The sequence below is a fragment of the Porphyromonas sp. oral taxon 278 str. W7784 genome (genome assembly GCF_000467855.2).
Taxonomy (GTDB): domain Bacteria; phylum Bacteroidota; class Bacteroidia; order Bacteroidales; family Porphyromonadaceae; genus Porphyromonas.
In genome coordinates, this window is record NZ_KI259236.1 from 43,733 (window position 1) to 85,879 (window position 42,147).

At 55.4% G+C, this 42,147-nt stretch carries 31 protein-coding genes, 1 tRNA gene and 1 pseudogene; 28 read left to right on the forward strand and 5 right to left on the reverse strand.

Annotated elements, in window-relative coordinates; translation table 11 throughout:
* Nucleotides 1–262: pseudogene (locus HMPREF1556_RS08830) on the forward strand (hypothetical protein); the annotation flags it as partial.
* A 106-nt stretch (nt 263–368) separates the two neighbouring features.
* Here HMPREF1556_RS08830 and HMPREF1556_RS04680 read toward each other — a convergent pair.
* Nucleotides 369–2,903, reverse strand: a complete 2,535-nt coding sequence (locus HMPREF1556_RS04680) for a S9 family peptidase (protein ID WP_021667154.1) — start codon at nt 2,901–2,903, stop codon at nt 369–371.
* A gap of 624 nt (nt 2,904–3,527) precedes the next feature.
* Between HMPREF1556_RS04680 and HMPREF1556_RS04685 the strand changes: the two genes are divergently transcribed.
* The 15 genes from HMPREF1556_RS04685 (at nt 3,528) to xseA (ending at nt 22,137) form a co-directional block, all read left to right on the forward strand.
* Nucleotides 3,528–5,774: a nitric-oxide reductase large subunit gene (locus HMPREF1556_RS04685; RefSeq protein WP_021667156.1), complete on the forward strand. Its 2,247-nt coding sequence runs from the start codon at nt 3,528–3,530 to the stop codon at nt 5,772–5,774.
* A gap of 166 nt (nt 5,775–5,940) precedes the next feature.
* Nucleotides 5,941–6,573 (forward strand): NAD(P)H-dependent oxidoreductase, encoded by a 633-nt coding sequence (locus tag HMPREF1556_RS04690; RefSeq protein WP_021667157.1) that lies wholly within the window; start codon nt 5,941–5,943, stop codon nt 6,571–6,573.
* A gap of 153 nt (nt 6,574–6,726) precedes the next feature.
* A complete protein-coding gene (locus HMPREF1556_RS04695) occupies nt 6,727–8,097 on the forward strand; it encodes a hypothetical protein (RefSeq protein WP_021667158.1) in 1,371 nt (456 codons plus the stop codon).
* A gap of 36 nt (nt 8,098–8,133) precedes the next feature.
* Complete coding sequence (locus HMPREF1556_RS04700) at nt 8,134–9,168, forward strand: SPFH domain-containing protein (RefSeq protein ID WP_021667159.1); 1,035 nt, start codon at nt 8,134–8,136, stop codon at nt 9,166–9,168.
* Between the two features lie 20 nt (nt 9,169–9,188).
* Nucleotides 9,189–9,437, forward strand: coding sequence for a hypothetical protein (locus HMPREF1556_RS04705; protein WP_021667160.1), 249 nt, complete (start codon nt 9,189–9,191; stop codon nt 9,435–9,437).
* A 351-nt stretch (nt 9,438–9,788) separates the two neighbouring features.
* Complete coding sequence (locus HMPREF1556_RS04710) at nt 9,789–12,365, forward strand: TonB-dependent receptor (protein ID WP_021667161.1); 2,577 nt, start codon at nt 9,789–9,791, stop codon at nt 12,363–12,365.
* Between the two features lie 443 nt (nt 12,366–12,808).
* A complete protein-coding gene (gene ruvX, locus HMPREF1556_RS04715; RefSeq protein ID WP_021667162.1) occupies nt 12,809–13,255 on the forward strand; it encodes a Holliday junction resolvase RuvX in 447 nt (148 codons plus the stop codon).
* 28 nt (nt 13,256–13,283) lie between these two features.
* A complete protein-coding gene (def, locus tag HMPREF1556_RS04720) occupies nt 13,284–13,850 on the forward strand; it encodes a peptide deformylase (RefSeq protein ID WP_021667163.1) in 567 nt (188 codons plus the stop codon).
* Nucleotides 13,851–13,935: 85 nt separating this feature from the next.
* Nucleotides 13,936–16,011 (forward strand): tetratricopeptide repeat protein, encoded by a 2,076-nt coding sequence (locus tag HMPREF1556_RS04725; protein ID WP_021667164.1) that lies wholly within the window; start codon nt 13,936–13,938, stop codon nt 16,009–16,011.
* A 112-nt stretch (nt 16,012–16,123) separates the two neighbouring features.
* Entirely contained in the window at nt 16,124–17,245 is a 1,122-nt protein-coding gene (locus tag HMPREF1556_RS04730) for a glycosyltransferase family 4 protein (RefSeq protein WP_021667165.1), read from the forward strand.
* 15 nt (nt 17,246–17,260) lie between these two features.
* Complete coding sequence (gene rsmI, locus HMPREF1556_RS04735; protein ID WP_021667166.1) at nt 17,261–18,028, forward strand: 16S rRNA (cytidine(1402)-2'-O)-methyltransferase; 768 nt, start codon at nt 17,261–17,263, stop codon at nt 18,026–18,028.
* 10 nt (nt 18,029–18,038) lie between these two features.
* Nucleotides 18,039–18,893: a hypothetical protein gene (locus HMPREF1556_RS04740; protein ID WP_021667167.1), complete on the forward strand. Its 855-nt coding sequence runs from the start codon at nt 18,039–18,041 to the stop codon at nt 18,891–18,893.
* 272 nt (nt 18,894–19,165) lie between these two features.
* On the forward strand, nt 19,166–19,927 hold the full coding sequence (locus HMPREF1556_RS04745; RefSeq protein WP_044125252.1) for a DNA repair protein RecO: 762 nt from the start codon (nt 19,166–19,168) through the stop codon (nt 19,925–19,927).
* Nucleotides 19,928–20,284: 357 nt separating this feature from the next.
* Nucleotides 20,285–20,755, forward strand: coding sequence for an Lrp/AsnC family transcriptional regulator (locus HMPREF1556_RS04750; RefSeq protein WP_021667171.1), 471 nt, complete (start codon nt 20,285–20,287; stop codon nt 20,753–20,755).
* Nucleotides 20,755–22,137 carry an exodeoxyribonuclease VII large subunit gene (gene xseA, locus HMPREF1556_RS04755; RefSeq protein WP_083476373.1) on the forward strand — a complete coding sequence of 461 codons (1,383 nt, stop codon included), beginning with the start codon at nt 20,755–20,757 and terminating at the stop codon, nt 22,135–22,137. The genes HMPREF1556_RS04750 and xseA overlap by 1 nt, the downstream gene beginning before the upstream one ends.
* Before the next feature lie 8 nt (nt 22,138–22,145).
* Here xseA and HMPREF1556_RS04760 read toward each other — a convergent pair whose 3' ends face one another.
* Nucleotides 22,146–23,246, reverse strand: coding sequence for an acyltransferase (locus HMPREF1556_RS04760; protein ID WP_083476374.1), 1,101 nt, complete (start codon nt 23,244–23,246; stop codon nt 22,146–22,148).
* Nucleotides 23,247–23,357: 111 nt separating this feature from the next.
* A complete protein-coding gene (locus tag HMPREF1556_RS04765) occupies nt 23,358–23,561 on the reverse strand; it encodes a winged helix-turn-helix domain-containing protein (protein ID WP_021667174.1) in 204 nt (67 codons plus the stop codon).
* A 446-nt stretch (nt 23,562–24,007) separates the two neighbouring features.
* Here HMPREF1556_RS04765 and HMPREF1556_RS08835 point away from each other — a divergent pair, with 446 nt between their 5' ends.
* From HMPREF1556_RS08835 to HMPREF1556_RS04785, 5 genes are all read left to right on the forward strand, one after another.
* Complete coding sequence (locus HMPREF1556_RS08835) at nt 24,008–25,228, forward strand: cation:proton antiporter (protein ID WP_021667176.1); 1,221 nt, start codon at nt 24,008–24,010, stop codon at nt 25,226–25,228.
* A gap of 33 nt (nt 25,229–25,261) precedes the next feature.
* Nucleotides 25,262–26,266, forward strand: a complete 1,005-nt coding sequence (locus tag HMPREF1556_RS08840; protein ID WP_232299039.1) for a hypothetical protein — start codon at nt 25,262–25,264, stop codon at nt 26,264–26,266.
* A 53-nt stretch (nt 26,267–26,319) separates the two neighbouring features.
* On the forward strand, nt 26,320–28,335 hold the full coding sequence (locus HMPREF1556_RS04775) for an alpha amylase C-terminal domain-containing protein (protein WP_044125253.1): 2,016 nt from the start codon (nt 26,320–26,322) through the stop codon (nt 28,333–28,335).
* A 53-nt stretch (nt 28,336–28,388) separates the two neighbouring features.
* Complete coding sequence (locus tag HMPREF1556_RS04780; protein WP_021667181.1) at nt 28,389–29,333, forward strand: ribose-phosphate pyrophosphokinase; 945 nt, start codon at nt 28,389–28,391, stop codon at nt 29,331–29,333.
* A gap of 455 nt (nt 29,334–29,788) precedes the next feature.
* Nucleotides 29,789–30,877: a mannose-1-phosphate guanylyltransferase gene (locus HMPREF1556_RS04785; RefSeq protein WP_021667183.1), complete on the forward strand. Its 1,089-nt coding sequence runs from the start codon at nt 29,789–29,791 to the stop codon at nt 30,875–30,877.
* A gap of 138 nt (nt 30,878–31,015) precedes the next feature.
* On the opposite strand, the gene ispF is transcribed toward HMPREF1556_RS04785, so the two are convergent.
* Together ispF and porV are read right to left on the reverse strand one after the other, a co-directional pair.
* Complete coding sequence (ispF, locus tag HMPREF1556_RS04790) at nt 31,016–31,516, reverse strand: 2-C-methyl-D-erythritol 2,4-cyclodiphosphate synthase (RefSeq protein WP_021667184.1); 501 nt, start codon at nt 31,514–31,516, stop codon at nt 31,016–31,018.
* A gap of 16 nt (nt 31,517–31,532) precedes the next feature.
* Nucleotides 31,533–32,678 (reverse strand): type IX secretion system outer membrane channel protein PorV, encoded by a 1,146-nt coding sequence (gene porV / locus HMPREF1556_RS04795; RefSeq protein WP_021667185.1) that lies wholly within the window; start codon nt 32,676–32,678, stop codon nt 31,533–31,535.
* 691 nt (nt 32,679–33,369) lie between these two features.
* Here porV and alaS point away from each other — a divergent pair.
* From alaS to HMPREF1556_RS04830, 7 genes are all read left to right on the forward strand, one after another.
* Nucleotides 33,370–36,006, forward strand: a complete 2,637-nt coding sequence (alaS, locus tag HMPREF1556_RS04800) for an alanine--tRNA ligase (protein ID WP_021667187.1) — start codon at nt 33,370–33,372, stop codon at nt 36,004–36,006.
* Nucleotides 36,007–36,022: 16 nt separating this feature from the next.
* Nucleotides 36,023–37,087 carry a 3-dehydroquinate synthase gene (aroB, locus tag HMPREF1556_RS04805; RefSeq protein ID WP_021667188.1) on the forward strand — a complete coding sequence of 355 codons (1,065 nt, stop codon included), beginning with the start codon at nt 36,023–36,025 and terminating at the stop codon, nt 37,085–37,087.
* Nucleotides 37,088–37,150: 63 nt separating this feature from the next.
* Nucleotides 37,151–37,225 (forward strand) — tRNA-Pro (locus HMPREF1556_RS04810).
* A 222-nt stretch (nt 37,226–37,447) separates the two neighbouring features.
* On the forward strand, nt 37,448–39,211 hold the full coding sequence (gene aspS, locus HMPREF1556_RS04815; RefSeq protein WP_021667189.1) for an aspartate--tRNA ligase: 1,764 nt from the start codon (nt 37,448–37,450) through the stop codon (nt 39,209–39,211).
* 28 nt (nt 39,212–39,239) lie between these two features.
* Nucleotides 39,240–39,788 carry a hypothetical protein gene (locus HMPREF1556_RS04820; protein ID WP_021667190.1) on the forward strand — a complete coding sequence of 183 codons (549 nt, stop codon included), beginning with the start codon at nt 39,240–39,242 and terminating at the stop codon, nt 39,786–39,788.
* A 4-nt stretch (nt 39,789–39,792) separates the two neighbouring features.
* Nucleotides 39,793–40,731 carry a tRNA (adenosine(37)-N6)-dimethylallyltransferase MiaA gene (gene miaA, locus HMPREF1556_RS04825; RefSeq protein ID WP_021667191.1) on the forward strand — a complete coding sequence of 313 codons (939 nt, stop codon included), beginning with the start codon at nt 39,793–39,795 and terminating at the stop codon, nt 40,729–40,731.
* 798 nt (nt 40,732–41,529) lie between these two features.
* On the forward strand, nt 41,530–42,147 hold a 618-nt coding region (locus HMPREF1556_RS04830), incomplete at its 3' end, for a hypothetical protein (protein ID WP_021667193.1).

Below are 42,147 nucleotides of genomic sequence, written 5' to 3' on the forward strand. Positions count from 1 at the left end.
AAATAAATTTCCGCATATGCGAAAATATTTTTCCGTATATACAGAAATAAATTTTCTTATATGCGGAAATTTTACCCCCTCCCAAACCCGCTGGGAATGCGGGTTCTGTGGAAGGGTGTTTTTGTGCCCGAAGAAGGGGGCCTTGACGGGCGAAGGAATGGAGCCGATTTACGGGGTGACGGGGGCCTTCGCTCCAAGGAAGAAGAAGGGGGAGTGCCTCGGGGAAGAAAAGCTGTGCGCCCCGCTCTATCTCGAGGGATAGGGCGGGGCGCACGGCTTTTTAAGTAGCGGAAGACTTTAGCCTAAAGTGGGGAAGGCCTTGGTCTAAGGGACGGAAGGCTTTTTCCTAAAAGCGGGGAAGTCGGGGCTTAGAGGTCAAGGGGTGTCTTGGGGTAGAGATGATCCCACCACTCGCTCTTGCCTTGCAGATGCTTGGCGAACCACGCCTGGATCGTCTGCATCCAAAGGGCTTGACGATCGGGCTCGAGGATGTGGTGGTCTTCGCCCGTGACTTCGACTAGTTCGACCGTGCGCCCAAGGATCTTCAGGGCATTGTAGAGCGCCGTGCTCTCGCTGGGAGGGACGTTGACGTCGGAGGTGCCGTGCAGGAGCAGGAGCGGGGTGTGGATCTTGTCGGCGTTGAAGAGCGGGCTGTGCTTGGTGTAGAGCTCGGGATTGTTCCAAGGGAAGCTCCCTGCCGAGGCCACCGAGCTGTAGCTCAGGCCCCAATAGCCCCCTGCCCAATAGCTGGAGATCGAACTGATGCCTGCGTGGCTGACGGCCGCTGCGAAGAGATCCGTGCGGGTCTGAAGATACTGCGTCATGAAGCCCCCGTAGCTAGCCCCAGTGCAACCGATCTTCTTGGCATCAACGAAGGGATGAGCGGCGACGAAGGCCTTCACCGCTCCGATGATGTCGTCCGAAGTCTTCGTACCCCAAGCGTTCAGGTGATCGCCGGCGAAGGCTTGCCCGTAGCCGACGGTGCCACGAGGGTTGAGCGAATAGGCGACGTAGCCCTGTGCGGCGAACATCGCCAGGTCGTACGTCGTCTCCAGCTCACGACTCAGCGGGAGCGTCCCGCCATAATAATAGACGATCATCGGGTACTTCTTCGTCGGATCGAAGTTGGGGGGTAGGTAGTACCAGCCGTCGATATCTACGCCGTCGGGCGTGCGATAGATGAAGTCCTTGGCGTGCGTGAACTTCACCCCACGGAGCTTCTCTGCCGAGATGTCCCAGACGAGCTTGCTCTTGCCCGAAGGCTCGAGGCTATAGAGGCGGTCGGCATTATTCAGGCTCTGCCCGAAGTAATAGAAGGTATTGCCCGCCGAGGCGACGCTGAATCCCCTGACGACATCTTCCTTGGCGTCGATGGCGTGGATCTTATTGGTCTTCACGTCGAGGCGGAAGAGGCTCTGGCGACTGCCGTTGTCGGTGAGGAGGTAGAAGGACTTACCCTTAGCGTGGTACTGGACTTGCTCTACGGTGGGGTCGAAGTCCCGGGTCAGAGGCGTGACCTTCCCCGTGGACATATTCACCCGGAAGAGCTCGTGCTGGTAGCCATTGCCCGTGCGCCCGTCGGGCAGGACGTTCCCGACCCCCTTGAAACTATTGGGCGAACCCGTCACGAGGATATCCTCCGTGCCGGGGATGAAGTAAGCCTGGGCGATCTCGATCTCACGAGAGAAGATCGTGTCTACCCGTCCCGTGGCGGGCGTGTAGCGAAGGACGGTCGTCTCGTCGAAGGGCGTGTGCTGCCAGTCCTTGGTATAGAGCCCGAGGAGGAGCTCCTTCCCGTCGGGCGAGATGTCTAGGAGCGCCGTGGAGCGATGCCCGTAGAGGACGGGTTCGTATATGCCCGTAGGTATGTCGTAGCGGTAGAGTGCTTGGCGGTCACGTGCCTTGGGCTGGCGGTCATCGGGGAAGAGGCGACGGATCAGGAGCTTGTCCTTCTCTGGGCCCTTGACTTCCTCATAGATATAGATGGTGCGTCCGTCGGGGCTGATGACGAAGTCTTCGCCAGGGATCTTGTCGATCCAGACGGTGGACTTCCCTGAGACGGGATCGATCTTGACGAGCTGAGTGCTGGCACGGGTCGTAGACTTCATCACGAGGACATCCTCATTCGGAAGCCATTCTGCGCCGTAGAGCGACTGCGTGGTGCGAAGGACCTTGCCCGTAGAGGCTTCACGGATCTCCTCGTAGGTCACGCCCTTCTTCGGAGCACGCTCAGCGTAGGTCACCAGGACGTACTTCCCCGAAGGCGAGACATTGACATAGTAGAGGCGCTTGCCGTGGGTGAGGTAGTTCCAGTTGATATAGCGCACACCTTCCTTGGCTGCCTTCAGGTCAAGCTCGGGAAGACCCTTGTCGGGCTCGAAGGTGAGCTTGAAGTCCGCATGCGCTTCATCGTCGCCTGCGTCGAGCACCTTCACGACGAGATCCTTGTTCGTAGCGATCAGCGTCAGGGGGATGGTGACTGCGGGGACGGTGTCGGAGCTTGCTAGCTTGTCCTCGTTGGAGCCGAGGAGCTCTTCGCCATCGTAGACGGCATAGCGAGCACGGCCGTAGAGGCGAAGCTCACCCTTGGTGTAGCTCGGAGCGATGAGGGAGAAGGAGAAGGTGGTGAAGCTATTGCTCCCTGGCTTGGCCTTGGGGATGTAGAAGAAGCCTTTGGGCGAGGCTGTGGTAGCAGTACTCTTGAGCCCTTCGGTCTTGTAGGCCGTCTTCAGTAGGGAGGAGATGGAGAACTTCTGGTTGTTCACATCGACCGAATCGATCATCACGGGACGGCTCAGCGAATGTGTTCCATAGCGCTTCCCTTCGGTCAGCGTCTGAGCTCCCGCCGTCGTAGCGGTGAGGCAGAGGGCGACCAAGGCAAGGCTCGTAGTCGTTCGTTTCATAGCGTTTGATATGATGTATAAGTATGTGTAGTGGGGAAGCTCAGGGAGCAAGCGCTCAGTGGGAAGCCTCACCTTAGGAGCAAAGATACAAAGTAGTCGTGGTATTTCTAAGCCTTCGGGCTATGAAGTTCGCTGGTCACGGAGGGCGCTCCAGAGCCCCTGTATTCACGGGCCTTCTGAAGGGGGTAAAAACGATCCACGGTAGGTCGCCGAAAAAACTACTGAGTAGGTTTCACTTGCGACCTACCGTGGGTCGTCTCGACGAAGTAGGTTTTGATGACGACCTACCGTAGGTCCCCCCTTTTTGCCCTCTCGAGGCAGGTGCTTTTCCCCCTTCGGCAGACGGCTCCCAAATCCCTTCTTTCTTCCCGAAGAACATCCCCGATCGCCAAAATCTCACCACTAGCACCTCTCTGAAGCCCTTCCTCAGGTAGCTAGCCACCTAATCCCAGCGCCTAGCCTTCTCATCGCTTCTGGAGCGACCTCTCCCGCCTAAGCCGTGAAAGAATCTTGCGAAAAATCATGCGTATATCATAGAAAGAGCTATATTTAGTCGAACTGAACGGTATAACTAACCACTTAATGTAAATATACGTTAATGTTTAACAAGACAAATAAGCAATTATGACACCAAAGAAACTATGGTATGCGCTGGCGACGGTGATCCTACTGTCGTTCGCAGTGCTTGGCTTCTTCGGGCTGGAGATCTTCCGTACGATGCCCCCCTTCCCCGAGAGGGTAGTGACGACGGATGGTACGACGCTCTTCGAAGGCCAAGACATCAAGGATGGCCAGAATGTATGGCAGTCCATCGGTGGGCAGACCGTCGGTAGTGTGTGGGGCCACGGAGCGTACATCGCTCCCGACTGGTCTGCCGACTACCTCCACCGTGAAGCTGAGCTCCTGCTGAAGAAGCTCGCCGAGCGGGACGGGCTCAACTATGCCCAGCTCCCCGCAGCAGAGCAGGCGAAGTATCAGACCCTCCTCAGAGAAGAGCTGCGTAAGAATACCTTCGACGAAAAGACGGGGATCATCACCTACTCACAGCTCCGTGGCGAGGTAGCCCGTGAGCTGGGCGCCTACTACGCTCAGCTCTTCCTCGGCGATCCTTCGCCAGAGTTCGCTAAGCTCCGATCAGCCTACGCTCTGAGAGAGAAGAGTCTGGAAGACCCGCACAAGATGGCACAGATGAGTGCCTTCTTCGCCTGGGCTTCGTGGGTATGTGTGACGGATCGTCCAGGGTCGGATGTGAGCTATACGAACAACTGGCCCCACGACCCTACGATCGGCAATGTCGCTCCTACTTCGCTCCACCTCTGGTCGGGCTTCAGCGTACTGATGCTCCTCTTCTGCGTCGGGATCCTGGTCTACTACTATGCTCAGTCCAAGGAGGACGAGCCAGGAGTACTGCCCACCTCCGACCCGCTCCGAGGGATGAAGCCCACGCCCTCGATGCGTGCTACGACGAAGTACATCTGGATCGTCTCGATCCTGATCCTCGTGCAGATGGTCCTCGGAGCGATCACGGCGCACTACGGCGTCGAAGGGGATGCGCTCTTCGGTCTACCTATCCAGGACTTCCTCCCTCAGGCGGTCTCTCGTAGCTGGCACGTACAGCTGGCTATCCTCTGGATCGCTACCTCTTGGCTAGCTACGGGTCTCTATATAGCTCCTGCTGTCTCCGGGGTCGAACCGAAGTATCAGCGCCTCGGGGTGAACGTGCTCTTCGGGGCGCTCATCTTCGTCGTCGCTGGTTCGCTCGTGGGGCAGTGGCTCGGTGTCATGCAGAAGCTCGGTCTCATCGAGAACTTCTGGCTCGGACACCAGGGCTACGAGTATGTCGAGCTTGGTCGCCTATGGCAGATCCTCCTGCTGGTGGGCCTTGTCCTGTGGCTCTTCCTCATGATCCGTGCTCTGATCCCTGCCCTCAAGCGCAAGGATGAGAACCGTCACCTCCTGACGCTCTTCATCATCGCTTCGCTCGCTATCGCCTTCTTCTACGCTGCAGGGCTGATGTACGGCCGTCAGACGCACATGGCTATCGCTGAGTACTGGCGCTGGTGGGTCGTCCACCTCTGGGTAGAAGGCTTCTTCGAAGTGTTCGCTACCGTCGTGGCTGCCTTCCTCTTCTGCCGCCTTGGTCTGCTACGTATCCAGTCGGCTACCGTGTCGGTCCTCTTCTCGACCATCATCTTCCTCTCGGGCGGGATCCTCGGTACCTTCCATCACCTTTACTTCAGTGCGACACCTACCGCCGTGCTAGCCCTGGGGGCGACCTTCAGTGCGCTGGAGATCGTACCGCTGGTGCTCATCGGGATGGAAGCCTATCACAACTACCGACTCTCTAAGGCAACGGATTGGATCGAGGCCTACAAGTGGCCGATCTATTGCTTCATCGCTATGTGCTTCTGGAACTTCCTCGGTGCAGGGATCTTCGGCTTCGCTATCAATCCGCCTATTGCGCTCTACTATCTGCAGGGGCTCAATACGACGGCTGTCCACGGGCACGCAGCGCTCTTCGGAGTCTATGGTATCCTGGGGATCGGGCTGATGCTCTTCTGTCTGCGTGGGCTCTACCCTGACTACAAGTGGAATGATAAGCTCATAGGTACGGCCTTCTGGATGATCAATATTGGGCTCTTCCTCATGGTGACGGTGAGTGTCCTGCCCATCGGTATCCTGCAGGCACACGAATCGATCACGAATGCCTATTGGTCCGCACGCTCGGCTGAGTTCATGCAGCAGGAGCACATGCAGCTGATCCGCTGGATGCGTATGCCTGGTGACCTGATCCTCGGTGTGGGTGAACTGCTCCTCGTGGTCTTCATCTTCGGCCTACAGTTCGGCTGGTCACGTAAGGGGACACGCTAGACCTTCCCCTACCTTATATATATGTAGAGGCTATCTCTTCTCCCGAGAGGGAGGAGGGATAGCCTCTGCTACATATAGATGAGTCGTGCGTGAGCCTTAGGTCACCGAGAGTGCTTATCTTTATGGCAGTATAGATACTTCATTCATTAAAGAGATTAACGATAATATGGCTCTATTAGAAGACCTCAAGTGGCGCCACGCCACCAAGGCATACGACCCTACGAAGAAGGTAAGTGAGGAAGATCTGATGAAGATCGTCGAAGCGGCTCGTCTGGCTCCTACCTCATCGGGTCTCCAGCAGTTCCGCCTCATCGTCGTCGGTGACCAGGAGCTCAAGGAGAAGATGGTCGCAGGTGCACTGAACCCCGACTGTATGCGTGAATGCTCGCATGTCATCGTATTCGCCGCTTGGGACGAATACACTCCTGAGCGTATCGATGCGATCTACGACCGGACGACGGATGAGCGTGGGCTCGTACGTGGTCGCTTCAAGCGCTATACGGACATGCTCAAGGAGAAGTTCGGTGAGATGACCAAGGAAGAGCAGTTCCAGCACGCCGCAGATCAGAGCTTCATCGCCCTAGGTATTGCCCTAGCACAAGCGGCAGAGCTGAAGATCGACAGTACGCCCATCGGAGGCTTTGATCCCCAGCTCGTTGATGAGCTCCTTGGCCTGCGTGAGAAGGGTCTTCGCAGTGTCTCGCTCCTCTACCTCGGCTATGCTGACCCCGAGCGTGACTGGCTGGGCCAGATGAAGAAGGTGCGTAACCCAATGGAGGAGTTCGCTACCTTCATCTAAGGAAGTCTAGCACCCTATTTTATGACTATGTATACTCCAAGCGAATCAGCCCTCAAAGCGGATTTGCTTGGAGTTTGCTATTTGATACAGGGGCTATCCTCCATCGATCCCTTACAAAATATTCCAATCCCTTTAGTATAGCTTACTGTCTAGATGCCTAAGCATATCAAAGCTGTGAAGTGCCCGCAGTGCGGTAGCACACGTGCGACGATGCTCCGTGAAGATCACTATCGCTGTGATAGCTGTTCGACGGAGTTCTTCCTCGATTCGGATGATATCACCATTCACCATAAGCACGAGACGGACTCCGATCCCTTTGCCTCGCTCCATGACTATGTGTCCAAGCACCCCAAGCAGGTCTTTGCTGCTGTTGGGGGTGTGATCTTCCTCTTCTTGTTCTTTGTCGTTTTGGGGGGCTTATCCTCTAGTCCCTCTAGAAGTCATACCGGCTACGGAGCGTATGAGTCAGGCTATAGTCTTAGCGATGATGCGAAGGAGCGTATCTCCTATGACTTAGAGTCTCCCTATGTCTTTACCAGTGCAGAAGGGCGCCCCATCGTGCTGGTCTGTGGCTCCTCTCGTCCAGCGACTGTAAGCGCTAAGGAGGGTAAGGCCTTCATACGTCTCTACGATGGAGAGAAGAAGACGCTTGTCAAGACGATAGAGATACCCGAGGTGAAGGGTGGAGTCGACTTGACAGGAGTACGCCTGTTCGGGGACGGAGCGGTCTATTTCATCCTCAATAAGAAGAACCTCTATCGTCTCGATCGTTCGACGCTCGATATAAAGGAGCTTCATGGTGAGGACTACAAGCAGACGGAGTTCAGTGAGGGCTTTGCACAAGTAGAGTTCTTCTACGAAGGTCATGGTGATGCACTGAAGGTCATGACAAACCTCGGGAAGAGCTACGTCTACTATCCTATCCCCAATAAGCTCTACACCGACAAGACGGTGTACAAGGGATATACCGAGAAGCTCCCTGCTCCAAAGGTATGTACGCATTTTGCCTTCTCATCTCAGACTACCGAATACGAGGATCAGCAGATTCAGCTCGTACGCTACCGCACACTTGAGCAGGTCGGTTACCCTCATGATGATGCCTACTTTGGTTGGACGAAGGACTATGGGGGCTCAGGTATCTTCACCGATGCTTCGCCCTATCGTAAGGTCTTCGTCAGACCGTATGTCATAGAGCGTACGCGTATGCAGGGCTACGAAGATCTGACCCCTGGGGCTTACTACTTCTCTCCCGAAGTCCTCTACGAATCCGATGATCGCGTCCTGATCACCTTCAAGCCTACAGCCTCGTCCGATGCTAAGCGTATGCTCCGTTGCCTAGATGCTCAGACGGGGAAGGTGCTGTGGAACTACACCGATGAGGACGATCAGATCAGTAGACGCTCCGTCGTCGCTCGCTTCTCTGGGGGCTATCTACTAGCAGGCTACTCTACGGTCTGGCTGATCTCCAATGAAGGGAAGCTCGTGAGTAGTACGGACTATCACTCGCTCATCGAAGGCGAATAACACTACATATCCTAACCTCAGATACGATCACTCACTATGGGTCTATTCAATGTTTTCAGAGGACAGCTAGCTCAGGTCATCCAGTGGGATGAACCACGTCCCGGTGAACTCTGGTATCGCTTCCCCTCTCCCCTTGATGAGATCAAGGACGGGAGTAAGCTCATCGTCGCTCCAGGGCAGGGAGCTGTCTTAGTCTACGAGGGTAAGGTCTCAGAGGTCTTGATGGAGTCGGGTACTTTCCAGCTCAAGACGGACAATCATCCCTTCTTCACTACCCTGGTACGTCTACGACAGGGCTTCGAGAGCGAACACAAGCTTCAAATCTACTTCTTCCGCAGGACTCAGGTCGTCGATGTCCCTTGGGGAACGGCCACACCTATCCTTGTCGTCGATCCTATCTACAAGGTGCCTGTCGAGCTCGGGGTGCATGGGGTCTATGCCTTCCGCGTCGGTGATCCAGAGTTATTCTTTACACAGTTCCTCGGGGCTGGTAGTGGGGAGTACCGAGTAGAGGATCTACAGAGTCTCTTCATCGAGCGAGCCTATCCGCAGATCGCTGCGATCCTCCATACGCACCAGTATCCCCTCACTGAGATCAACGGGCATCTACCCGAGCTATCCAAGGAGCTCTATACTGCTCTCGTCCCCATCCTCGAGGCTCTGGGTGTCGAACTAACGGACATGCGCGTCAGTGGCGTGAACTACGATCCTGGGACGACCGAACGTATCGGTCGTGTGGCGCAGGTCACCACAGAGACGCTTGCCGCTGCTGAGGCTGGTATCAGCTACGAAGAGATGCAGCGCCTCGAAGCTCTGCGTGATGCTGCCCGCAATGAAAGTGGCCTAGGTGCTGCAGGTCTTCAGATGGGTCTCGGTCTGGAGATCGGTAAGAAGATCACTCAGGCGAATAAGGAAGAGCCCGCTCCTGCTCCACAGGTGAAGACGGCGGATCTCGGCTCTGATGATCCCCTGCTCCGACGGCTCACTCAGCTCAAGCTCCTCCTCAGCGAAGGAGTCATCTCTCAGGAAGACTACGACAAGAAGAAGCAAGAGCTTCTCGACCAACTCTAACCCTCTCACTGATCCGACTTATGAAGTACGTATTTGGCGGGATCCTCTCGCTTCTCCTCTTGGCTACACTAGCCTTCTATATCCTTGGGATGTGGGGTGTCGAGCTCCCCGTCACCTCTGCTGACCTCGGTAAGGCTTGGATCACGGGGCTCATTATCTTGGGGGCTATCTTGGTCTTCCTCGTACTCCTTCCCTTCTTCTTCGGTCGGCGCCATTCCCGTGGCTACGACAAGTCTTCGGACTCGGTAGCCCAGCGTAAGCTCGACTAAGGACTGCCCTCGTCCCCCTAGATGAATACAGGTCACGGCCTCTGTCTCTCCTCGGAGAGATGGAGGCCGTGACCTTTGTCGTTCTGTAGCTTGTAGCGGGGATGAACATATCCCCTTCTCTAGGTATTCTATGGGTAGAAACCCCTAAATACAGTTGTAGGGCTTACCTTTGCTAAGACCGAAACAGGATCAGATGCCTTCCGGCATGAGGGATCCAACCTGAGATATTCATCTATCTCTCCCCCTAGCAGACGTCCTTCCCTTGAGCGCCCCGTGGGTGAACTGCATGGAAGAGCTACGCCTTGTCCTAGTCTTCGGTTCGTTCTTTTAAATCCTAATCATACACAAGTCATGAAGAGTATTTTTTACCGTATGGCACTGCTCTTGGCGCTCCTACTAGGAGTCCTGGATCCAGCGCATGCACAGCACTCTAAGACTACGGGAAGTATCGTGGGCACCGTCGTAGACGCTTCGACACACGAAGCCCTTCCCAATGTCCAGGTCCTCATCAAGGGGACTACCATCGGTACGACTACCGATGTCCATGGAGCCTTCACGATCCAAGGCCTTGCTCCCGGCTCATATACCATCCAGGCTCGTCTCGTGGGCTATGGGGTAGAGGAGAGCCGTGTCGGGATCGAAGCTGGGCATAGTCGCCACCTAGACCTCTACCTCCAGCAGCAGAGTATCGACCTAGATGGCGTAGTCGTCTCGGCTAACCGTCAGGAGACGCTTCGCCGTCATGCCCCAAGTCTGGTCACCGTCCTCTCGCAGGAGATCTTCAAGAAGACCAATTCGGAGAACCTCAGTCAAGGCCTCCGCTTCCAGCCAGGGCTTCGCATCGAGGACAACTGTCAGAACTGTGGCTTCAACCAAGTGCGTATCAACGGGCTCGAAGGGGCCTATTCGCAGATCCTCATCGATAGCCGTCCTATCTTCAGTTCCCTCGCTGGTGTCTATGGTCTAGAGCAGATCCCTGCTTCGATGATCGAGCGTGTCGAGGTGGTACGTGGGGGCGGATCGGCCCTCTTCGGTGCTAATGCCGTCGGTGGGGTGATCAATGTGATCACGAGAGAGCCTCTGCGCAATACTGCTAGTCTTCGCCAGAGCTATACTTCCTTCCAGAAGGATAAGGGAGCCTATACCTCGCTGATGCCTACGACCTCGTTCAATGGGTCTCTGGTCAGCGAAGACCGCCGTGCTGCAGCGATGATCTTCGGTCAGCACTCCTCCCGAGGGATCGTGGATGTCGATGGAGATGACTTCACCGATATCCCCGAACTCAAGAATAGAGCCCTCGGCTTCCGTGCCTATTATAAGACGGGTATCTATGGTAAGCTGACGGCGGAATACCGCTCGATGCACGAGTATCGCCGTGGTGGTGATCGCCTGAGCGAAGCGCCCTTCCAGGCTCGTATCGCCGAATATCTCCAGCACTTCGTCGACGGAGGAAGCCTTCGCTTCGACCAGACGACCGCTGAGGGCAACGACAGCTTTAGCCTCTACGCTTCAGGGCAGAAGGTCCTACGTAAGAGCTACTATGGTGGGGGTGACTATGCCGATGAGCTTCTGAAGCCACTGATCAACCTCCCTCGTGGTAATGCCCAAGGCACCGACGAGGAGAAGAAGCAGGCCGAGGAGTATCAGAAGGCCTATGACGATGCCCTCAAGGCCCTGACGGCCTATGGCGAGACTAAGGGCTTTGACTTCCAGGGGGGCGGTACCTACGTCCACAAGTTCCCCAAGGCGCTGACCCTGACGGTAGGTGCTGAGGGTGCCTATTCTACGCTCAACGACAAGAGTGGCTACCGTGCTCATGGCATCGATCAGGTCACGACGACCTGGTCGCAGTATGACCAGCTGGAGTATTCGACCGACCGGTGGAACTTCCTCCTCGGTGGGCGCTTCGACTATGTCCGTCTGACGCAAGGGGGGAAGAAGAGCATTGATCCGCTCCTGATCTTCAGCCCCAGAGCAAACGTTCGCTTCAACCCCGACAAGAACCTCAGTCTGCGCCTCTCTTACAGCGAGGGCTTCCGTGCTCCTCAGTTCTTCGACGAAGAGATGCACGTCACACTGGCAGGCGGTGAGCCCAAGGAGCGAGTCCTAGCTAAGGACCTCAAGGAAGAGCGCTCTCGTAGCCTCAGTGCTTCCTTCGACTGGTATACCACGCTGGGGAAGGGATGGCAGCTCAACCTCATGGGCGAAGGCTTCGCTACCTGGATTCGGGACAAGTTCACCCCAGATAACGAGGATGGTGTCCTCGACCCTAAGACGGGGCGCAAGGTCATCACGATCATCAATGCTCGTGACGGGATGAGCAAGGTCTATGGCCTTAGCTTCGAGGCTCGTCTGGCGTACCAGCGACTCTTCGATCTGCAGGGTGGTGTGACCCTACAGCGTAGCCTCTACGGGCAGGACAAGGTGCTCTTCGATGCCGATGAAGACAACCCCACGCAGGCTAAGGTCACCACACGTGACTACGAGCGTACCCCTAATCTCTACGGCTATCTGACCGCTACGCTTCGTCCTACCTCTGCTCTGAGCCTCGTGCTCTCGGGCACCTATACGGGCTCGATGAAGGTGCCTCATGCCGCCTACGAAGGGGTGGGGGATCTCAACCTCCAAGCTAATGAGCTGGACGCTCGGGGACACTTCGATGTCGTGCGTGATGGCATGCGCTACCGTGGGCAGAATGCAGGGGCTGCTTACCTCTACAAGGCCAAGCCCTTCGTCGACCTCGACTTCCGAGTGAGCTATGCCTTCACCCTGACGTCGCTGGTGAAGCTCACACTGGATGCTGGCGTGCAGAACTTCCTCAACGCCTATCAGAAGGATACCGATATGGGTCCCGGGCGAGCTTCGGACTACATCTACGGGCCTAACCGTCCTCGTCGCCTCTATCTCTCGGCGACCTTCGACATCTAAGGCTTAGAGACAGAGAACTTCTTTCATTGGAGTTGTTGTGGGCAAGTGCCTCCGTCTACCTCTTGGGGTAGGGGAGGGCTTGCCTACTCATTTTTAGTACCCTTTCTACGGGTGCTCTTGTACCCCCAAAAAGGGACCTACGGTAGGTCGCCGAAAAAACCTACAGTAGGTTTCACTTGCGACCTACCGTAGGTCGCATCGACGACCTACAGTAGGTTTTATTTTGGGCTATCCGAAGGCCGCTTCCCGAGCGCTCGGGATGAGGGTGCTGAATCTTAGGGTTTGGATGGGGAGAAGGTGGGGGAGAGAGGCGTTGCCTTCCCCTTGCCTGAGCCCCAGCTTCAGAAGGGCGAAAATTAGGGGCGATGATCGGGGCGTCGAGACCCGCTAGATCGGTGCTGGGACGAGGAGGCGGAGAGTTTTCCGTACCTTTGTTTATATCTATGGGAAGAATACTTGCTATTGACTACGGACAGAAGCGCTGTGGGGTCGCTGCTACCGATCCCCTGCAGATCACACCTGGTGGGCTCGGGACGATCCCTACCCATCAGTTGCTCTCCTTCGTCATCGACTACGTGAGCCGAGAGCCCGTGGAGCTCATCATCATCGGCTATCCCCGTCAGATGAATAATCAAGAGTCGGCTTCGATGAAGTATATCCGGCCCTTCGTCGAGAAGCTTCGCAAAGCCCTCCCAGAGATCCCCCTAGAATATCAGGACGAGCGCTTCACCTCGGCCCTAGCTCAGCGGACGATCCGAGAGGCGGGTATCGGGAAGAAGCGCCGAGAGCAGGACAAGGGGCTGGTCGATGAGATCAGCGCCGTGATCATCCTGCAGAGCTACCTGGAGCGCCGTGATGGCCTCGGGAGTATCCACCTGCCGTTCAAGTAAAAGAGAATTAACCCCTTCTAAGAAAAAGATGAAGCTACCTATTTATATCTATGGTCACCCCGTCCTACGTGAGGTAGGGCAAGATATTACCCCTGAGTACGAAGGTCTGCAGGACCTCATCACCAATATGTGGGAGACGATGTACTTCTCCGACGGGATCGGTCTGGCTGCTCCTCAGATCGGGCGTGCTATACGTCTCTTCGTCATCGATGCAGATCCGATGGCAGACACCTTCCCCGAATGTAAGGGGCTCAAGCAGACCTTCATCAACGCCCGTATCGTAGAGCGCAGTGAGGATACCCTCAGCGAGAGCGAAGGATGCCTCAGTATCCCAGGGATCAATGAGAAGGTCACCCGCCCCTCCACGATCACCATCGAGTATCTGGATGCCGACTTTCAGCCCCATCGCGAGACCTACTCAGGCTTCGCTGCTCGTGTCATCCAGCACGAGTATGACCACATCGAGGGGATCCTCTTCATCGACCTGATCGCCTCGATCCGCAAGCAACTCATCAAGGGCAAGCTCACCAACCTACAGAAGGGCAAGGTCTCAGCGCACTACCGAGTAGTGACTGCTCCACAGAAGAAGAAATAGCCCGCCCTTCCCTCCTCGACGAGGCCTTCTCACCGATAAGCTCCCCCCCTCTCCCTCCGAACCTTCGATAAGCGATAGACGATACATGAAGAAGCTGCTGATCCTAGCCTTAGGCTCCCTCCTCTCTGTCTCCTCCCTCCGAGCGCAGATAGATGTCGAGCAGGCTCTATCTATAGGGCGCAATGCGATCTACTTCAATGACTACATCGTCTCTATGGGCTACTTCAACCAGATCATAGGGCTACGTCCCTGGATGGCCGAGCCCTACTTCTATCGTGCCGTAGCGAAGATCAACCTCGACGACTACGCAGGAGCTGAGGAGGATGCTACCCTAGCGCTGGATCGCAATCCTATCTACCCCCGAGCCTATCTCCTGCGTGGGATCGCTCGCTTCTCACAGAAGGAATACGCCTCTGCCGTGGCGGACTTCCGTCGGGGTCTAGAGCTCTCTCCGAGAGACACCGGCCTGCAGTACAACCTCTCCATAGCCCTCCTGCAGGACAAGAAGTATGCTGCTGCCGATAGCGCTGCTACCGAGCTCCTGCAGATCGACCCGAAGAACAAAGATGCCTACCGTGTCCTAGCTCAGTCTGCTCTTGAGCGTAAGGATACCATCACGGCCACTAGGCAGGTCGACACGCTCCTTGCCCAGGATTCGACCTATATCCCAGCCTACCTACTGCGTGCTCAGATAGCTGCCGAGCGGAAGGATTACCCTACGAGTATCCGTGCCATCGACCGAGTCCTCGCCCTAGATGCGGGTGATGCTTCGCTCTACGTCAACAGGGCGATCATGCGCTACCACCTCAATGACCTACGTGGGGCAATGAGCGACTATACCGAGGCCCTTCGCCTCGAGCCTAGGGATCGGGCTGCGCTAAACAATAGAGCCCTCCTGCGCTCTCAGGTCGGGGAATACAGCCTAGCGATCAAGGACTGGGATGCACTGCTTCAGGTCGATCCAGACAACTACATCGCTCGATACAATAGAGCCTTGCTACAGATGCGCCTCGGTGCGCTCCGCTCCGCTCTGGAGGATCTGAATGTCGTCCTCACCCGCTACCCGATCTTCTCCGAGGGATTCATAGCTCGCTCCGAGGTGCGCCAACGACTTGGCGATGCCAAGGGTGCCGCTCGTGACCAGCTCCATGTCTTTGACCTACAGAACAGCAAGGGCTATAGGAGCAAGGCCGCCTCTACCTCACGCCCTACAAAGACTGCTAAGGAGACACGTAGCCGGGAGGACGAAGCCATCGAGAAGTACAACATGCTCGTGGAGACCGCTCCCGAGCCAGTCAAGGACAAGCCTAAGTACACCAGTCAGATCCGTGGACGTATCCAGGATCAGGAGACTCAGGTCACGCCTCGCCGAGACCTGATCCTCTCTTATTTCGCAGAGGTCGATAAGGATGGTAATCAAGGACAGGTATATTTCGCCCAGCTCCTAGACCGCTTCAACCTCCGCCGTCAGCAGCAGGACAAGAATGCTCCCCGCCTCCTGATGAGGGAGCAGGGAGGGACGCTCTCTTCTACCGAAGTAGAATATGTGCGCAAGCACCTCTCCCAGCTTCAGGAGCATCCAGAGAAGACGGCACAGCACGCCTTCCTCAAAGGGGTAGATTACCTCCTCCTGCAGGATCTAGAGGCTGCGATCTCTTCGCTCAGCGAAGCCATTGATCGTGATCCTGAGTTCGCCCTTGCTTACTTTGCTCGAGCTCTCGCCTCTCTACGCCGAAGTGTAGCCGAGCAGGGTCGTCTTGCTGAGCCTCAGCCTGTGCCTCCTACGCCCACTATCCGTCCTTCGGCTACGGGCTCTACGGGTACTACCCCTGAGGTGGCATCGGTTACTCCTGTCCAGACCCGCCTCGTGGCCCATTCGCCCCTCACCGACCTTCGTCGTGTGATCGAGCTAGCCCCGACCTTCGCCTACGCCTATTACAATCTAGCGAACCTCTACGTCAAGTCAGGGGATACCTCCAGTGCTATGGCGAATTACTCCAAGGCGATCGAACTCAATCCCAGCTTTGCTGAGAGCTACTTCAATAGGGGGCTTCTCTTCTACTCCGAAGGGAAGGTCCGTGAGGGTACCCGTGATCTGAGCCGAGCCGGCGAACTAGGCCTCTACAAAGCCTACAGCCTCATCAAGCGGATGAATAAGTAGAGTCTGTGCCCCTTTGATGAGGCGCTACCTTGGCTCGAGCACCGCAGTTATCCACAAAGATTATCTCAGATAGAGAATCACATCAAGCATCAAAATATAAAGGAGTATACTTATGAAGATCGTTTACGTAATCCAGAATACATGGTATGCTGGAGGTCAGACTCGAGTCCTTGTGAATAAGGCTAATTATTGGGTGGAAAGAGGTCATGATGTTTATGTCATTACTACGGACCAGGCGGCTCTTCCTCCCTACTATCCTATTGATAAGCGTGTCCATATGATTGATCTGGGGATTAGTTATTTAATCTTTGATCAGCAACCCTTCCTAAAGAAGCTACTGGTTCTTCCTAAGCTTTTCCTTCGCTGTCGTAATCGAATGCAGAAGGTGATCAATGAGATCCAGCCCGATATTGTAGTCTCAATGTTTGGTAAGGATATCTATGTGTTACCATTTGTCCGTACTAAAGCTGTCAAGGTTTTGGAAGCTCATGGAGCTCGCTATACTTGGATCTACTCCCGACCAGGCTTACGAGGGGTTATCCAGAATAGTATTGATCTGTGGTTGGCTCGAAAGTTCGATCAGCTTGTGGTGCTCACCCACGAAGATCTACCGAATTGGGATCTTCCCCATGTCGTTTGTATCCCCAATGGAAATACCTTTAGCCCAAAGGAAAGTGCCAGCTTAGATGCTAAGGTCGTGATTGCCTCTGGGCGTTATGGTGTGCAGAAGAATTTCGAAAGTCTAGTAGAAGCTTGGGCTATCGTTCATGCCTCTCATCCTGATTGGAGACTGAAGATATGTGGACAAGAGCTAGAGAAGCTCGATCCAACGATCAATCGGCTTAACCTCCAGGATAGCATTGATAGGATAGAAGCTAGTGATATGCAGAAGGAGTATATGGAGTCCTCCATATCGGTGGTGAGCTCTGTCCATGAAGGCTTCTCTCTAGCTCTTGCCGAAGCTGCATCTTGTGGAGTGCCTAATGTCTCCTATGCTTGCCCCTGTGGCCCCAGAGATATCATTGTCGATGGGGAGACGGGATTCCTCGTGGAGCGTGTCGGTGATCATCAGCAATTAGCAGAGCGGATAAATCGTCTGATCGAGGATGAGGATCTTCGCAAGAGTATGGGACGAAAGGCTAAGGAGCGCTCTGTCCTCTTCTCTGTCGACTCAGTCATGCAGCGCTGGACTGAGCTCTTCTCAAGCCTTATTGCTAGGAAGAAGAAGCATTAGTTCCCCATCCCACTTATGCCTAAGCTGATACTCGTCCCTACACCGATAGGGAACCTCGAAGATATTACCCTCAGAGCCCTCACGGTGCTGCGAAGGGTGCCCCTGATCTTGGCTGAAGATACCCGCACATCGGGCTTGTTGCTCCAGCACTTCGATATCAAGTGCCCGATGCAGAGCTACCATAAGTTCAATGAGCATCAGGCCCTCGATCGCATCTGCCAGCGTATCGAGGCGGAGGGCGAAGTGGCACTCATCACCGACGCAGGGACTCCGGCTATCTCCGACCCAGGCTATCTCTTGGTGCGTGCCTGTATCGAGCGGGGCATCGACGTGGAGTGTCTCCCCGGAGCGACGGCCTTTGTACCGGCGCTGGTGGTATCAGGGCTTCCCTCCGATCGCTTCATCTTCGAGGGCTTCCTCCCGGTGAAGAAAGGGCGACAGACGAAGCTCAAGGAGATCGCAAACTCCGGCTGTACGACCATTTTGTACGAATCTCCCCATAGACTCGTTAAGACATTAGAGCAACTCTCCCAGTATATGGACTCATCGACCCCTGTGGTGGCGATACGTGAGCTTACGAAGCTCTACGAGGAGACTGTCCGAGGATCACTCTCTGAGGTCATACAGCACTTCACAGAGCGAGAGCCAAGAGGGGAGTTTGTACTAGTTATAGGAAGAAATACTACATTTGACAAGGCTAAGGAGGATATAGATCCCTCCCTAGACCCATCTACCGAAGACGAACGACGGAAGATGAAGCGCTCAAAGAAGTGGAATAAATAATACAACAGCTATGACAAAGAGACTAATCTTTGGTGCAGCACTGCTGCTAACTCTGGCTTCCTGTGGGAAGAACTCTAGTGACTACAAGACACTCAAGGAGCAGTATGATTCGCTAGCACTCATCAATCAAAACTACGAGGCTGAGCTACACGAGACTGACTCGCTCGTGGCAAGTGTGCTTACCAACTTCCAGGAGATCTCTTCGGTCGAGGGGATGATCAATGTCAATCCTCGTAATGGTGATATCCAGCGCTCTGAGCGTGACCGTATCAAGGACAACATGCTCCTGATCAACGATAAGCTCCGTGCAAGTAGCGAAGCCCTCGACCAGCTCACCAAGAAGCTCGAGGCAAGCGGTAAGGACAATAAGCGCCTGCGTAACACCATCGCCGTCCTCCGCAAGGAACTAGAGAACCAGAAGCAGCGTGTCATAGAGCTCACCGAAGAGCTCCAGCGCAAGAACTTCGCTATCGGTGTGCTCGACTCCATGCTCACCCAGCGTAATAGCGACGTCGATCGTCTCAATGTCGCTACAGCACAGCAGGCAGAAGCTCTAGCCGCTCAGGAGAAGGAGCTGAACACCGTACGCTACTGCATCGGTACGAGCTCTGACCTCAAGGATATGAACCTCATCAAGAGTGGGCGCGTCGTCACGGAGAATGCTAACATGAGCTACTTCACCAAGACTGACCTGCGTGAGCTCTCACAGATCCCTCTCTTCAGTCGTAAGGCTCGCCTGCTGACGGTACACCCTGCTTCGTCCTATGAGCTCGTCCCTGGCTCTGACAAGCAACTCGTCCTCTATATCAAGAATGCACAGGCATTCTGGAGTAACTCGAAGATCCTCGTTGTCCAGGTAGACTAAGCGTCTATACCGACACGTGCGATCCTAGCACTCCCTCGACGAAGAGTCTGTAGTCCGCCCCTCTACCACGGAGAGGATGGACTACAGACTCTTCCTTTTGTATCTCGCTTCTTCCCGCTAAGCATGGTGCTTCACCTCTTCTAAGGGGACAGCTAAGCCTCACCCAATAGTCCGTCCGCCTCTTCGACTGCATCCCGTCGGCTCCCCTTTCTATATCCTATCTGCTTCTTTTGGAAGCATCCCCCTTCCTCTGCCCTTACTATCCACCCCAGATGAACTATACGACGACTCCTGCTCTAGTCCTTCATCGCACCCGCTACAGCGACCGCTATAGCATCGTGCATCTCTATAGCCGTGCTCTGGGGCATGTGGCTGCCCTAGTGCCCGAGGCGTCGAACCGAAAGAATCTGATCCGTGAGCAACTTCGTCCGCTCTCGGAGGTGGAGGTCACGCTCAGCCAGAGCCCACGCCGGGATCTCGTCCGGATCCAAGAGGTGCGAAGTCTCCAGCCACGCCATGCCGTGCATTTGGATCCAGCGAAGGGAGCGCAGGCGATCTTCCTCAGCGAGTTCCTCTACCGCATACTGACGGCTCCGCTCCCCGACGAACATCTCTATGACCACCTCGCCACCTCGCTGGCCTTCTGGGAAGGGCTGCGCCGAGGGGGAGCGAACTATCATCTCTGTCTCCTCCTCTCCCTCCTCCCCGTCCTCGGGATCAGCCCCGAGATCTCGGAGCGCCCCGAGGGAGTAGGCTGGTGCTTCAGCCTCTCGGAGCAAGGCTACGTCCTCGATAGGCACGCCCACTGCCTCTCCCCAGAGGAGACCCTTCACCTACCGCAGCTCCTGAGGATGACCTATGCCAACATGCATCACTTCGCCTACAGCCGTCAGCAGCGAGGCGTGATCTTGGACTACCTCCTCGACTACTACCGCCTTCATCTGGCCTCCTTCCCTCAGCTCAAGTGCCTTCCCATCCTACGCCAGCTCGGTGAGGCAGAGTTAGAGGGGAAGAACCTCCCATCCCAACCTTAGACCAAGCATCACGAAGGCCTCCAGCATGTAGACAAATACAGCTCGAATCCACTCCCTGTTATCCATCGCTAAAGGGACCCATTCATGGGTCACCGAAGTCCCCCATTCATGGGTCGCTCGTGCGACCCATGAATGGGGTCTTTTTGTTAGGTATGTATGCACCCCTTCTTTGAGGTGTGGATGAAGGGCTAGGGTGGGGGGCCTTACCGCATCAGAGTGGAAGGTCAAGGTGTGTCGCTTTGTACTCTAATTTTGGTTAAGCGGTCAAGATTATAGTCGAATATCCCTGCTATTCATAAGAAGTTTATTAAATTTGTACTAAATAGGTCAGGTAAAAAGAATACTCCCGTACTGTATATGAAGAAACTGAATGACCTGGATCTCAAGATCCTGAGACGACTGACGACGAATGCTCGTGTCCCCCTACGTGATGTAGCGGAAGGTGAGAATAGCTCTCGCTCCTCCGTCAATCAGCGTCTGATGCGCATGATCGAGAATGGTGTGCTCACCTCGCTGAAGTACCACGTCAACCCCAAGAAGATCGGCTATAATACCTGTACGTATGTCGGTGTCAGCCTCGAGCGTGGCTCGCTGTATAAGGAGGTAGCTGAGCGCATGAGTGAGATCCCCGAGATCGTCGAATGTCACTTCACCACAGGTCCCTACACGATGCTCATCAAGCTCTATGCTATCGACAACAACGACTTGATGCGTATCCTCAACGGCATCATCCAGGGGCTCCCTGGGGTCGTCGCTACCGAAACGCTGATCTCGCTCGATGTAGCCTTCGAGCGAAGCATTCATATCCCTGATCATCTCCCTGAGTAGTGGCTCATCCCGCCCCCATACGTTCATTTAGTCTGACCGAGCTCTTGAGTTCGGTCAGACGCTGTTTAGAGCACTCCTTCCCCGACCGCTATTGGGTGCGGGCGGAGGTCAGTGATCTGAGGCGTGCTGGTGGGCAAGGTCATGGCTATCTGGAGCTCCTAGAGAAGGGAGCTGGAGGTGAAGTCGTGGCGAAGGTACGTGCCACGATCTGGTCGTCATCATACACTGCTATTGAGCGAGCCTTTGAGGCGCAAGGGGTGGGTAAGCTCACCTCTGGGATGAGTATCCTAGCGCTGGTGGGGGTCTCCTTCCATCCACAATATGGGCTGAGCCTCAACATCGTTGATATTGACCCGAACTATTCCCTCGGTGAGATCGCCCGCTTGCGTCTAGAGACCATCGCTCGTCTCAAGCGACATGGCCTCTTCGGACTGAATAAGGAGCTTGAGCTCCCCCGTCCCCTCCAGCGTGTCGCTATCATCTCATCTCCCACGGCTGCGGGCTATGGTGACTTCATGCGCCAGCTCCATACGAATGCTTACGGGGTAGTCTTCTATACGGCGCTCTTCCGTGCACAGATGCAGGGGAGTGAGACGACAGCCTCCATCCTCGGGGCGCTGGAGCGTATACTTAATGTGGCAGATGCGTTTGATGCCGTGGTGATCATCCGTGGGGGAGGTGCTGTGAGCGAGCTGAGGGCCTTCGACGACTATACGCTTTGCGAAGCCGTGGCACAGTTCCCCCTACCCGTTATCTCAGGGATAGGTCACGACCGAGATGTCTCGGTGCTCGACCTCATCGCCCATACGTCGCTGAAGACCCCGACGGCGGTAGCGAGCTTCCTCATAGAAGAGCTGGCGGTGGAGCTCGGGGAACTTGTACAGCGCCAGCGTCAGCTCCTCCTTCGTCTGCAGACGCTCTCTATGGAGCGAACGGCTTGGCTTCATTCGGTAGCCTCTCGACTACCTCTCCTCGCCCGAGGTCGGCTTGATCGGGAGCGACGTCGCCTCATCCAGCTTCCCTCCCAGCTCACACTCTCGGCGAGAAGCTATCTCGATCAATCCCGCCATCAGCTTCACTTCACTACTCGTCAGCTTCCGCTACTCACAAGCTATCTCGTCAGGCACTACCGCCAGGAGCTAGCGAAGAGCCTTGCCCCGCTTCCCCTATCGGTAGAGCGTCTCAGGGAGCGCCTAGGGGCGACCCTCGAGCGTCAGGAGCAGGCCATCCGCCTGGCGCACCCCGATGAGGTCCTACGCCGAGGCTTCAGCCTGGTCTCTGTAGGTGGAAGGATCATCACCCGTCGGGAGCAACTAGCGTCGGGTGTCGACCTCTCTATTCGCTTTGCCGACGGAGCGATCGAGGCGGTGACGAAGGACTAGCTATCCGCTTATTCCGGGAGCCTAAGTAGTGGCCAGCCCCGCTTCTCCCAGCTGGATCGCAGGCGATCATAGAGGGGCGAGAAGATCCACTCCCACAGTAGGAGACGCACCTTGTCAATGAGGATGCTCCCAGCGAAGACAAGGAGAATAAACACCGCAACCATACCTAAGAACACACCGACAGGGTGCTCGCTGAGCCCGTGTATATATCCCGTATAATATCCGATAAGGCGCCCATTGCAGTGGATGAGATACACTGCGAAGGTGGAGGAGGCGATCCAGTTGATGGCTCGACTCTGGAGCTTCAGCCGAGAGAAGGCTAGGAAGAGCGCCACCGCCGTGAGGATATTTAGCGGGGAGGCATAGCTAAGGAATTTCCCAGTGAGGGCATTTGCTTCGATTGACAGCCCCGAAATATAACCGTAGGCGAAGAGAGCTAAAGATTGTGCGAAGCTAATCCCGAGATAGATACCGATGAGGGTGGTGGTCTTGTAGCGATTGATCTCTTCGGGGTAGAGACCGAAATAACGTCCTAAGAGGTAGATTCCACAGAAAGAAATGAGTGAATAGCCGTTTTGGACACCGAGTTGATCAGAGAGAAAACCGAAGAGAGTGGAGAGTATATAGAAAAATATGAGATAGTTTCTATGCATCTGCTTGTTCTGCTTCTGGATAAAGCTATTGAGAAGCGGAGCAAAGATCATAAGGCTTAGATAGGTCGGTAGGAACCACTCCTTACTTCGATCCAGTGGGTAGAACGTTCTTAAGAAAGCTTTGGATTGGAAGGGCTCGAGATCAAGAGCGACGAGGGTTAAGTAGATTCCGATAGTGTAGAAGGCCGCTTGGAAGAGCAGGCTTACCATTCCCTTGATGCGCAGTCGTATGCCGAAGTACCCTGAGATGAGGACGAAGACATTTACTCCGACTATGGCAAGAGATTCACTCCAGATCCGCCCGAGTGACCCTAGAGGTTGATCATGTAAAGCTTCAAAGGTAGGGAAGTGGAAGGTGAGGTAGTTGGCATGGAGGATCAGTACTAGGAGCATCGCTAGTAGACGGAGAAGCTCAAAGTTCGATGCTCGAACGGGTCTGCGAAGAGGAGTATTCATAAAAGAAGATAATGGGTGTTGAGATAAAGAGAAAGGCTATCCCTTCACTGTGGGAGAGATAGCCTTGTGTAGGAGCGGTGATGAGTAGCGTCTAGCCCAGCCTATTGGAGGCTAGTAGACGAGCTCGATGAGAAGATCTTCGCCCGACTCGTCGAAGTGAAGCTTACCTTCCTTAGCTAGCCAGCCAAGGGCAGCATATAGTTCTTTGTCTGAGCGGAGCTTAGTGGCCTTCTTCAGAGCCTTGATATCCATTTTGCCAAGTTTGTCTAGGGAGTTCCAGACGAGACCTGCATTTGTTCCGATGAGTTCGATCATGGGCGTAGAATAGAAATTAGTAGTTACTGATTGCTCTGTCGTGATAGTGATGAGCCAAGGCCTAGGATTGACGCGCTTCTTGGCTTCGGTGTAAAGTTACTAAACCTTTTTCAAAAAGGCAAATGAGTACCACCTGCAAAGGCTGATGCCATGAGGGTTTGGAGGGCCTCATGAGGGACCTACGGTAGGTCGCTGAAAAAACCTACTGTAGGTCGTGATGACGACCTACAGTGGGTCGTCGATGCGACCTACAGTAGGTTTTCCCGACGGGGTGCGGGTAGAGGGCGTCGAGAGCCCAGCTGGAGTGGGGCTTTGCGCCATGTTGGATAAGCCTTCTCCTAGCCCCTTGCTAAAGAATTTGTATCTTTGGAGGTGCGAATGGGGATCGGTGATGGAGGCCATGCCTCTCTCTGGTATATCCTTGAGCTTAAACAGAACAGAATAGCATGCCTAAGCAACGGGGATTCCTACCCTTTGTCTTCTACATCTTCATACTGCTCATCTCAGTGGCGGCCCTCTGGGGGACTCTCTATTTGGGAGAAAGTCTTACCCCTTCGACCCTGCGCCCCACTACCGAAGGAGCGATGACGCTCCGTGGCGCCTTCGCCGACTTCCAGACCAGTGTCTCCCACCATGCCGACTCCACGATAGGGGTACTGCTCCTACAGATCCTCATCATCCTCATCGCTGCACGAGCTATGGGCTGGCTCTTCCGTAAGATCCACCAGCCGGCCGTCATAGGTGAGATCGTAGCGGGGATACTCCTCGGGCCTTCGCTCTTCGGGCGTGTTGCTCCCGAGACCTTCGAGGCCCTCTTCCCCGCCTCTAGCCTGTCTAATATCCAGCTCTTGAGTAACTTCGGGCTGATCCTCTTCATGTTCGCCGTGGGGATGGAGCTTCGTCTCGGAGACATACGCAAGCAACTTCGCAGTAGCATCATCATCAGTCATACGGGGATCTTCATCCCCTTCCTCCTCTCCCTCCCGCTGAGCTATACCATCTATGGTGACTATGCTGCAGGGCTGACGGACTTCACCCCTTTTGCCCTCTTCATAGGGATAGCCATGAGCATCACGGCCTTCCCTGTGCTGGCACGTATCATCCAGGAGAATAACCTCCAGCGCACGCACCTCGGGAAGCTCTCCCTCTCTACAGCGGCGGCAGGGGACATCACTGCTTGGCTCATGCTAGCAGCGATCATCGCCATCGCCCAGAGTGGTAGCCTGATGAGCACGGGCTACAACCTCCTCTTCCTCATCGTCTATCTGCTGGTGATCTTCGGGATCATCCGTCCGCTCTTCCGTGCTGCGGGTAAGGTGTACAACAATACCGAGGTCATCAGCCACGGGATGGTCGGTACGATCTTCATCCTCCTCCTGCTCTCGTCGTACATCACCGAGCTACTGAGTATGCACGCCCTCTTCGGTGCCTTCATGCTCGGGCTGGTCATGCCTGAGGATCTCTCCTTCCGCAAGATCGTCACGGACAAGATCGAGGATGTCTCCCTCATGCTCTTCCTCCCGCTCTTCTTCGTCTCTAGTGGACTACAGACGGAGCTCGGCCTCATCGATAGCCCCGAGCGCTGGGCACTCCTCGGCGTCTTCACCCTGATAGCTGTCGTCGGCAAGGTCGGTGGTACCTATATCTCTGCCCGTGCTTCGGGTTAGAGCCCCCGCAATAGTATCTTCCTCGGAGCCTTCATGAATACCCGTGGACTGATGGAGCTCGTCGTCCTGGGGATCGGCTACGAGATGAAGATCCTTCCTCCCGCTATCTATGCCGTCCTCGTGCTGATGACCGTCATCACCACCGTCATGACGATGCCCATGGTACATATGATCAATTGGGTCATCCGCCTTGGGGAGCGTCGTCGGGACCGTATCGAGACGATCGACAAGCAGGCTGGGGCTAAGGTACTCCTCTCCTTCGGACGTCCTAGCTCTGGGGTGACCCTGCTTCGCTTGACGGATCAGCTCCTGCGCCGTGGGGAAGCGCACCCCAATGTCACAGCCCTGCATATCACGACGGATAAGAACATCAACTCGATCGAAGTAGATAAGTTCTTCGAGGATAGCTTCCGTCCCATCATGCAGGAGGCACAGCAACTGAGCCAGCCCCTAGAGACGGAGCACCTCGTAGCAGACGAAGTCGAAGGGACAATCCTCTCTAAGCTCACGGCAGAGAAGTACAACCTACTCATCGTCGGTGCTGGTGTGCGTCTCTCCTCCGACGAAGATGACCGAGAGGCTACTACCATGCGTCAGCAGATGAAGCGTCGTGTAGGGAGCTTCTCCGTGCGTACGACCGAGTCACTCCTGACGATCCACAGCATGCTCCGTGACAAGATGGCCTACTTCGTCCATCGGGCACCTTGCTCCGTAGGGGTACTCCTCAGTCGCTCCTTCCATTCCCCGAAGAATATCCTCCTTTATATAGCTAATCCTGGAGACCTGCGCCTACTGCCCTATGCACGCACCATGGCTGAGAACAACAAGGCGACGCTACGCATCATCGCTAGTCGAGACCTTCCGCCTCAGAGCCTCAGCTTGCATCCAGGCGAAGAGCTTCTCCCGGATAAGCTCCTATCACTTCCCGAAGGGTGCGACCTGGTCGTCGTCAGCTACACCCATTGGCAGGAAGCCTTCGACACGTGCGAAGACCTCCTCTCACAACTGCCCTCGACACTTATCCTCAATCTCAAGTAGCACCCTTCTCACTCTCACCCGCCCAAAGGCACACATACATCACAGACACGACTATGACGAAGTTAGTAGCAAACGACCCTTGGCTCAAGCCCTATGAAGAGCGTATACGCCGTCGCATGGAGTTCACCCACGCTCGTGAGCGATCCATCACTCAGGGAGGGGATATCCCTCTGGAGCAGTTCGCCGATGGCTACCTTCACTATGGCTTGCACCGAGATAAGAAGAAGGGTTGCTGGATCCTCAGGGAGTTCCTCCCCGGTGCACATAGCGTCCAGCTCATAGGCTCCTTCAACGATTGGCAACGCATGTCCGTCTGGAAGCTCAAGCGTGTCGATGACTATGGCAACTGGGAGATCCATATCTCCGATCAGGTACTGCACCATGGAGACCTCTACCGCCTCTTCGTCTGCTGGGGCCATGACTGTGGAGAGCGCATCCCTGCATGGGCAAGCCGTGTAGTTCAGGACAGCCAGACGGGTATCTTCAGCGCTCAGGTCTGGGATCCCGAAGAGCCCTACGTCTTCCGCAATGCTCGCCCAGGGAAGCGAGACGAAGCACTCATGATCTACGAGTGTCATGTAGGTATGTCCTCGGAGGAGGGTAAGGTAAGTACGTATAGAGAGTTCCAAGAGCAGGTACTCCCACGTGTCGTCGACCTTGGCTACAATGCTATACAGATCATGGCCGTGCAGGAGCATCCCTACTATGGATCCTTTGGCTACCATGTCTCGAGCTTCTATGCACCGAGTAGTCGCTTCGGTACACCTGATGACCTGAAGGCACTGATCGATGCTGCCCATGGGCTTGGGCTGAAGGTCATCATGGATCTGGTACATAGCCATGCGGTGCGCAATGAGGTCGAAGGCCTTGCCCGCTACGATGGATCACGTACCCTCTTCTTCCACGAAGGACCTCGTGGCGACCATCCTGCTTGGGATTCACTCTGCTTCGACTATGGGCGAAACAATGTGATGCACTTCCTTCTCTCGAACTGTAAGTACTGGCTAGAAGTCTTCCAGTTCGATGGCTTCCGCTTTGATGGTGTCTCATCGATGCTCTACTATAATCATGGGCTAGGGGAGAGCTTCAATTCCTATTCGGACTACTTCAATGGTCTGCAGGATGCCGATGCTATGGCCTACCTGACCCTAGCCAATAAGCTCATCCATAGCGTCTATCCTGATGCCATCACGATCGCAGAGGAGGTGAGCGGTATGCCAGGGCTGGCTTCTCCTATAGAGGATGGTGGCTTCGGCTTCGACTACCGCCTGTCGATGAATATCCCTGACTTCTGGACGAAGCTCATCACCGAGCGTCCTGACGAAGAGTGGAGTCCAGGTGCTATCTGGTACGAACTGACGAACCGCCGTGAGGAGGAGAAGACGATCAGCTATGCAGAGAGCCACGACCAAGCCCTCGTCGGAGATAAGACGATCATCTTCCGTCTGGCTGATGCTGAGATGTACTGGCACATGAGCCATTCGACCCGCACGCTACAGACGGATAGAGCCGTAGCTCTGGATAAGCTCATTCGCCTAGCTACCGTGGCGACGATGAATGGAGGATACCTGAACTTCATGGGGAACGAGTTTGGTCATCCCGAGTGGATCGACTTCCCTCGTGAAGGCAATGGCTGGTCGTACCACTACGCACGCCGTCAGTGGAGCCTAGCGGACAACAAGGATCTTCTCTATCACGACCTACAGAGCTTCGACAAGGCGATGGTGCATCTCGTGGCCTCTTCCCCAGAGTTCACCGCCTGCTCACTCCAGCAGTATCACATCCAAGAAGAGGAGCAGATCCTAGCCTTTGGTCGTGGCGATCTCATCTTCGTCTTCAACTTCCATCCCACCCGCTCCTACACCGACTATCAGATCCTACTTCCTAAGGGGAGCTACACCGTCGTACTCGACACCGATAGCAAGGACTTCGGGGGGTATGCTCTGGTAGACGACACACTGACCTACCAGTCTCTACCGTACGAGGCCAAGACGCTCGACTGCGAGGCTCTGGCGCCACTCGCCCTCTACATCCCCTCCCGCACTGCTCTAGTGCTCCGACGCAAATAAGTAGAAGAAAAGACTCCCCACAATGGAGAGCCCGATAATATTCATACACCCTAATGGCTATTGATACTAAGAATGTTGCCATCTTCGCAGGCTCAGCTTCGACGGATCTGGCAGCTAAGATCGCCGAGGCTCTAGGACTGCACCTAGGCGACATGCAAGTAGAGCACTTCGCAGACGGAGAGTTCTCTGTCTACTACAAGGACAGCATCCGTGGTAAGGATGTCTTCCTTGTCCAGTCTACCTATCCATCTTCGGATAATATCATGGAGCTCCTCCTGATGATCGATGCTGCTAAGCGTGCTTCGGCGCACTACATCGCAGCAGTGATCCCTTACTTCGGGTGGGCTCGCCAGGATCGTAAGGATAAGCCACGTGTCTCTATCGGAGCTAAGCTCATGGCTGACCTACTGAGCACTGCTGGGGTGACCCGTGTCATCACGATGGACCTGCACGCAGACCAGATCCAGGGCTTCTTCAATGTCCCTGTAGACCACCTCTACGCTTCGATGGTCTTCATCGACTATCTACGCCAGACTTCCGACCTCTCGCGCACGGTGATCGCTACGCCTGACGTCGGTGGGGCTAAGCGTGCTAACTCGTATGCGAAGTTCCTCGGTGTGCCCATGGTCATCTGTCATAAGAGCCGCGCCAAGGCCAACGAAGTCGCCGAGATGACCATCATCGGTGATGTGGAGGGTAAGGACGTCATCCTCGTGGACGACATCGTCGATACGGCGGGTACGATCTGCAAGGCTGCTGACCTGATGATGGCTAATGGGGCTCGTAGCGTACGTGCTGCTGCCAGCCATGCTGTGCTCAGCGATCCTGCTACGGAGCGTATCAATGCCTCTGCGCTCAAGGAGATCATCTTCACCGATTCCATCCCCTTACGCAAGCAGTCGGACAAGATCCACATCGTCTCGGTGGCTAATATCTTCGCTGAGGCGATCAACCGTGTGATTAACCACGAGTCGATCAGCATCCTCTACTCTATCTAGCGGTCGGGGAGTTCGCTGAGCTCCCGGCATGACCCTACGAAGATCGGTCGCTCCGTCCTAGGATGGAGCGACCGATCTTTTTTGGTTCGAATAGCCTGATTTTTGCCTGTCTTAATTGGGGTGAAAAGCGGTGTGGGAAAACTAGGGGTTTCCTTGGGGAAAGCTCCCCATCCTCTAAGGCATTTTCGTTCGCCCTCGGGAAGGGCTCTGGGGAAACCTACTGTAGGTCGTCGATGCGACCCACGGTGGGTCGCAGTAGGTTTTTTCGGCGACCTACCGTAGGTTGTTTTTGGCAGCTCTCCCGAGAGCCCTAATTGAAGGGGGGATTCATTTGGCCGCTCAGCATCGGTCCTTCGAGGGGTACTTTGGTATTTCTACGTCATTATGCTCATCGTATGGCTTAATTACCTATATTTGTGTAGTTATAGTAACCCGGATAGTTAATTATAGAGACTATGCACACAGACAACTATTGTGTCATCATGGGGGGCGGCGTCGGAAGTCGCTTCTGGCCCTACAGCCGTGAGACCAAGCCGAAGCAGTTCCTTGACATCTTCGCTACTGGTCGTTCTCTCCTGCAGATGACGTTTGATCGCTTCTCTAAGGTGATCCCCAAAGAGAACTTTGTCGTCGTAACCAATGCCATCTACCGAGACCTCGTCCTCGAGCAACTCCCCGAGCTGACCCCAGGGCAGATCTTGCTGGAGCCCATGCGTCGCAATACAGCTCCCTGTATCGGCTGGGCAACCTATCATATCTATGCCAAGAATCCCAACGCTAATATTCTTGTCACCCCTGCTGACCATCTGATCCTCCAGGAGGATGTCTTCGACGAAGCTATCCGCCTATCGCTGGAGTATGTGCGTGAGCACCCGAAGCTCGTGACTCTGGGTGTCCGTCCCTCTCGCCCCGAGACCGGCTACGGATATATCCAGTTCACCGATGCCGAGGAGGAGCACTTTGTGAAGGTGAAGACCTTCACCGAGAAGCCTAATCTTGAGATGGCCAAGGTATTCTACGAGAGTGGTGAGTTCCTGTGGAATAGTGGGATGTTCGCTTGGAATGTCCGCACGATCTTAGAAGCCTTCAACCACCACCTGCCTGCCCTGACCTCCGTCCTCGACGAGGTGAATGGCGCCTATGCTACGGCTGAGGAGCAGGACCGTGTAGGGGCGATCTTCTCTCAGTGCCCCAATATCTCTATTGACTACGCTGTGCTGGAGAAGGCCGACAATGTGATGGTCCTCCCTGTGGACTTTGGCTGGGCGGACCTCGGCACTTGGGGCTCACTCTACGAGCTCAAGCGTGAGGAGCCCGAGGCGAATGTCGCACTACACACCGAGGCCCTCTTCTACGAGGCTAAGGGGAACATCGTCTCGCTCGATGGAGATGAGAGCGAACAGCTCGTCGTCGTCCAAGGCATCGATGACTGCATCGTCGCTCAGAGCAAGGGTGTCCTGCTCATCTGCAAGCGTGACCAAGAGCAGCGCATCAAGGAGTTCATGGGCGATGCCTCGGAGCGCTACAAGAAGAAGTTTGACTAGTTAGCCTCAGCGGAGGTCTTATCCTTTCCCTTCCGAAGCTTAGTGCTAACTAAAGGCAAGAGCCCCTGGATCACGATCGTGATCCAGGGGCTCTTTTATTGGGGGAGGACGAAGGGAGGTGATCTACCTCCCTAGTGCTTATTCGAGGGCCGAAGCGTAGGCGATGAGCGCCGTAGCATAGGCGGCCATCCCTTCCCGGTGCCCGACGAAGCCCATACGCTCCGAGGTGGTCGCCTTCAGAGAGATCGCTGAGACGGGGATACCCATCACCTCGGCCATCACTCGGCGCATCTCGGGGATGTGGGGATTGAGCTTGGGGGCTTCGGCTGCGACAGTAGCGTCGATATTGCCGATCTCGTAGCCTGCCTCACGGATGAGCTGGCAGGTACGCTCCAGAAGGATCTTGCTGTCGATCCCCTTGAACGCCATATCTGTCGGGGGGAAGTGCACCCCGATATCTCCTAGGGCAGCTGCCCCTAGGAGGGCATCACAGACAGCGTGCAGGAGGACATCGGCGTCCGAATGGCCTTCGAGACCCTGCTCGTAGGGGATCTTGATACCGCCTAGCCAGAGTTCGTAGCCGTCGCTCAGTCGGTGGACGTCGTAGCCGAAGCCAGTACGGAAGGGTATTTGTCGCATGGAGATGGAGAGATACTTATTTGAAGAGGCTTCGCAGACCCTCGATGTCGAAGGCGAGGTTGAAGCGGAGGGTTTGATCAAGAGGATTGTCGGAGATCGTCGACATCAGATAGGAGGCATCGACACGGAAGGCGCTTATACGGAAGCCTGCCCCTGCGGTGAAGGCCTGTAGGTTGCCCTTGGTGGGGTGCAGATAGCTGTAGCCTGCCCGCATGAAGAACTTATCGTTGTAGTTGTACTCCGCTCCTATGCTCCAGTGCACTTCCTTCAGCTCTTCGGAGAAGCCTCCAGGAGCGTCGGTGAAGCTTCGGAAGATCCCCGAGACTGCTGAGATCTTCTGGTACTCTTCGGCCTTCTTAGCATCGCCAAGTGGGGGCGTGGGTACGAGGAGCTTATTGGCTTCGACGTTGAGGGAGATCATGTTCAGCTCATCGATAGGGTAGAGGAGACCCGTACCGATGCCGAGGTTAGCGGGGACAAAGGAACTGGTGGTCCCACCGTCGAAGGAGATCTTCGACCCGATATTGCGGACATTGAAGCCCAGTGACCAGAGGCTCTCAGCGCTACCGATGCTGATGTACTTGCGTAGGTAGCCTGAGATGTCGGCCGTCAGTGCCGAGCCAGGGTTATTCCCCTGCTCCTTGGTCCCTTGGTCGGAGTGTATATAGCGTAGAGCGACCGCCATGGAGTAGCTCTCGGAGAGCTTGCGGGAGTAGCTGGCGTCGATGGCGAATTCATTCGGGTGCGCTTCACCTAGGCTTCTGCCCGAAGCATCCCAGGAGGGGAGCTTGCCCATGGTGAAGTAGCGCAGAGAGGCCCCCAGTGCTTGGCGGTCATCTTCGCCAAGCTTCATGTAGCCCGAGACCTGCATCAGGGCGATGTCGCTCACCAGACGGGAGAGCCAAGGGGTATAGCCGAGAGTGAAGCCCGCCTTGCTGGTGATGAAGGCAAACTTAGCGGGGTTCCAATACTGCGAATAGGGGTCGGGGGTGGTGGAAGTCCCTTGGTCACCCATCCCTGCGGCGCGAGCGTCGGGTGTGATCTGAAGGGAAGGGACGGCAGCTGTCACGGGGTTGAAGTACTTAGCTTCTTGGGCTTGTGCCTGGAGGCTTCCTCCGAGGGCACATAGTGTCAGTGCGGTAAGGATTGTCTTTTGGTTCATAACGGTTTGGGCTACCTTTTTCCGAAGGGAAAGCTAGGAGAAGTCTCGTCTAGCTAGATAATGTAGGACAAATATACGACTATCCCTTGTATATCTGTCTATTACTTCCGAAGATCTATGTTCTCGATGTCTTCTCCCGCATAGTCCGTAGCTAAGAGCGTGTACGCACCACTCTCTTTCCCCGCTCCTTTTCCTTAGGTTTCACCTCCCAAGATACGCCCTGAAGCTCAGCTCACAGAGCCATGATCCCTCCGCCTCCCACCAAGCATCACCACCCCTCAAACTAGTGCAATTCGTCCCTCCCTAAATTCAGCCTCGATCTACCCCTCTAGAATGGGGCTTTGGGAGGGGGCAAAAAACGACCCACGGTAGGTCGCCGAAAAACCTACTGTAGGTCGCCTGTGACGACCTACCGTGGGTCGTCCTTGCGACCTACCGTAGGTCGTTTTTTACCCCCTTCTGTAGGTCTTGCTCAGAGTGCTCCAGACAGCACCCTTTCACCCTGTGGATCATCCCCACAAATTCGTCGGGGAGGAGTCCTTCCTTCGCCAGCGTGTTTTTGCCTTCCGTCGATCTCTTCCTCTTCGTGGGGCTCATCAGGGGGTCGGCGAAGGGGTGAGGCTTCGACACTACCTATAAATAGCGTACCTTTGCACGATAAAACCAACATATCACCTAGACAAAGAAACAAATGACCTCAAAAGAGATCCGCGAGTCATATAAAGCCTTCTTTAAGAGCAAGGGGCATACGATCGTACCATCCGCTCCGATGGTCATCAAGGGCGACCCTACCCTGATGTTCACCAACGCAGGGATGAACCAGTTTAAGGACATTATCCTCGGTAATGCCGAGATCAAGCACAGCCGTGTAGCGGACTCCCAGAAGTGCCTCCGTGTAAGTGGTAAGCACAACGACCTCGAGGAGGTAGGGCACGACACCTATCACCATACGATGTTTGAGATGCTGGGTAACTGGTCCTTCGGCGACTACTTCAAGCAGGAAGCTATTGACTGGGCGTGGGAATATCTGACCGAGGTCCTGAAGCTTTCGCCCGATCGTCTCTACGTGACGGTCTTCGAGGGTGCTCCTGCCGAAGGGCTAGAGCGTGATGACGAAGCTGCTGCTATCTGGGAGAAGCATCTACCCAAGGAGCGCATCATCAACGGCAATAAGCACGACAACTTCTGGGAGATGGGTGACCAGGGGCCCTGTGGTCCTTGCTCTGAGATCCATATTGATATTCGCTCCGATGAGGAGCGCAAGGCTGTAGATGGTCTTTCGCTCGTCAATCAGAGCCACCCACAGGTCATCGAGATCTGGAACCTCGTCTTCATGCAGTACAATCGCAAGGCCGATGGTTCGCTCGAACCCCTGCCTAATCGTGTCATCGACACGGGGATGGGCTTCGAGCGTCTCTGCATGGCTATGCAGGGCAAGACTTCGAACTACGATACCGATGTCTTCACTCCGATGATCCAGGCGATCGCTACCCTGACGGGGATCGAATACGGGGCCGACGCTAAGTCCGATGTGGCTATGCGTGTCATCGCAGACCATATCCGTACCATCGCCTTCGCTATCACCGATGGGCAGCTCCCCTCCAATGCTAAGGCTGGCTATGTGATCCGCCGTATCCTTCGCCGTGCTGTGCGCTATGGGTATACCTTCCTAGGGCGTCGTGAGGCCTTCATGTACAGCCTCCTACCTGTACTCATCGAGACGATGGGTGATGCCTATCCCGAGCTCATCGCTGGTCGTGACCTCATCTCTAAGGTGATGCGTGAGGAGGAAGAGAGCTTCCTGCGTACGCTGGAGACGGGTATTCGCCTCCTAGATAAGCAGATCGAAGAGGCTAAGAAGGCGGGTAAGACGGTCCTAGACGGACACGATGCCTTCGTCCTCTACGATACCTATGGCTTCCCCCTTGACTTGACGGCACTGATCCTGACGGAGCAGGGGCTGAGCGTCGATGAAGCAGGCTTCGATAAGGCCATGCAGGAGCAGAAGGAGCGTGCACGCAATGCCGCTACTATCGACGCCGGTGACTGGCAGGTCGTCAGCGAAGGCTCTGCTGTACACTTCGTGGGCTACGACACACTGGAGTGCACGACCGAGATCCTTCGCTATCGTGAGGTGAAGCAGAAGAATACGACCTTCTACCAGGTAGTGCTCTCGGAGACTCCCTTCTATGCAGAGATGGGGGGGCAGGTCGGTGATAAGGGCTTCCTCATCGCCTCTGATGGTACCAAGTATGAGATCTTCGACACCAAGCGTGAGAATAACCTAGCCATCCACCTGATGAAGAAGCTCCCCGCCTCGCTCGAGGGAGCCTTCCGTGCTGTCGTCGATGAAGAGCGTCGCCACCGCATCGAGGCTAATCACTCGGCTACCCACCTACTGCACGAGGCTCTTCGTGAGGTCCTCGGGGCACATGTCGAGCAGAAGGGGTCGTTCGTCTCGGATGAAGTGCTCCGCTTTGACTTCGCTCACTTTGCTAAGGTTGAGCCCGAACAGCTCCGTGCTGTCGAGCGCATTGTCTCCCGTCGTATCCGTGCCTGCATCCCACTGCAGGAGTTCCGTGAGGTGCCTATCGACGAGGCTCGTGAGATGGGTGCTATGGCACTCTTCGGTGAGAAGTACGGGGATCATGTCCGTGTCATCCGCTTTGGCTCTTCTACGGAGTTCTGCGGGGGGACACACGTGCCTTCTACAGGAGTCATCGGTACACTCCGCATCACCAGTGAGTCGTCTGTCGCCGCTGGGGTACGACGCATCGAAGCCGTCACCGGCGAAGCAGCAGAGAACTACCTCTACGAGCAGGCCGACCTGATCGATAGCATCCGCCAGCTCTTCAACAATAGTCCTCAGCTGATGACGGCTATCCGCAAGACCCTCGAGGAGAATGTAGAGCTCGGCAAGCAAGTCGGTGAATATATCCGTGAGCAGATCGCCGAGAAGAAGCGCCAGCTCCTAGAGAAGCGTGTCGAGGTAGGCGGTGTACGTCTCTTCCTCGTCGAGAAGGAAGTGCCCGCTGAGGTCGTCAAGGACATCGCCTTCCAGATCGCAGGTGAGCTCCATGAGCCCTTCGTATTCGTAGCGGCTTGTGTCGATCCTAGCTCTCAGAAGCCTAGCCTTACGCTGATGATCAGCAAGGACCTAGTAGAGTCAAGAGGCTGGAATGCCTCCCAGCTCCTCCGCTCTGCTGCTAAGCATATCCAGGGCGGTGGTGGCGGTCAGCCCCACTTCGCTACGGCTGGGGGTAAGAACGTCGATGGGCTCAATGCAGCTGTCGACGAGCTTCTCGGAGCTATGGAGCTGAAGGCTTAGCCTACACCCTGTACGGATGATCATCGGTACACAGATACTCGATCGCAAGCTCCCCTCAGTCGCTGAGGGGCTAGCTTGCGATCGTTTGTTTATCCTCCTTGAGGAGCGAGTGAGTGAGCTTCATCCCGAGCTCATCCCTCGGCTTAGTGCCTCGCTATCCGAGCCACCTACCACCCTCATCCTCCCAGGAGGGGAGGAGAGTAAGACGACGGAGCGCCTCGGAGCGCTGTGGGCTTGGCTCAGCGAAGGTGGGGCAACTCGTCGCAGTGTCCTTGTCGTCATCGGCGGGGGAGCCTTCCTCGACCTCGGGGGCTTTGCTGCCTCGACCTACATGCGGGGCATTCGTACGGTCTATGTGCCGACGACGCTCCTCTCGATGGTGGACGCTTCGGTAGGAGGGAAGACGGCTATTGACTTCCTCGGGGTGAAGAACCTCATTGGCTCCTTCCATCCAGCAAGCGAAGTCCTCGTAGATATTGATTTCCTCCGCACGCTCCCCATCGAAGAGCTCCTTTCGGGCTATGGTGAGGTGATCAAGCATGCTACATTGATGGGAACGGATGCTTGGCGAGAAGTCCTCCGCATAGGTGATCCCATGGGTCTGATGGACGAGGAGTGGCAGGCGCTCATCGAGAAAAGCATTGCCTACAAGACCTCGGTCGTCGAAGCTGACCCCCGTGAGCAAGGACTCCGGCGTATCCTCAACATCGGTCACACGGTGGGGCATGCTCTGGAAGCTTATTCGCATGCGCATCCTTCCCTTCGTACCCTTCCTCATGGCGAGGCGGTCGTCTTTGGTCTGCTCATCGAGAGCTACATCACATCGCTCATCAAGGGGAATGACCGCACGTATATTCGCCAACTGATGGCTCTGGCTCGGGAGCTGTACTCACCCTACTACTATACTTGCAAGGCTTATCCCGAGCTCCTCAGACTCATGCGTCAGGATAAGAAGAATAGACGAGGGGCGATCACGATCATGGGTGTCATAGCACCGGGGGAGATCGTACCCATAGAGCTCGAGGATGAAGGGCTGATTCGTCAAGGTTTGGACTTTCTTAGGGAGACATTTGGTAATTAACCATCTTCTCCTTACCTTTGCACCGCAAAAGGGTAATCCTCATAGTAGGAAGCCTAGAGCACTCGGGATGTAGCTCAGCCCGGTTAGAGTACTCGTCTGGGGGGCGAGTGGTCGCTGGTTCGAATCCAGTCATCCCGACTGAAGAGTGGGTAGAAGCAAGATACAGCTTCTACCCACTTTATTTTTGTATCTAGTCCCTCCATGAGGTAGCTCTCCCACGAGAAGTAGGGTAGCTATCGTAGAAACATGGGGTCTCTATGGTACAAGTCCCCTACAATCTTTGTATTTTTGTGATACAAACATAAATTATCACTCGGCACCTGAGTCCTAGCTTCGGTGTCAGCAAGGCAAAAGAAGAATATGTATCGCACTACTACCTGTGGCGCTCTGCGCCTCAGCAATGTCGGGGAGCAAGTGACGCTCGCTGGCTGGGTTCAGAAGGCTCGCCGTATGGGTGGCATGACCTTCATCGATCTCCGTGATCGCTACGGGATCACACAGCTTGTCTTCAACGAAGCACTCGTCGGGGAGGCTCTTGTGGCCGAGGCAGAGAAGCTCGGACGTGAGTATGTCATCCAGATCACGGGTGAGGTCACCGAGCGAGAGAATAAGAACCCTAAGCTCGCCACAGGGGATATCGAGATCGCAGTGTCGACGCTACGCATCCTCAATCCCGCCGAAGTACCACCCTTCACTATCGAAGATGATACCGACGGGGGGGATGACCTCCGCATGAAGTACCGCTATCTGGATCTACGTCGTGGCTGTGTCCGCTCCAATCTTGAGCTCCGTCACCGTTTCGCCCTAGCGGTACGTCGCTATCTGGATGCTGAGGGCTTCCTCGAAGTCGAGACGCCCGTCCTCATCAAGTCTACCCCCGAAGGGGCACGTGACTTCGTCGTCCCCTCACGCATGAACCCTAATCAGTTCTATGCGCTACCTCAGTCTCCTCAGACCTTCAAGCAGCTCCTGATGGTGAGTGGCTTCGATCGCTACTTCCAGATCGTCAAGTGCTTCCGTGACGAAGACCTTCGTGCAGACCGTCAGCCCGAGTTCACACAGATCGACTGCGAGATGAGCTTCGTCGAGCAGGAGGATGTACTGACGATCTTCGAGGGGATGACACGTCACCTCTTCAAGGAGCTCCTTGATCTAGATATCCCCACTCCCTTCCCACGTATGAGCTGGCACGAAGCTATGAAGCGCTACGGATCGGATAAGCCCGATACCCGCTTCGGTATGGAGTTCGTCGAGCTCAAGGATGTACTCTCGGGCCATGGTTTCTCTGTCTTCGACGATGCCGACTACATCGGAGGGATCTGTGCCGAGGGAGCAGCCAGCTATACCCGTAAGCAACTAGATGCACTGACGGACTTCGTCAAGCGTCCTCAGGTCGGTGCTAAGGGCCTCGTCTACGCCCGTGTAGAGGCGGATGGCTCGGTCAAGAGCAGTGTGGATAAGTTCTACGCTCAGGAGACCCTCCAGCAGCTGGCACAGACGATGCAGGCTAAGCCTGGTGATCTCATCCTCATCCTCTCGGGTGATGATGCGATGAAGGTACGCAAGCAGCTCTGTGAGCTTCGCCTCGAGGTGGGTAGCCAACTTGGGCTAAGAGACAAGAGCAAGTTCTCCTGCCTCTGGGTCGTGGACTTCCCCCTCTTCGAGTGGGACGAAGAGACACAGCGCTTCTACGCTATGCACCATCCCTTCACCTCGCCCAAGCCCGAGGATGTACCCCTACTGGAGACCGATCCAGGGGCGGTACGAGCCAATGCCTACGATATGGTCATCAACGGCGTAGAGGTCGGAGGCGGATCGATCCGTATCCACGACAGCAAGCTACAGGCACGGATGTTTGACCTCCTAGGCTTCACCCCTGAGCGAGCTCAAGAGCAGTTCGGCTTCCTGATGAATGCCTTCAAGTACGGGGCTCCTCCTCACGGGGGCTTGGCTTATGGTCTTGACCGCTTCGTCTCCCTCTTTGCTGGGCTGGATAGCATACGAGACTGCATCGCCTTCCCCAAGAACAATGCTGGACGTGACGTGATGATCGACGCTCCTTCGCTGATTGATCAGGAGCAGCTCGATGAGCTCTATCTCAACCTCGTCCCTGCTACTAAGTAAGAATAATCGCACGACTACAGTACGACCTATGGTATACCGCTTATTGATGCTCTCGGATGAGAATGATTTCTTCAAGAGAGAGATACAGATCGACTCGGAGGCTACCTTCCTAGAGCTAAACGACTTCATCCTTGATTCCCTCGGCTATGCTCATGATGAGCTGACCACCTTCCACCTCTGTGATGAGGACTGGCAGAAGGAGCAGGAGGTGACGATGATGGATATGGGGATGAGTTCGGACGAAGACAGCTATCTGATGTCTGAGACTGCTCTGGAGGATCTTCTCGATCAGAAGGGGCAGCATCTCTTCTTCGTCTTCGATATGCTCTCCGAGCGAGGCTTCTTCATCGAGCTGGCAGAGCTCATCCCAGGGAAGAGCCTTGACAAACCTGTCGTCACCCATGCTGAGGGTAAAGCCCCCAAGCAGCTCGCTTCGATCGAAGAGGCTGCCGCCCGAAGCGCTACTCCAGGAGGAGCGGATGCGTGGGACGAAGAAGTCTTCGACGAAGACTCGATCGACGAAGGTGATATTGACCTCGAAGGCTTCGATATAGCGGATGCTGAGAGCCTCTACTAGGTGCATGCCCGAGACGCTCCTTGTACTCGTCGGTCCGACGGGGGTAGGGAAGACGGCTCTGAGCATTCGCCTAGCACAGCACCTCGGCTGTAGCATCCTCTCGGCAGACTCTCGTCAGATCTTCCGTGAGCTACCCATCGGCACAGCTGCCCCCTCCCTAGAGGAGCGGGCGGCTGTGCCTCATTATTTTGTTGGGGAGCGCTCGGTGGAGGAGCCCTATAGCGCTGCGATGTTTGAGGCGGAGGCGATGGCCCTTCTCCCTCGGCTCTTCTCCGAAGGGGAGCGACCGATCGCTCTGGTGTCGGGTGGCTCGATGATGTATGTCGATGCCCTCTGCCATGGGATCGATGAGATGCCCGACGTGCGTGATGAGGTGCGACAGGCGGTGTGGCGACGCTACGAGGAGGAAGGTCTTGAGGGGATCTTGGGCGAACTGAAGATCCTTGATCCCGACTATTACCATTCAGTAGACCCGAAGAACTATAAGCGGGTCCTCCACGGCTACGAAGTCTCGCTCTCCACGGGACGACCCTTCTCTTCCTTCCACTCAGGAAGGAAGAAGGAGCGCCCCTTCCGCATCATCAAGCTGGGGCTTACCCGAGAGCGGGAGGAGCTCTATGAGCGCATCGATCGGCGTGTGTATATGATGCTGGAGGCGGGGCTCGTGGAGGAGGCTCGTAGGGTCTATCCTCTGCGACAGCTCAATGCGCTGAATACAGTCGGCTACAAGGAGCTCTTCGCCCACTTCTCGGGAGAAATAGACCTAGAGGAAGCAGTGCGCCTCATCCAGCGCAATAGCCGGCACTATGCCCGTAAGCAACTCTCTTGGTGGCGACGGGACGAGGAAATCCGCTGGTTCGATGCCGAGGACTGGGATGGGATCGTCCGCTACCTAGACGCTGCGCTGGTGATGGGGGAGAAGTCCGCCCCATCCCCTCACTAAGGCGCAAGGAAAAATCACCCCATACATACCTCCCTTCGGTGACCCATGCATGGGTCACCGAAGGACCCCATTCATGGGTCGCTCGGGTACCCCATGAATGGGTCGCCTAGATACCCTATTCATGCCTCCCTCCGAAGGGGCATGAATGGGGTACTTCTTTTCTCCAGTTTGCCACGGGGCAGGGGTGTGATTCAGCGGGGCGAGAAAGCACGCCATTCTTCGAGACTCGGGAGGACCACATAGCTACGCCTGCAGGCTAAATCTACTCCGCCCGTAAGCTATAGACTTCCCTCGTCTCATCCCGTCTCTCCTCCTATAATCTACGCCTATAGCTGGCCTACTTGAGCAGAGTCGTACGAGCGGGGTATCGGCTATGCTCTAGCCTGGGGATTTTGATTATTCATGGAAGCTGTCTACCTTTAGAGCAGAAACAAGATCAAGTGCAGTCATAAATCCTCATTCAGGAGCTTGATACACCCTTTGATACCAGCGCATACTCTTTAGCCAAACGCAAGGTAGATCCTCCAGGTGTACAGCCCTAAAATAATATAGCTGTATGAAGTGCCTATCTTACCATCCACCCCATTAGATCACAGAGGAGTCCTGTGCTCACAGAGCCTGACCTCCCAGGATGATCTTCCCCTCTCAGCAATTCCTGCCTCCGTCACCCTAGCTTCGCTCTCGCAGTCCCTTAGGCTATAGGGCGAGCTGTAGGCCTCCCGTCTAGGGCTGGGGTAGTCTCCGAAAATGAGTCCTGAAGCCGTACTTCCCATCCGCACCATCTCAAGTCCAAACGATATGAAACCACTGACGACCCTACTCATCGCCGTGAGCATGCTACTCTCTAGCTTGGCCCTGCATGCACAGCGATCGACGGAGTTCTTTTACCTCGGCACCGTCTACTGCAAGACGAAGGCCGGAGTCGAACAGCGGTTCCCTTATCTCCCCGTCTACTTATCCCGCCAAGACAAGCCCCAGGATATCATCGCCGTCACGATAACGAATGCCAATGGGGAGGCTTCATTCGAGGGAGTGCCTATAGACCCGTACAAGGATCATATCCTCTCGGTACATCTCCCTAGTGGTACCTATCGCTTTCGCCGACCTTCGATCAGAAAGAATCCAGGCTTTACAGGTAATATCAGCACGCATATCCGGCTCGATGCTCTAGAGAAGTACCTCACATCATCGACGATCGTCCCGAAGAAGGCAGATGCTGACAAGCTGGCACTAGACCTTGCGACGAGCGCCATCAAGGGCGCTCAGCGGAAGGGCGTGACGATCTCCGATGCGGAGGGACTTAACTACAAGCTCTTCCTCTCTGGTTATCTGGTGCAGGATAAGAGGCTTGCGGATGCACTCCTCAAGATAACGGGGGCCGAGGTCGACAAGATAGTCATCACGCACCCGCTACAG

Bases quoted from the DNA above. Each gene is read 5' to 3' on its own strand.
- aspS (WP_021667189.1), top strand. From the start codon at position 37,448: ATGTATCGCACTACTACCTGTGGCGCTCTGCGCCTCAGCAATGTCGGG.
- def (WP_021667163.1), top strand. From the start codon at position 13,284: ATGAAGCTACCTATTTATATCTATGGTCACCCCGTCCTACGTGAGGTA.
- HMPREF1556_RS04765 (WP_021667174.1), bottom strand. From the start codon at position 23,561: ATGATCGAACTCATCGGAACAAATGCAGGTCTCGTCTGGAACTCCCTA.
- HMPREF1556_RS04740 (WP_021667167.1), top strand. From the start codon at position 18,039: ATGACAAAGAGACTAATCTTTGGTGCAGCACTGCTGCTAACTCTGGCT.
- HMPREF1556_RS04695 (WP_021667158.1), top strand. From the start codon at position 6,727: ATGCCTAAGCATATCAAAGCTGTGAAGTGCCCGCAGTGCGGTAGCACA.
- HMPREF1556_RS04745 (WP_044125252.1), top strand. From the start codon at position 19,166: ATGAACTATACGACGACTCCTGCTCTAGTCCTTCATCGCACCCGCTAC.
- HMPREF1556_RS04820 (WP_021667190.1), top strand. From the start codon at position 39,240: ATGGTATACCGCTTATTGATGCTCTCGGATGAGAATGATTTCTTCAAG.
- HMPREF1556_RS08835 (WP_021667176.1), top strand. From the start codon at position 24,008: ATGCCTAAGCAACGGGGATTCCTACCCTTTGTCTTCTACATCTTCATA.
- alaS (WP_021667187.1), top strand. From the start codon at position 33,370: ATGACCTCAAAAGAGATCCGCGAGTCATATAAAGCCTTCTTTAAGAGC.
- aroB (WP_021667188.1), top strand. From the start codon at position 36,023: ATGATCATCGGTACACAGATACTCGATCGCAAGCTCCCCTCAGTCGCT.
- HMPREF1556_RS04705 (WP_021667160.1), top strand. From the start codon at position 9,189: ATGAAGTACGTATTTGGCGGGATCCTCTCGCTTCTCCTCTTGGCTACA.
- porV (WP_021667185.1), bottom strand. From the start codon at position 32,678: ATGAACCAAAAGACAATCCTTACCGCACTGACACTATGTGCCCTCGGA.
- HMPREF1556_RS04725 (WP_021667164.1), top strand. From the start codon at position 13,936: ATGAAGAAGCTGCTGATCCTAGCCTTAGGCTCCCTCCTCTCTGTCTCC.
- HMPREF1556_RS04775 (WP_044125253.1), top strand. From the start codon at position 26,320: ATGACGAAGTTAGTAGCAAACGACCCTTGGCTCAAGCCCTATGAAGAG.
- HMPREF1556_RS04710 (WP_021667161.1), top strand. From the start codon at position 9,789: ATGAAGAGTATTTTTTACCGTATGGCACTGCTCTTGGCGCTCCTACTA.
- HMPREF1556_RS04685 (WP_021667156.1), top strand. From the start codon at position 3,528: ATGACACCAAAGAAACTATGGTATGCGCTGGCGACGGTGATCCTACTG.
- miaA (WP_021667191.1), top strand. From the start codon at position 39,793: ATGCCCGAGACGCTCCTTGTACTCGTCGGTCCGACGGGGGTAGGGAAG.
- HMPREF1556_RS04760 (WP_083476374.1), bottom strand. From the start codon at position 23,246: ATGAATACTCCTCTTCGCAGACCCGTTCGAGCATCGAACTTTGAGCTT.
- ruvX (WP_021667162.1), top strand. From the start codon at position 12,809: ATGGGAAGAATACTTGCTATTGACTACGGACAGAAGCGCTGTGGGGTC.
- HMPREF1556_RS04690 (WP_021667157.1), top strand. From the start codon at position 5,941: ATGGCTCTATTAGAAGACCTCAAGTGGCGCCACGCCACCAAGGCATAC.
- ispF (WP_021667184.1), bottom strand. From the start codon at position 31,516: ATGCGACAAATACCCTTCCGTACTGGCTTCGGCTACGACGTCCACCGA.
- HMPREF1556_RS08840 (WP_232299039.1), top strand. From the start codon at position 25,262: ATGAATACCCGTGGACTGATGGAGCTCGTCGTCCTGGGGATCGGCTAC.
- HMPREF1556_RS04750 (WP_021667171.1), top strand. From the start codon at position 20,285: ATGAAGAAACTGAATGACCTGGATCTCAAGATCCTGAGACGACTGACG.
- HMPREF1556_RS04700 (WP_021667159.1), top strand. From the start codon at position 8,134: ATGGGTCTATTCAATGTTTTCAGAGGACAGCTAGCTCAGGTCATCCAG.
- HMPREF1556_RS04785 (WP_021667183.1), top strand. From the start codon at position 29,789: ATGCACACAGACAACTATTGTGTCATCATGGGGGGCGGCGTCGGAAGT.
- HMPREF1556_RS04780 (WP_021667181.1), top strand. From the start codon at position 28,389: ATGGCTATTGATACTAAGAATGTTGCCATCTTCGCAGGCTCAGCTTCG.
- rsmI (WP_021667166.1), top strand. From the start codon at position 17,261: ATGCCTAAGCTGATACTCGTCCCTACACCGATAGGGAACCTCGAAGAT.
- HMPREF1556_RS04730 (WP_021667165.1), top strand. From the start codon at position 16,124: ATGAAGATCGTTTACGTAATCCAGAATACATGGTATGCTGGAGGTCAG.
- HMPREF1556_RS04680 (WP_021667154.1), bottom strand. From the start codon at position 2,903: ATGAAACGAACGACTACGAGCCTTGCCTTGGTCGCCCTCTGCCTCACC.